This is a genomic window from Massilia phyllosphaerae (assembly GCF_034659755.1).
Lineage (GTDB): Bacteria > Pseudomonadota > Gammaproteobacteria > Burkholderiales > Burkholderiaceae_D > Telluria > Telluria phyllosphaerae.
On the sequence record NZ_JAXSQX010000002.1, the window covers coordinates 55,397 to 108,447 of the forward strand.

General features: G+C 65.2%; 69 protein-coding genes (2 of these 69 running past the window's edge). 24 read left to right on the forward strand and 45 right to left on the reverse strand.

All coding sequences use genetic code 11. The features are described from left to right. The 33 genes from U1H99_RS08370 to U1H99_RS08530 form a co-directional block, all read right to left on the reverse strand. Positions 1-597, reverse strand: partial view of a pectate lyase family protein gene (locus U1H99_RS08370; RefSeq protein ID WP_323141276.1) — the 5' end (the start) only. Its footprint begins 1,122 nt before the window's first position; only the first 597 of its 1,719 coding nucleotides appear in the window; it begins with the start codon at positions 595-597; its stop codon lies beyond the left edge, outside the window. Positions 598-609: 12 nt separating this feature from the next. After that, entirely contained in the window at positions 610-2,694 is a 2,085-nt protein-coding gene (locus U1H99_RS08375) for a hypothetical protein (protein ID WP_323141277.1), read from the reverse strand. Then, on the reverse strand, positions 2,694-4,349 hold the full coding sequence (locus U1H99_RS08380; RefSeq protein ID WP_323141278.1) for a hypothetical protein: 1,656 nt from the start codon (positions 4,347-4,349) through the stop codon (positions 2,694-2,696). Before U1H99_RS08380 ends, U1H99_RS08375 begins: the two co-directional genes overlap by 1 nt. Further along, a complete protein-coding gene (locus U1H99_RS08385) occupies positions 4,349-4,960 on the reverse strand; it encodes a P22-gp17 family phage DNA ejection protein (protein ID WP_323141279.1) in 612 nt (203 codons plus the stop codon). The genes U1H99_RS08380 and U1H99_RS08385 overlap by 1 nt, the downstream gene beginning before the upstream one ends. Continuing rightward, complete coding sequence (locus U1H99_RS08390) at positions 4,957-5,421, reverse strand: GNAT family N-acetyltransferase (protein WP_323141280.1); 465 nt, start codon at positions 5,419-5,421, stop codon at positions 4,957-4,959. The genes U1H99_RS08385 and U1H99_RS08390 overlap by 4 nt, the downstream gene beginning before the upstream one ends. A 125-nt stretch (positions 5,422-5,546) precedes the next feature. Next, a complete protein-coding gene (locus U1H99_RS08395) occupies positions 5,547-5,897 on the reverse strand; it encodes a hypothetical protein (protein ID WP_323141281.1) in 351 nt (116 codons plus the stop codon). Positions 5,898-5,900: 3 nt separating this feature from the next. Continuing rightward, positions 5,901-6,269, reverse strand: coding sequence for a hypothetical protein (locus U1H99_RS08400; RefSeq protein WP_323141282.1), 369 nt, complete (start codon positions 6,267-6,269; stop codon positions 5,901-5,903). Continuing rightward, positions 6,262-7,689 (reverse strand): packaged DNA stabilization protein, encoded by a 1,428-nt coding sequence (locus U1H99_RS08405; RefSeq protein WP_323141283.1) that lies wholly within the window; start codon positions 7,687-7,689, stop codon positions 6,262-6,264. The genes U1H99_RS08400 and U1H99_RS08405 overlap by 8 nt, the downstream gene beginning before the upstream one ends. Before the next feature lies 1 nt (position 7,690). Further along, on the reverse strand, positions 7,691-8,164 hold the full coding sequence (locus U1H99_RS08410) for a hypothetical protein (RefSeq protein ID WP_323141284.1): 474 nt from the start codon (positions 8,162-8,164) through the stop codon (positions 7,691-7,693). Between the two features lies 1 nt (position 8,165). Continuing rightward, a complete protein-coding gene (locus U1H99_RS08415) occupies positions 8,166-8,471 on the reverse strand; it encodes a hypothetical protein (protein ID WP_323141285.1) in 306 nt (101 codons plus the stop codon). A 3-nt stretch (positions 8,472-8,474) separates the two neighbouring features. After that, entirely contained in the window at positions 8,475-8,936 is a 462-nt protein-coding gene (locus tag U1H99_RS08420; RefSeq protein ID WP_323141286.1) for a hypothetical protein, read from the reverse strand. Positions 8,937-8,938: 2 nt separating this feature from the next. Then, positions 8,939-9,424, reverse strand: coding sequence for a packaged DNA stabilization gp4 family protein (locus U1H99_RS08425; RefSeq protein WP_323141287.1), 486 nt, complete (start codon positions 9,422-9,424; stop codon positions 8,939-8,941). 2 nt (positions 9,425-9,426) lie between these two features. Continuing rightward, positions 9,427-9,747 (reverse strand): hypothetical protein, encoded by a 321-nt coding sequence (locus U1H99_RS08430; RefSeq protein WP_323141288.1) that lies wholly within the window; start codon positions 9,745-9,747, stop codon positions 9,427-9,429. Between the two features lie 10 nt (positions 9,748-9,757). After that, positions 9,758-10,960, reverse strand: a complete 1,203-nt coding sequence (locus U1H99_RS08435) for a LamG-like jellyroll fold domain-containing protein (RefSeq protein ID WP_323141289.1) — start codon at positions 10,958-10,960, stop codon at positions 9,758-9,760. A gap of 7 nt (positions 10,961-10,967) precedes the next feature. Then, positions 10,968-11,435, reverse strand: a complete 468-nt coding sequence (locus tag U1H99_RS08440; protein ID WP_323141290.1) for a hypothetical protein — start codon at positions 11,433-11,435, stop codon at positions 10,968-10,970. A gap of 2 nt (positions 11,436-11,437) precedes the next feature. Next, positions 11,438-11,737: a hypothetical protein gene (locus U1H99_RS08445; protein WP_323141291.1), complete on the reverse strand. Its 300-nt coding sequence runs from the start codon at positions 11,735-11,737 to the stop codon at positions 11,438-11,440. A gap of 9 nt (positions 11,738-11,746) precedes the next feature. Continuing rightward, positions 11,747-12,127, reverse strand: a complete 381-nt coding sequence (locus U1H99_RS08450; protein ID WP_323141292.1) for a hypothetical protein — start codon at positions 12,125-12,127, stop codon at positions 11,747-11,749. A gap of 79 nt (positions 12,128-12,206) precedes the next feature. Further along, entirely contained in the window at positions 12,207-13,508 is a 1,302-nt protein-coding gene (locus tag U1H99_RS08455; RefSeq protein ID WP_323141293.1) for a P22 phage major capsid protein family protein, read from the reverse strand. A gap of 160 nt (positions 13,509-13,668) precedes the next feature. Then, positions 13,669-14,607 (reverse strand): hypothetical protein, encoded by a 939-nt coding sequence (locus tag U1H99_RS08460; RefSeq protein WP_323141294.1) that lies wholly within the window; start codon positions 14,605-14,607, stop codon positions 13,669-13,671. 146 nt (positions 14,608-14,753) lie between these two features. After that, complete coding sequence (locus tag U1H99_RS08465) at positions 14,754-16,898, reverse strand: portal protein (protein ID WP_323141295.1); 2,145 nt, start codon at positions 16,896-16,898, stop codon at positions 14,754-14,756. Positions 16,899-17,130: 232 nt separating this feature from the next. After that, positions 17,131-17,517: a hypothetical protein gene (locus U1H99_RS08470; protein WP_323141296.1), complete on the reverse strand. Its 387-nt coding sequence runs from the start codon at positions 17,515-17,517 to the stop codon at positions 17,131-17,133. A 23-nt stretch (positions 17,518-17,540) separates the two neighbouring features. Next, entirely contained in the window at positions 17,541-18,989 is a 1,449-nt protein-coding gene (locus tag U1H99_RS08475) for a PBSX family phage terminase large subunit (RefSeq protein WP_323141297.1), read from the reverse strand. Continuing rightward, a complete protein-coding gene (locus U1H99_RS08480) occupies positions 18,986-19,540 on the reverse strand; it encodes a helix-turn-helix domain-containing protein (protein WP_323141298.1) in 555 nt (184 codons plus the stop codon). Before U1H99_RS08480 ends, U1H99_RS08475 begins: the two co-directional genes overlap by 4 nt. 39 nt (positions 19,541-19,579) lie before the next feature. Beyond that, entirely contained in the window at positions 19,580-19,888 is a 309-nt protein-coding gene (locus U1H99_RS08485; protein ID WP_323141299.1) for a hypothetical protein, read from the reverse strand. A 109-nt stretch (positions 19,889-19,997) separates the two neighbouring features. Continuing rightward, positions 19,998-20,177, reverse strand: coding sequence for a hypothetical protein (locus tag U1H99_RS08490; RefSeq protein ID WP_323141300.1), 180 nt, complete (start codon positions 20,175-20,177; stop codon positions 19,998-20,000). After that, a complete protein-coding gene (locus tag U1H99_RS08495; protein WP_323141301.1) occupies positions 20,174-20,644 on the reverse strand; it encodes a RusA family crossover junction endodeoxyribonuclease in 471 nt (156 codons plus the stop codon). Before U1H99_RS08495 ends, U1H99_RS08490 begins: the two co-directional genes overlap by 4 nt. 57 nt (positions 20,645-20,701) lie before the next feature. Further along, a complete protein-coding gene (locus U1H99_RS08500; RefSeq protein WP_323141302.1) occupies positions 20,702-21,157 on the reverse strand; it encodes a hypothetical protein in 456 nt (151 codons plus the stop codon). A gap of 5 nt (positions 21,158-21,162) precedes the next feature. Continuing rightward, the gene (locus tag U1H99_RS08505) at positions 21,163-21,444 is read right to left on the reverse strand and encodes a hypothetical protein (RefSeq protein WP_323141303.1); all 282 of its coding nucleotides are present in this window, start codon (positions 21,442-21,444) and stop codon (positions 21,163-21,165) included. Continuing rightward, entirely contained in the window at positions 21,441-22,316 is an 876-nt protein-coding gene (locus tag U1H99_RS08510) for a YdaU family protein (protein ID WP_323141304.1), read from the reverse strand. Before U1H99_RS08510 ends, U1H99_RS08505 begins: the two co-directional genes overlap by 4 nt. Then, complete coding sequence (locus U1H99_RS08515; protein ID WP_323141305.1) at positions 22,313-23,197, reverse strand: DNA adenine methylase; 885 nt, start codon at positions 23,195-23,197, stop codon at positions 22,313-22,315. The genes U1H99_RS08510 and U1H99_RS08515 overlap by 4 nt, the downstream gene beginning before the upstream one ends. Continuing rightward, complete coding sequence (locus U1H99_RS08520) at positions 23,194-23,403, reverse strand: hypothetical protein (RefSeq protein WP_323141306.1); 210 nt, start codon at positions 23,401-23,403, stop codon at positions 23,194-23,196. The genes U1H99_RS08515 and U1H99_RS08520 overlap by 4 nt, the downstream gene beginning before the upstream one ends. A gap of 71 nt (positions 23,404-23,474) precedes the next feature. Continuing rightward, positions 23,475-23,735, reverse strand: coding sequence for a hypothetical protein (locus tag U1H99_RS08525; RefSeq protein ID WP_323141307.1), 261 nt, complete (start codon positions 23,733-23,735; stop codon positions 23,475-23,477). A 105-nt stretch (positions 23,736-23,840) separates the two neighbouring features. Continuing rightward, the gene (locus tag U1H99_RS08530) at positions 23,841-24,038 is read right to left on the reverse strand and encodes a hypothetical protein (protein WP_323141308.1); all 198 of its coding nucleotides are present in this window, start codon (positions 24,036-24,038) and stop codon (positions 23,841-23,843) included. 69 nt (positions 24,039-24,107) lie between these two features. Between U1H99_RS08530 and U1H99_RS08535 the strand changes: the two genes are divergently transcribed. The 11 genes from U1H99_RS08535 (at position 24,108) to U1H99_RS08585 (ending at position 31,919) form a co-directional block, all read left to right on the forward strand. After that, a complete protein-coding gene (locus tag U1H99_RS08535) occupies positions 24,108-24,812 on the forward strand; it encodes a LexA family transcriptional regulator (protein WP_323141309.1) in 705 nt (234 codons plus the stop codon). After that, positions 24,793-25,206 (forward strand): Rap1a/Tai family immunity protein, encoded by a 414-nt coding sequence (locus U1H99_RS08540; RefSeq protein WP_323141310.1) that lies wholly within the window; start codon positions 24,793-24,795, stop codon positions 25,204-25,206. The genes U1H99_RS08535 and U1H99_RS08540 overlap by 20 nt, the downstream gene beginning before the upstream one ends. 316 nt (positions 25,207-25,522) lie before the next feature. Next, the gene (locus tag U1H99_RS08545; RefSeq protein ID WP_323141311.1) at positions 25,523-26,086 is read left to right on the forward strand and encodes a hypothetical protein; all 564 of its coding nucleotides are present in this window, start codon (positions 25,523-25,525) and stop codon (positions 26,084-26,086) included. A 208-nt stretch (positions 26,087-26,294) separates the two neighbouring features. Further along, positions 26,295-26,684, forward strand: a complete 390-nt coding sequence (locus U1H99_RS08550) for a hypothetical protein (RefSeq protein WP_323141312.1) — start codon at positions 26,295-26,297, stop codon at positions 26,682-26,684. 180 nt (positions 26,685-26,864) lie between these two features. Beyond that, a complete protein-coding gene (locus U1H99_RS08555; RefSeq protein WP_323141313.1) occupies positions 26,865-27,494 on the forward strand; it encodes a hypothetical protein in 630 nt (209 codons plus the stop codon). Further along, a complete protein-coding gene (locus tag U1H99_RS08560) occupies positions 27,491-27,661 on the forward strand; it encodes a hypothetical protein (RefSeq protein ID WP_323141314.1) in 171 nt (56 codons plus the stop codon). Before U1H99_RS08555 ends, U1H99_RS08560 begins: the two co-directional genes overlap by 4 nt. A 130-nt stretch (positions 27,662-27,791) precedes the next feature. Continuing rightward, the gene (locus U1H99_RS08565) at positions 27,792-28,784 is read left to right on the forward strand and encodes a recombinase RecT (RefSeq protein ID WP_323141315.1); all 993 of its coding nucleotides are present in this window, start codon (positions 27,792-27,794) and stop codon (positions 28,782-28,784) included. Positions 28,785-28,841: 57 nt separating this feature from the next. After that, complete coding sequence (locus U1H99_RS08570; RefSeq protein ID WP_323141316.1) at positions 28,842-30,581, forward strand: YqaJ viral recombinase family protein; 1,740 nt, start codon at positions 28,842-28,844, stop codon at positions 30,579-30,581. Continuing rightward, the gene (locus U1H99_RS08575) at positions 30,578-30,808 is read left to right on the forward strand and encodes a hypothetical protein (RefSeq protein WP_323141317.1); all 231 of its coding nucleotides are present in this window, start codon (positions 30,578-30,580) and stop codon (positions 30,806-30,808) included. Before U1H99_RS08570 ends, U1H99_RS08575 begins: the two co-directional genes overlap by 4 nt. An 18-nt stretch (positions 30,809-30,826) precedes the next feature. Further along, positions 30,827-31,516 (forward strand): hypothetical protein, encoded by a 690-nt coding sequence (locus U1H99_RS08580; protein ID WP_323141318.1) that lies wholly within the window; start codon positions 30,827-30,829, stop codon positions 31,514-31,516. Positions 31,517-31,526: 10 nt separating this feature from the next. Further along, positions 31,527-31,919 carry a helix-turn-helix domain-containing protein gene (locus U1H99_RS08585; protein WP_323141319.1) on the forward strand — a complete coding sequence of 131 codons (393 nt, stop codon included), beginning with the start codon at positions 31,527-31,529 and terminating at the stop codon, positions 31,917-31,919. Between the two features lie 68 nt (positions 31,920-31,987). Here the strand turns inward: U1H99_RS08585 and U1H99_RS08590 are convergent, their stop codons facing one another. Beyond that, on the reverse strand, positions 31,988-32,605 hold the full coding sequence (locus U1H99_RS08590; protein ID WP_323141320.1) for a hypothetical protein: 618 nt from the start codon (positions 32,603-32,605) through the stop codon (positions 31,988-31,990). A gap of 31 nt (positions 32,606-32,636) precedes the next feature. Here U1H99_RS08590 and U1H99_RS08595 point away from each other — a divergent pair, with 31 nt between their 5' ends. From U1H99_RS08595 to U1H99_RS08625, 7 genes are all read left to right on the forward strand, one after another. Continuing rightward, positions 32,637-33,320 (forward strand): hypothetical protein, encoded by a 684-nt coding sequence (locus U1H99_RS08595; protein ID WP_323141321.1) that lies wholly within the window; start codon positions 32,637-32,639, stop codon positions 33,318-33,320. Next, a complete protein-coding gene (locus U1H99_RS08600; RefSeq protein ID WP_323142090.1) occupies positions 33,310-34,290 on the forward strand; it encodes a phage Gp37/Gp68 family protein in 981 nt (326 codons plus the stop codon). The genes U1H99_RS08595 and U1H99_RS08600 overlap by 11 nt, the downstream gene beginning before the upstream one ends. After that, positions 34,287-34,454: a hypothetical protein gene (locus tag U1H99_RS08605; protein ID WP_323141322.1), complete on the forward strand. Its 168-nt coding sequence runs from the start codon at positions 34,287-34,289 to the stop codon at positions 34,452-34,454. Before U1H99_RS08600 ends, U1H99_RS08605 begins: the two co-directional genes overlap by 4 nt. A gap of 9 nt (positions 34,455-34,463) precedes the next feature. Further along, positions 34,464-34,649: an excisionase gene (locus tag U1H99_RS08610; protein WP_323141323.1), complete on the forward strand. Its 186-nt coding sequence runs from the start codon at positions 34,464-34,466 to the stop codon at positions 34,647-34,649. Between the two features lies 1 nt (position 34,650). Continuing rightward, positions 34,651-35,751, forward strand: coding sequence for a tyrosine-type recombinase/integrase (locus U1H99_RS08615; protein ID WP_323141324.1), 1,101 nt, complete (start codon positions 34,651-34,653; stop codon positions 35,749-35,751). Positions 35,752-36,092: 341 nt separating this feature from the next. Beyond that, entirely contained in the window at positions 36,093-37,259 is a 1,167-nt protein-coding gene (locus U1H99_RS08620; RefSeq protein ID WP_323141325.1) for a glycosyltransferase family 9 protein, read from the forward strand. Positions 37,260-37,368: 109 nt separating this feature from the next. Further along, entirely contained in the window at positions 37,369-37,677 is a 309-nt protein-coding gene (locus tag U1H99_RS08625) for a hypothetical protein (protein ID WP_323141326.1), read from the forward strand. A gap of 18 nt (positions 37,678-37,695) precedes the next feature. On the opposite strand, the gene U1H99_RS08630 is transcribed toward U1H99_RS08625, so the two are convergent. Next, on the reverse strand, positions 37,696-38,679 hold the full coding sequence (locus U1H99_RS08630; protein ID WP_323141327.1) for a succinylglutamate desuccinylase/aspartoacylase family protein: 984 nt from the start codon (positions 38,677-38,679) through the stop codon (positions 37,696-37,698). Between the two features lie 113 nt (positions 38,680-38,792). Here U1H99_RS08630 and U1H99_RS08635 point away from each other — a divergent pair, with 113 nt between their 5' ends. After that, complete coding sequence (locus U1H99_RS08635; RefSeq protein WP_323141328.1) at positions 38,793-39,932, forward strand: acyltransferase family protein; 1,140 nt, start codon at positions 38,793-38,795, stop codon at positions 39,930-39,932. A gap of 57 nt (positions 39,933-39,989) precedes the next feature. On the opposite strand, the gene U1H99_RS08640 is transcribed toward U1H99_RS08635, so the two are convergent. From U1H99_RS08640 to U1H99_RS08655, 4 genes are all read right to left on the reverse strand, one after another. Beyond that, a complete protein-coding gene (locus U1H99_RS08640; protein WP_323141329.1) occupies positions 39,990-41,126 on the reverse strand; it encodes an acyltransferase family protein in 1,137 nt (378 codons plus the stop codon). 167 nt (positions 41,127-41,293) lie between these two features. Beyond that, positions 41,294-41,788 (reverse strand): hypothetical protein, encoded by a 495-nt coding sequence (locus U1H99_RS08645; protein WP_323141330.1) that lies wholly within the window; start codon positions 41,786-41,788, stop codon positions 41,294-41,296. Positions 41,789-41,970: 182 nt separating this feature from the next. After that, positions 41,971-42,843 carry a pirin family protein gene (locus tag U1H99_RS08650; RefSeq protein WP_323141331.1) on the reverse strand — a complete coding sequence of 291 codons (873 nt, stop codon included), beginning with the start codon at positions 42,841-42,843 and terminating at the stop codon, positions 41,971-41,973. Positions 42,844-42,890: 47 nt separating this feature from the next. Then, entirely contained in the window at positions 42,891-43,484 is a 594-nt protein-coding gene (locus U1H99_RS08655; RefSeq protein ID WP_323141332.1) for an FMN-dependent NADH-azoreductase, read from the reverse strand. A gap of 116 nt (positions 43,485-43,600) precedes the next feature. On the opposite strand from U1H99_RS08655, the gene U1H99_RS08660 reads away from it, so the two are divergent. From U1H99_RS08660 to U1H99_RS08675, 4 genes are all read left to right on the forward strand, one after another. Next, a complete protein-coding gene (locus U1H99_RS08660; protein WP_323142091.1) occupies positions 43,601-44,509 on the forward strand; it encodes a LysR family transcriptional regulator in 909 nt (302 codons plus the stop codon). Next, positions 44,506-45,207, forward strand: coding sequence for a response regulator transcription factor (locus tag U1H99_RS08665; protein WP_323141333.1), 702 nt, complete (start codon positions 44,506-44,508; stop codon positions 45,205-45,207). The genes U1H99_RS08660 and U1H99_RS08665 overlap by 4 nt, the downstream gene beginning before the upstream one ends. Further along, positions 45,200-46,417, forward strand: coding sequence for a sensor histidine kinase (locus U1H99_RS08670; protein ID WP_323141334.1), 1,218 nt, complete (start codon positions 45,200-45,202; stop codon positions 46,415-46,417). Before U1H99_RS08665 ends, U1H99_RS08670 begins: the two co-directional genes overlap by 8 nt. A gap of 76 nt (positions 46,418-46,493) precedes the next feature. Beyond that, positions 46,494-47,381, forward strand: a complete 888-nt coding sequence (locus U1H99_RS08675) for an extracellular catalytic domain type 1 short-chain-length polyhydroxyalkanoate depolymerase (RefSeq protein WP_323141335.1) — start codon at positions 46,494-46,496, stop codon at positions 47,379-47,381. Between the two features lie 18 nt (positions 47,382-47,399). Here U1H99_RS08675 and asd read toward each other — a convergent pair whose 3' ends face one another. The 6 genes from asd to U1H99_RS08705 form a co-directional block, all read right to left on the reverse strand. Next, on the reverse strand, positions 47,400-48,251 hold the full coding sequence (gene asd, locus U1H99_RS08680) for an archaetidylserine decarboxylase (protein WP_323141336.1): 852 nt from the start codon (positions 48,249-48,251) through the stop codon (positions 47,400-47,402). A 166-nt stretch (positions 48,252-48,417) separates the two neighbouring features. Then, complete coding sequence (locus U1H99_RS08685) at positions 48,418-49,683, reverse strand: MFS transporter (RefSeq protein WP_375341592.1); 1,266 nt, start codon at positions 49,681-49,683, stop codon at positions 48,418-48,420. 55 nt (positions 49,684-49,738) lie between these two features. Further along, positions 49,739-50,398 (reverse strand): HD domain-containing protein, encoded by a 660-nt coding sequence (locus U1H99_RS08690; protein ID WP_323141337.1) that lies wholly within the window; start codon positions 50,396-50,398, stop codon positions 49,739-49,741. Next, positions 50,391-51,062: a ribonuclease HI family protein gene (locus U1H99_RS08695; RefSeq protein WP_323141338.1), complete on the reverse strand. Its 672-nt coding sequence runs from the start codon at positions 51,060-51,062 to the stop codon at positions 50,391-50,393. Before U1H99_RS08695 ends, U1H99_RS08690 begins: the two co-directional genes overlap by 8 nt. A 125-nt stretch (positions 51,063-51,187) precedes the next feature. After that, a complete protein-coding gene (locus tag U1H99_RS08700; RefSeq protein ID WP_323141339.1) occupies positions 51,188-51,778 on the reverse strand; it encodes a YXWGXW repeat-containing protein in 591 nt (196 codons plus the stop codon). 216 nt (positions 51,779-51,994) lie between these two features. Further along, entirely contained in the window at positions 51,995-52,237 is a 243-nt protein-coding gene (locus tag U1H99_RS08705; protein WP_323141340.1) for a hypothetical protein, read from the reverse strand. 198 nt (positions 52,238-52,435) lie between these two features. Between U1H99_RS08705 and U1H99_RS08710 the strand changes: the two genes are divergently transcribed. Beyond that, positions 52,436-53,051, forward strand: partial view of a penicillin-binding transpeptidase domain-containing protein gene (locus U1H99_RS08710; protein ID WP_323141341.1) — the start only. 2,636 nt of this gene lie beyond the right edge of the window; 616 of the gene's 3,252 nt are visible here — the first part of the coding sequence; the start codon lies at positions 52,436-52,438; its stop codon lies off the right edge, out of view.

Below are 53,051 nucleotides of genomic sequence, written 5' to 3' on the forward strand. Positions count from 1 at the left end.
CCAGTTGCGCTTGATCGTGGTGATGGGATATTTCCCGGGCGGGAAGTAGATTGTGCCGATGTTGTTGTCGTAGGCGTAGTCAAACGCGGCTTGCACGGCGGCGGTCAGATCGATCCTTCCGCCAGCGGTGCGCACATCCGCCTTCTGCGCCGCCGTCATGAAGCGGAACACGCTGACGGTCTCGCTCAGGATGTTGTCCAGCGTGTCCGGCACCGCGGCCGAAGCGTTCAGCGAAAAACCGATCAGCGCGGCGCCGGCGGCCGCCGCCAGCGATGCAATGAAACTCTTCACGGCGCCAGCCAGGCTGAATTCGGCCGAGTTGCGCGCGAACGAGACCTGGCGCCGCCTCGAATCGAGGATCAGCATCGAGTAGGCGCCGTCGAGGTAGACGTTGGCCGGCGTGCCGGCGCGCATGATGTAGCCGTTCTGCGTGCGCAGCGGCTGGGCGGCCGGGATCGTGCCGGCGGCATCCCAGTACACGGTGATGGGCGCGGTCTGCGGGTTCTGGTTCGGCTGGCCGAAATACACGTAGCCGTTGTCGAGCGGCTTGCCGTCGAGGTTCGTGTAAATCTTGAAGGGTTGTTCGACTGGGAGCATGCTGGTCCTTGGTCAGTGCAGCGTTGCGCTGGCCGGGCGCGCCGGCGGCGGGTTGTTTCGGGATGTGGCGCGGCCGCGGGTAAGCGCGATCTCGATGCGCTTTTGCAGCTGGCGGTTCTTGACCTGCTTGGAGAGCACGCGCAGCGTCGACAGCACCGGTACCGGCAGTCCGGTCATGGAGCCGGTGACGCCGGCTTCCGCAAATGCCGCCAGCAGCACGCTGGCCGTGTTCGACGTGTTCACGGCGCCCGGTGGCGTGGTGTAAATGACCTTGGCAAGGTCGTTGAGGTCACGCAGGTGCGCTGCGCCCTGCTTGCCGAATAGGGCTTGCAGGCGGCCGTCAGCGTCCAGGCGCTTGATGGCCTTGTCCAGCTTCGGCACCGACAGGATCACGTTGCCGCGCCCATCGGTCGCGCTATTGGCGAACGCCTGGTCCTTGATCCAGTTCATTGTCTCGCCCTGCAGGTCGCGCCACGCCTGGTCGCCCATGGCGCGCAGTTCGGCCGGGGCTTCCTTGCCATGGGTAAGCGCGCGGCGCACGGCCGACACGTCCTCGCGGCTGGCATTCAGGATGGAATGCTCGAACACGTCGGCGATCGCGACCTTACGGTCAGCCATGCCGCGTTTGTTGCTCAGCAGCGACGCGACGACCCCGCGGTCCTCGTATTTCTTCGCCAGGTTCTCGCGCAGGCGGCGTGCCTGGCGGTACAGCGGGCCGATGGCCGGCTCGGTCGCGCCGTCGATCGCTCCTTTCAGGATGGCCGAGTTGCGGATGTTGGTCGGTTCGAAGTCGGTAGCGTTGCCAATCGCGCGGCGTAACAATTCGGCGTTTTTGACCGTGGTCGGCTGCGCCACCAGGTTGCCGTCGGCGTCTTCCACAGCAGCGCCCAGGCGTACCGCGCGCTTGCGCGCCACGTCCAGCAGCGGTGACACGGCGGCGTCGGGCGCGCTGTCGTTGAGGAAGGCGATGGCGTCATCCAGCGTGACGGGCGCCGCGCCCTCGGCGGATTTCTCGGCCTGCTTGTACGCCACGCGTACGCGGCCCTTGTCGTAATCCAGGCCGGCGCGTAGGCCGCCGTCGACTGAGCGACCGGTGCCGGCGAGGTCGGGCGTCTCCTTGCCGGTCTGGTCGACCAGGTTGTCGAAGTGCTTGAGCACCTGTTCGTTCTGGTCGGAATAGCGTTCTCGCAGCGCGGCGCCACCTTCACCCTTCGCCGTTTCCTGCTCGAAGCGTAGCTGCTGCTGATCGCGCGTGGCCTGGCCCAGCGTCAGGTCCACGCCTACCTTGTCCGCCACCTGGGCGCGCTGGGTGGCCATGTCCGTGCCGGCGGCGCCGACACTGCCGCGGGTGCCTCCTGTGGGCGCAGGGTCAGGGTTACGGGCCAGCGTACGCTGTACACGGTCGGCGATCGCTGGCGACACCTTGCGGATCTGCGACACGACCGGCGCTTCGGGCGAACCCTTCGGCGCCGTCACCACGTCGCGCAGCCGCCCGGTCTTGCCAGCAACTGCAGCGGCATCCGCCGCATCCAGCGCCGGCGCAGTGCCGCGCGCGACCTCGCGAACCGACTTGGCGCCAGCGGCGGCGCCACGGCCGACGGCGGCCAGTTCCGGCATCACCGTCACGGGCAGCGCGGCGGCCAGCGCCTCGCCAGCAGCACCGGTGTATTCCTGGCCGGCTTCCGTGCGCGGCTGGTACGTGAGGGCGCTTGCGCCTTCACTAGCAGCCTGCTCGATCTGGTTCGCACCCTTCGCGGTGCCGAATGTGCCATCCATGATCGCGCCGGCCACGCCTTTGACGGTGCCGCCCAGCATGCCCAGCGTGCCGCCGGTCGCGCCCGTAAGCAGCGACAGTGCGGTCTCGCCAGCCCCGACGGCCTTGTCTTTCAAGGACCGGGTATCCGGCGCGCCGACGTTGCGACCGCCGTCAAGCGGCACGCCCATGCTGCCATCCGGCAGGCGATCGGCTTCGTTCTGAGGCTGTCCATTGCCGAGGCGGGTCTGCAGCACCTGGAAGGCCTGTTCCTTGGTCGCGCCCGGCGGGCCGTCGACACTGTACTTTTTGCCGTCCGGCGAGGTAAATTCGAAGGTCGGCATCAGTGCTCCTTCACGGACCAGCCGGCCGGAATGGCGGGAGCTGCAACCGGGTTCAGCACGGTCGTGGCGCCATGGCTGCCGCCGATTTCGCCACGTAGGTGCTCGCGCACCTTCTGCGGCGCGCGCGACGCAGCATCCATTTCCGCGTACATCTGACTGACCGCTGCTTCGTACGATTTCTGGTCCTGTGCCTCGGACAGCATCTTCTGCGCGTGGTCGAACAAGGCCTGCGTCGGCTTCTGGCCGCGCGACATGGCGCCGGCATATGCGGTCACCAGGCCGTTGTTCGCGGTGGCGAACTTCTTCAGCGCAGGATCGTTGGTCTGCGTGTTGAACATGATCTGTGCCTTGCCGAACGGCAGGAAGCCAGAGCGGGACACATCGCGCCCGGCCGCGATCGCCAGCGGTGCCAGTTCCTTGGCTTCCGAAATGGCGTTCTCGACACGTGCGCTGATCTGCGCACTGGTGCGAATACCTGCGGTCAGGCCCTGATAGTCGGCCAGCTTCGCGGCGATCTGCGAACCGCTCAAGCCTCGTTCCTTTGCCACCTTGGTGATTTCGGCGCGCAGCGCGACCAAGTTGGCGGAGCCTTGGGCGCCGCGGCCGAGGTTCTGCAGCACCGTCTTGTCACCTCCGTCCACGTACTGCTCGGCCATCGAGCGCAGGGTGTCGCTGTCGAGGCTAGCTTCGGTGTCAGCTTTAGCGTCCTGGCGCGCCGCGATGCGATCCTGCACGGCCAGCTGGGTGGCGTTGTTCATGCTGGTGGTGCGGATCTGGGTATCGGCCGACAGGCGCGCGTTCGCATCCGGCGTCGTGTATTTCTTCTGGTCATCCGCCTTGATGCCGGCGTCACGCTGCTGGCCGAACCAGGCGTCGAGCGCTTTGACATCGGTCGGCACCGACTCGCGCAGCGCCGCAGCATCGTCGGCCGACAGCAGGCCGCGCGACTGCAGCGACTTGATGGCGGTGTAGGCCTGCGCTGGCTTGGCGCCCTTACCTTGCAGTGAGCCCAGGGTCTGGCCGACGATGCCGATGGCCTTTTGGGCGTTGTCGGCCTGGCCGCCAGTCACCTTCACGTCGGATTCCGCGGCGGCGCGCTGCTCCTGGCCGATCGACTGCAGGTTGGCCAGCACATCCTTACCGCCAGGCAGAACGCTGGCGATGTGGAGCACCTGGCCATATGCCGCTTTCGGGTCTTTCTCGACCAGGCCGCGCAGCGCTTCCAGGTCCTGCGTCGGCTGGTTGCTGTTCTTCGCCGCGGTGATGCGCTCGTTGATTTGCGACAGGGCCAGGTCGGGCCGGTCCGCGTGCAGCGCCGACGCGATCGTGAAGGTGTCGCGCAGCTCACTTTTCTGCTGCTCGGCCGACATAGCGCCCCACGATTTGGTGATGGCCTCGTACTGGTCGGGATTGCGAAGGGCCAGCGCTGAGAACAGCTGTGCCTGCTGGTCGCGCGGCGCGGTCAGGGCGGCGCTCACGTCGCTCTGGTACTGTTGCTGCCGCTGCATGGCCACCTGCTTCTGCTGGAGCGCCAGATCGCGGGCATCGCGTAGCTGCTGTGCTTCTCGGAAGCCGGCGCCGAGCTGCAGGCCACCTTGGATGTCGCGCAGGAAGTCCTGCTGAGGCACCATCGCCAGGTAGTTGATCGGGTCCATCAGAATGCCCCCGCGATCGTGCTGCCGATTTTCAGCAGGTCACCGAAGCCCTGGCGCGCCACGCTGCCTTGCGCGATCTGGCCGCCGGCCAGTGCCGCCCCCTGCTGCTGGAGCAGTCCAGATACGTTCGATGCGGTGTTCAAGCCAGCCGAGCCGACACCGGCTGCCGAGGCCTGGCCGAGTTGGGTCAGGCCGCCGAGGCGCGAGTACTGCTGGTCGATCAGTGACGACAGCAGGGCTGGCTGGAACTGGCCCAGCGCCGCTTGCACGTTCCCGCCGCGCAGGCCGCCGGTGGCTGAGGCATTCGCCAGGATCGCGTCTTGTCCGGACTGGCTAAGTGCCTGGTACTGCGGCGACGCCTGAATGTTGGCGATAGCCGAACCCTGCGCGCCTGCGCCGTTCACGCCGAGCAGATCCTGTTGGCCGGTCAGTGCGCCGTAGCCGGCATTGACGTACGGCGCCAGGGTCTTGGTGAACTGGTCCAACGCCTGTTGCTGGAACGCGATGCCCTTGTCGGCGCTGGCGGCTTGCGTTTGCGCGCCGCTCTGGATCGCCTCGGCCTGGTCGTGTGCGCCTGTCAGATAGCCGACGGCCTTGCCAATAAAACTCATTGGGATTCCTTCCATTCAATGCGGGTGATGCCGAGGATGTGGACGTCGAGCAGGCGGCCGCCTTTGCGGCAGGCCTGGCGCCGCGCCCCTTCGTCCTTGAAGCCGAGCTTTCGGCAGTAGTTGCGCGCGGTGGACAGCCCTTCGATCACGTAGGCAGTGACGCGCTGGATTTCTGGATTGGCGAAGGCTTGGGCCAGGCACAGGCGGCCCAGGGCGCGGGAATGCGGCAGTGCACGGCGCGTGAGCAGTGCATGCACGTCGACCTCGACGAAGCCGGATTCGATGACCATGAACGCGCCGACTAGCTCGCCGTCGACGCGCGCGCCCAGGTAGTGGACGTGCGGGTGATCGATCGGCGCGGCAGGCCGGTCGTCATGACCCACGCGGGCGATGTACGGATCGAGGAACAGCGGCGCGAGGGCGCCTTGGTCGGAGAGGGGCTGGAGGTCCAGCAGCGGCATGAAATACTCCCGTCAGGGGGTTCATGGCCGCTGGGTGCCTGGGTCTCAGCTATGCCGCAAAATTGGGCAATGCTGCATTATAGAAATATCCTATAGGAAATTGCAAGCAGGATAGATAGTAGCTATCACGAGTACAACACGCCGCCCATCTCGTGCGCTGTAACCATGTTCGCGGTGCCCGCGACAGCGCGCAGGGTATCGCCCGCCTTCAGCGTCGGAATGTCGACGTCGAGGTAGCTGTTGGGGGCAATGCTCTGCGATGGGAAGCAGCAGTTGGACGGGCCGGACGCAGTGGCAGCGGGCGCCGCGTAGAGCGTCACCGGCACAGCGGCGGTCGAGGAAGCGTTCGACAGGCGGATGCGCCCGTTCTTCAACACCGCGGTCGGCTGGGATGCCGCGTCGGGCATGGCGTACAGCACAGCGACAGCGGTGGGCAGCTGGGTCGGCGAGAAAAGTTGCAGGATCGTCAGGGCCATGTTTTACCTCTTTATTTGTAGGGCTTGAAGGTCGTTGAGTTGCCGGCGCAGCGGCTCGGTGTTGACGCTGCGCTGGAGTGCGAGAATCCGGGTTTCGAGTTCGGTGACGCGGTGCCCAAGAGCGACGATCAGCGCTCGATCGCTGCGCGCCGTCTGCATCATGGTCAGCAGCATGTCGAGCAGTGGCCGGAGCGATTCGGCGTTCGACTTGGCGACCGTGGCGATGGTGTACGCCTGGTCGGCTGTGTCCTGCGCCGTGGCGGTGGCTTCTGGCAGCGCCTCGTTCACGTCGCTGGCCATCCTCTCGAATGCGGCGATGGCCTGCGGGTTCGGCAGGAACTGCGCCAGCACGCGGCGGTCGAGTTTAGACATTCAGCGGCTCCAGCTGCGCCTCAAGGCGCGCGAATGCGATGTGGGCGTCGCTGGTCCCGCGGAAGCGCTGGATGCGCCACTGCTCCATCGATCCCTGCCCGAGCCACTTCAGGCGCTTCGTGGTCTGGCCCTGGCGCCCAGCGCGTACCGAGCGCTCCTGGCTCCAAGTTTCGCCGTCGACCGAGTAGGATGTCCAGACAACCGGATCTGCGCCCAGCGGCACGCGGCCGGGCAGGGCCACGAGCTCGAGCTCGTGGAAGATGGCGCCGAATCCGGTGTTGTACACGATGCCGGTACCGAACTCCCAGCCAATCACCTGGCCGTAGTGCGTGGAGATGGTTTCATCGAGCTGGCCCAGGGCGCTCGACGTTGGGTCGCCACACAACCAGCGGCCGTAACACCACACCAGGTTGCGCGCGCGGTACGTGGCGCGGTCGGCCAGGCCGGAATCGAGCGTGAACCACACCGGCTCCTGAACCACGCCAGATGCTGCGGCGTCGTACACGAGGGTCTGGTCGGGCAGGTGCACGTAGAGCAGGGCATGCGTATCGGACAGCCGTGTCTCGAGCACGGCCTCGGCTAGCTGCGCGTCGCTGTAGGAGCGCAGCACCTTGTCGATTTCGCTGGTGGACAGCTTCTGGCTGCTGCCGTTGTTGCCGATCCAGACGGCCGGCGGCTCCGCGCTCTTTTTCGTACGGCCGCCGCCAAGGAACACGATCTGGTCGGCGCCCTCGACCTTGAAGATGGTCGCCGCGTGTGTGCCGACCGCGCCGCGGTTGATCTGCGCGCCCGCAACCCGGGCGAACGGGAAGCCGGCGCCGCCGACGTTCTCCATCATCTCGATGGTGTATCGGTTGACCGCGTAGAACTCGCCGGCGCGGGCCGTCAGGCTGCACTTGATCGGGTCCGGGTCGGCTTCGCTGCTGCCGTAGTGCAGCGGATTGACGGCCGTCGGGTCCTTCAGGTCCGTCGCCACCAGCGATGTGCCGTCCGTGGTCACGAAATACCCGTCGCGCCACATCACGTCCAGCACCAGGCCCAGGTCGGGATCTGTCACCTGCACCGGCGCGCTGCCGGTCGAGTAGTACAGGTAGCCGCCGCCGGCGATCGCCAGACGGTCGAATGAGTAATCGAAGCTGCATTGCCCTTCGCCGGCGACGTAGCCCAGGTCGGCCACACTGCCGTCGGCATTGACCTGCACCAGGCTGTTGCCCATCACGCGGTAGCAGGTATCGTTCCATACGATGCCGCCGCGATCAACGCCAGGGCCAGCGCCCACTTGCGTGATGCCTTCGCCCGGGCGCAGGTAGCCGTTGCTGATCCCCTGCGCACGCGGCACCGGCTGCATGTTGCGCGGGTAGCTGACGCGGAAGTCCGAAGTTTCGCTGGTGTACACACCGGAGAGGATGGGTATTTGCATATCAGTTCGAGGGCTGGATGTTCGATGCCTGGATGGCGATGCAGGAAAACTGCGTGCCGACGGCGTTACCGGCAAAGATGTTGAAGCCGACCAGTGCGCTCAGCAGGGCGATCACGGTGGGTAGCGTCTGCGCCTTACTGCCGTGGATCACGCACCCGGAGTAGTTGCCCTGCGCATCCTGCACCCAGCTTTTCACTTCGAAGGTGACCGGCAGGTTGTCGCTGGGCTTGTAGGCGGTGCACATCACGCCTGGCATGCTGGCGAAGCTACGGGTAAAGGTGATGGTCTGGTCGCCGTTTGCGCCGAGCGTCTGCACGGTCACCGAAGACAGGCGCTCGTGTTTGTGATCGTCTCGCGCGGCGAACTGGCCAGCACCTGGTGCGGCGGCAACCGCTTCCGGCGCCGGGCTGGAATTCGTCAGCAGCGCACGCAGCTGCGTCATCGACGGCATGCCGCCGAAACCGAAGTCGGCCATTTCAGAATCCCTCTCCCGTCATCACCTGCAGCGTGGTGCCGGCCGGCGAGAGCACCGAAATGGCGTTATGCCCGATCTTGCTGACGATGGCCCCCGCGCCTGGCGGCACCGGGTAGTCGGCGGCGGTCGCCTGCGGCGCATTGCCGCCGCCGCTGTCGTACGTCCGGAAATAGCCGATGTTCGCGCCGGTGTTCACCACCCGCATCTGCTTGGCCTGATGGCTGATGGTGGCCGCAGTAGCGGCAGCACCGGCGGCGAGTGCCTGATTCGAGCCGTAATGCGGGAAGAAAGGTTGTTTGATGGTCATGGTTTATCCGATCCGGTACCAGGTGTTTGAAATGCTGTCGAAGCGCAGGCGGAAAAAGCCGTTGGCGGCCAGGTTGGCGGGCGCGCCGGCGACGGCGGCGCCGCTGCCGTTGAAGGTCAGGGCGGCTACGGCCTGCGTGCAGGTGACCAGCACTTCCTGGCCGTGCGCGCGGTCGTCGGCGCCAGGCAGGATGATCGTTCCTGCGGGCGCGGGAATCGACAGGGTGATCAGCGCCCAGGCGCTGCCGCCCGGTGTCTCCGGCAGCACGGCCACGGTGAAGCTGTTGCCGTCTGTGGTCAGGCTATAGATCGTTTCGTCGGGCGCGCCCTCGATTGCTACCAGCACGGCGTCGGCCAGCTGGGCAACGGTTGCCTTGCGCGTGGCGCCGTTCTGTTTCGAGAACACCGCCAGCTCGTCGGCGTCGCCGATGCTGCCGGCCTGGGAAAGTTGGTCGATAGTCGGCATGGTCAGCTCGTGGTGATGGCGTCGCCGCCGCCGGCAACATCCAGCGTGTCGGCAGCACCGGGGAAGAAGGGGCTGCAGCCGCGCCACGGCTTGTTACCGGCGCCGCGCGGCATCGTGTTCGGCATCGGCACCTGGCGCGCGGCGGCTCGCGCGGCTACGCCCAGCAGCCGGTCGAAACCCTGCTTGGCCGACAGCTTCGTCTCGGCCGCCAGCGTCTTGCCACGGCCGGGCGCGAGCTTCACAGCCAGGTTCATGTAGACCGGCTCGACGGCATCGTCCGGAATGCCCGAGGCATCGTCCAGATTCGAGTCGTCCGGGATGGCCGGCAGCAGGTAGCCGAGGTTGATGCCCTTGCTGGCCCACGACGCCATCATGGTGTCGAGGTCCTGCAGGGCGGCTTCCATCAGCTCCGGCGGGATGTCATAGGTGTAACTGGCCAGCCCGATGACGAGGAATGCCTTCTCGACCAGCTGCTGCTTTGTCCACATGATCAGGCCTTCGGAGCCAGCGCGGCTTCGATGCGCTCGAACAGCTTGGCGTCACCGATGCGCGGCGAGAATTCGATACTCAGCTCGGTGGCCTTGGCTTCCAGTTCGGCGCGGGTCGGCGGGGCGGTGTCGTCGGCCGGCGCCGGCGGCGCGACCTCTTCCTTCGGCGCGCGCGCCTCGTCCGTGGTCAGGTGCCAGCCGTCGGCCAGAGCAGCGTCCAGCTCTTCGGCGTCATGCGCGACACGGGTCGCGAAGCGGCCGCCGTGGATCTCCTCGGTGCCGCCGGCCTGGTACACCATGCGCGGGAATTCGTTGCTGTTCATGTGCTGCTCCTCAGTTGGAAAAGTGGGTAATTTTGGTGCGGAAGTCGCGCGGCAGGACGTTGAAGCGCACGGTCAGGTTGATGACCGGCGGGCGCTCGGCATAAGCACTCAGCGCCCAGGCATCGCCCTGCTCTGTGATTGCAACGGCGGCACGGTTGGTAAGGCGGGCGACGAGCGATGCACTATCATCGGCCTCGGCCCACAAGAGGGCTGCGGCGACCGCCATGGGCGGGGATGCGGCGGCAACCGTGATCGTTTGCGCATCCCCTTGCTCGGTCCACGACAGGGCGCCACGGTCGGTCACGACGCTGGCAATGGACGCTGACTCGCCGCCTTCCATCCAAGCGGTAGCCGCGTTGTTCGTCAGCAGGGTAGTGATCGAGGTTGCGTCGCCGGCCTCGGTCCAGGCCAAAGCTGCAGCGGAAGCCTGGGTTGCTGCTGCCCACAACAGGCGGCGTGGTGCAGCGAAAACTTGCCAAGGGTTTCCGGAAACAGTGCGTATCTCTCGCGGCGTAAGGATGCGATCCCAGACCAGCACGAGGTATATATTGCCGTCCAGCTTGCCCCAAAACTGCTGCGTTTCGCGACTGCCGCCAATGCGCATTGGCTGGGCCGACGAAGCCGGAGACGAAACGTTAGCAGTCGCGTATGGTATCCCGTCGACATAGGTAGCGAGCGCACCCCCAGATGTGAGGTCCCATGTTGCGACCGTGGTGTGCGGCTTGCCGTCATTCAGCGGTACCGTTCCGTCCGCTCCGGCCACCTGGGTACCGTTGTCGCTGGCGTCAAACGCCCTGAACTGCAGGTAGCCATTCCCGTTACCCAGCATCAGCAGCCAGCCATTGGCCGACGTCGCGCCGGAAATGGTGGCGGCCAGCACGTGCGAGTAGCCGGGGTTCGGGAAGCCGCCATTGGGCGGCAGCAGCGTCGACTGGTGCAGTACCAGCACAGTGCCCTGTGGACTCTTGCCAATGTTGCCAAGAGTGTCGACGGTGCCGCCGCCATACCCGGTGAAGCGCGTGCTCAGCCCACGCCGCTTGATTTCTGTTGTCAGCGGCGCCGTCGGGTTGGATACGCCTCGAGCTGCCCGCGCTCCACTTCCCGGATTGCTCTTCGCGAACGTCAGGCCGCGCGAGATCCGGTTCCCGGCGTCGACTGGGGCCGAAGGTGGCGGTTGCTGGGTGTAGCGCGCAGGCAGCGAGAGAGTGGGCATGGGTGCCTCAGGTCAGATCGCCAGAGACATCGAGCGAATAGACGTCGTTCCCGCTCGTGGAGAACGCAGCGCCGCTGTCGTTTTTCAAGATCAGCCTTGTCGCGAACGGCAGCACCCCGCCGTTTGGCACCGAGAGTGGAAACACGCCGCGCTGCTGGGCGCCGCTGCTATTCAAGGGCAGGGTGCCGACGTAGACGAGGTTCGCCTCATCTGTGGTCGTGGTGCCGCTTGCAGGTCCGCTGCTGAAGGCTGCGCCATCGAGAGACACCTGCGCAAAAAGTACCGCCTGCTTGTTTCCGGCTACAGCACCGGGGGTTACGGTCAACTCGATCAGGCATTCCAGCGGTGTCTTGCTAGCGTTATTGTGCGTGATCGTACCCAGCGCGACGTACGCGCCACTCGCTAGGCTATTGATTGCATTCCCAGCCCCGGTAAGTTGGGTCCGCGTGCCCTGTGCCAGTTTTGCAGTAGTCATGATCAGCCGATCGCAATCAGGCAGGGCAGGATCGAGTTCACCTGGTACTGGATATCAGCGTCAGTCGCCGTTGCCGGACTGCCCGAGATCGAGGGGTTGCGCAACACCTGCATGGCCAGCTGGCGCGGCGTGATATTCGCGCGGTCCTGCAGCACGCGAGTGGCCCAATCGGTGCGCGCTTGGTGGTCTTTCACCGCCGGATCTTCATCCGCGACATTTTGCGCAGCGCACCACATGGCGACCTGACAGCGGCCCTGGAAGGTGGCATCGATGGCGGCGGAGTAGATTTCGGAATAGCTCATGTCGTGTCCTTACGGGTTGCCACCGGTGATCGACCAGCTGGTCACCTGCACCTGCAGGCCGGCCGTGATCGTGGTGGTGTTGAGGGTCATTTCCTGGCCGACGTCACCATCTTCGACGAAAGTACCGTCGCTTTTGGTGATGCGGAACCAGGTCGCGGTGCCGCTGGCCGAAGCATTGACGGCTGCCGGCAGGGTGGGCGATTGCACAGCGTTGCTCGGCGCAGGTGCGAACGGGCTGCCGAGCGTGAACTCGGCCAGCAGCGTGGTCGCGGCGCCGCCGGTGGCAGGGCGCGCGCCGTTGTAGATGCGCAGCTTGCCGGCGCTGCCGACGGTACTTGCGCGGGCCGCCAAGCGCGCATTGCGCAGCTCGGTCGATGATCCGATAGTCATGCTGACTCCCTATGAAGAAAAAGGCCCGCATGTGGCGGGCCGTAAAGCCCGGTTTCCCGGGGGAGGAGACAACCTGAAATCAGGTCTGGTTGAACAGCACGACGCCCATCATTTCCGGGTTCGTGGCGCCCACGCCGAAGCGGGTGTCGCAGCGATAGAAGTACTGCTTCGTGTTGATGTTGAAGGCCTTGTACATGATCACTTCGATGCCCAGCTCGGTGGTGCCGCGCATGTAGCCGGCACCCGATGCGGTGAGGCCTTCGTCGATGCCGTTGCGGCCCGGCAGCAACTCAATGGCGCGCTCGTCCCAGAACGGCGAGACGTTGCAAGCCTGGGTGTTCAGGAAGGTCACGGCGGCGCCGTTGGCCGGGGTCGCGGTCACGTTCTGGTATTCCTTCTCCACCTGGGTACCGCCTTGCGCCGAGATGATCGGCGGGGTGATCAGGTAGGTGCCGGTGCCGCCGGCCGCGCCGGTCTGCTGGCCGACGATGCGGAAGGTCTTCGACTGGCGGGTATCGCCTTTCTGGATGTGGTGCAGCGCGTTGACGCCAGCGACCACGAACGCGTCGCCGACCTTGATCGCGCCGCCGCCCACGGTCAGGGATACGACCTGGTAGCGGTTGTCGACGTTCTGCTCTTCACCGCTGAGAGCCTTGCTGGTCGCTTTCGGGGTGTAGTACTGGTTCGCGCCGTTGAACACGACGCCGGTAGCGGTTGCCGCGCCCAGGCTGTAGGTGTAGTCGGCCTTGAAGGTTTCGAAGCCGGACACATTGCCGACGTAGGCCTTTTCGTAGGCGGTGTTCACCTTCGGGTTGGCCGAGGTGGCCGGTTTCGCCAGGGCGCTGGCCATGCTGTTGTAATCGCGGGCGTGCAGGATCGACACTAGGCGGCCGTCGTCGCCGACCAGACCTTGCTCGACCATCAGCGAATTGGCTGCGGCCAGGTCATCGAAGCCCGACGCCGCGGTGTTGCGCTTGACCACCAGCGAGCCTTGCAGGCAGGCGATGTTCGCGCAGGCGACGTTGATGTCGGTACCGAGGCGCTGCATGGCCGACTTCATCTTGCGGTCGCGCTGCTGCGGGTCGTTCAGGTCGTTGCTGGTCATCTTCCAGGGCACGGACTTGTCGAAGCCCAGGCCAATCGGGACGCTCAGCTGGGTGACGTCGGCGAACGATGCCGAGATGTCGACGCCGGCGGCGCCGTCGACGGACACCGAGACGTACGGGACCGGGCGCCAGATGGCGGTACCCTGCGAGCGCTCCAGGGTGGCCGCGTCGGCAGTGTAGTGGGAGACGTTGCGGCCGAGGACCAGGCCGTCGTCGAAGCCGGCCAGGAGTTCGTCGAAGAAGACGGTTTCTTGTTTGCTAAATGCGGTGGGCACAATGGCCTCCTATGAAAACGGTTGAGAGAATTGCGGTCGATGCCGCTTGCTGCTTCACTCATCCGTTTCCGGCCGGACGGGGGCCACTGGGATACTGCATCTGCCCGTAGGTAGGGCGAATCCGTGGTGGGGGCGTTTGACGCAGTCCCCTCGCGGCGACTTACGCCGCTTGTCTCTGCTTGCGCAGATAGGCCGCGACCTTCGAGCGATCACCGCTCTTGTCCGCATCGGCCTGCAACTTCGCCAGCGTATTGTCGACGCCGGTTGCACCGCCCGCGCTCGAGCGCAGCTGACGTTCGGCCGGCGGCGCCTGCTTCTTCGGCGCCACCTTCAGCTTGCCGACCAGCTCGGCCACGGCGACGGTGTACTTGATCGGGTTCTTGATGTCGGCCAGCTTCTTGAGTTCGGCCGGGGCGCGGCCCAGGGCGGCGACCAACTGCGCTGCCGATTGCGGGCTTGCGGCCTGCAGCATGATGCCGATCTGGGTCGGGCTCAGCACCGCGGTGACGGCGGCTTCCGCATCCTCGAAGCCGTTGACCTTCAGGGCGCTGGCGGCGCTGCGGTAATCGCGCTGGGTCTTCGTCCACTCGGCCTGCGCAGCTTCCTGTTCTTGGCGCGCCGCGGCGGCCTTGGTTTCTGCGGTGCGCTTCTTCTCAGCGTGCGCGACCTTTGCTTCGGCGTACGCCTCGGCATCGAAGTCGCAGCCTTCCAGCGTCGGTTCCGGGCCGACCTCGTCGACCTTCGGCGCCGCCTGCTGCTGACCGGCTTGGGTCAGCTGCTCGAGCTCGCGCACGCGCTGCTTCAGTTCGCGCTCGGTCTTGCGCATGCGCGCCCAGGCGGCGTTCTGGTGCGGCGACAGCTCCAGCTGATCTTCCTCGGTCGGGGCTGGGGCTTCGTCACCCAGGGTGATGACCATTTCATCGTCGGCATCGGCCGGCTGGTCGTCGGCGCTGGCGTTCGCGTCATCGCCCGGGGTGCCGTCGGCAGGCGCGTCGTCCTGATCGTCCACATGCGCGTCATCGGCCACGACGGCACTGCCGGCGGCGCCGGCATGCTCATCGCTCTGGAACTGCTCGCGGAACGAGCGTTGTTTCCACATCCAGCTTTTGTACATTCAGGTCCCCGGGGTTGATCGTCGATAGGCGCAACAAATTCCAATGAGCAAAATGATAGACGGAAACTATTTTCAGCACAACACAGATTGACGAAATTTATTGCTGTGATGTGGCGGAAAGGCAGTAATTGTTACTGGGCTGGCTGTTCGCCTACCGGTTGCGCCTGCTGCGCCTGCTGCTGGGCCATCTGCTCGCGCGCCAGGGCCTGGCCGTCGGTGTGCTGCAGGACCCGCAGCGCATGCGCCGCCTGTGCGTCGCCGATGCTGGCCAGTGCCGCGATAGCGTCGGCGCGCGCCTTTTCGGTCTGCGCCTTGGTTTGCTCGACCTTCGCCGCGGTGAGCACGGTGTCGGCCTGCTTCTTCGCAGCGTCGGCCGCCTGGTTCTGCGCGCCGGCCATGAAGTACTGGTCCTGCGCGCTCGGTGGCTGCTGGGCGGCCTGCTGCGCCTCGGCTTCCAGCTGCTGCTTCTCTTCCTCGGTCGGCTCCAGCACGCCCATCTTGACCAGCTTGCGGCGGTAGAACGCGCGCAGATCGCCCATGCCTTCGCCTTCCAGATTCATCAGGATCATCGAGGTGATCACGGTGACGGTTTCAGGGTCCTGCGTCATCTGCAGGATCTCGATCAGCTGGCGGACCAGCGCGGCCTTGCGGCTGACCGACGACGGGCCGACGTCCGGTTCCACGTCGAAGTTCGCGGCCGACATGTCGTTCGCCAGATAGTGCGCGCCGGTCTTCCGGTCGATCATCGGCTTGAACAGCTCGACCATGCCTTTCTTGTCGGTGTGGTCGACCGTCTTCATGCGGCGGCCTTCCTCGACCAGCAGGTCCTTGGCCATGCTCTGCCAGACCTCGCCCAGGCGCTTGATCGTCTTCTTGAAGTTGTCGATGTAGATGAAGACCTGCATGTCGAGGCGCTGCTGGATCAGCTCCACGGCCTTGCCCGACTGGTTCGGCTGCAGCTGCTCGCCGGCCTGCTGGTTGCCCAGCATGTCTTCCAGCGCCTGGCCGGCCAACTGGGCGAGCGCGGCCATCGCTGGCGGTAAGTTCGGGGCCTTGGTGTAGGCGACGGGGGCGATGATCTGCTGCTGCGACACCGGGTCGGTGATCGGGTTGATGAGCAGGTAGGGGTACTTCTCGATGGCGTCCTGCGCCCACATGGTGGCATGCTCGCCGATCTGCTCGGGGGTCAGGATGGGCTTCTCGATGTCGAAGCGGGTAGCCATCTCGGCCAGCCAGCTGTGCAGCATGTTCACCAGCGTCTGCGCGTCGCGCGCCAGGCGCACGTGGCCCTGGAAGCGCTCGATGCCGTCGATGTACATGTGCTTGCCGTAGAACGGCACGATGGGGATGCAGGTGCCGGCAATGTAGCCCTCGTCGGACAGGATGCCGCCACCGGACATGATCCACTTGTGGACCTTGCGCACCTTGACGCGTTTGCTGCGCAGCAGGCGGAAGCCGGTGGCCTCCAGCTCGGCGCGCTTGTCCGGATCGTCCTGCAGCTCCTGGTCGCTGACCTCCATGGTGTCGGCTTCGCCGTCGCCCAGGGCCAGCCCTTGGAAGGTGTGCACGAGCTTGGTCTGCTCCTCGATCTCGTAGACCTCGGCCACCCACACCACGTCGGGCGTGTGCCAGTCGTATTCCGATTGGGTAATGTCCTTGGGCCAACTGGCCGGGCTGTGACCGAATTCCTTCTCATAGTCGTCCGGCGTCATGCTGATCAGCAGGTAGCACCGGCGCGCGTCCGACTTGTCGTATTCCTTGCCGTCCAGGCTAAAGAACACGCAACTGTCAGCCTCGTGCACGGTCTTGATCGCGATGCGCTGCCGAGTGTCGCTGTCGTCGTTCTCGTTTTCGTAGCGGGCCATCAGGCGGATTGCGCCCATGCCGCCCGTGGTGCCTTCCTCGAAGCAGTTGTCGTAGGCGTTCTGACCGCCGCTGGCCTGCTCGTCGGCGCGGTACAGGCCGGCGCAGGTGTCCGCCAGCTCGTCCTCGTCGCTGCCGTCCTTGGCCACGAACCCGACCGTGATGCGGTTGTTGCGGTACTCGTTGATGACGCGCAACACAGCCAATGCAACTTTGTTAAGTTCGAAGCGTGGCTTGTTTGCAAATGCTTCGCCGACGGCGCCTTCCCACTGTGCGCCCGGAATCCAGCAGAAGCGGCGGTCGGCCAGCGACTGGATGCGAACGTCGCGCGTGGCGGCCTGGATCTTGTCGAAGTCGCGGAGGAAGAAGTCGTGCTTCGCGCGGTCGCGCTCGGCCTTGCTGGGTCGGGACATAGCTGATTCCTGTCGGAATTAATTTCCGATAGTCTACAGCTATCACATGCGGTGGGGAAATAGATTGTTTGATGCCCGTCTTTCCGGGCCGTCATTCCGGCCAGCGCTCTCGTAACGCCGCCAGACGTGCGTGGTGATTATGGCACAAGAGCCGTGATCGCAATGAGGAAGAGGGAGACACACAGTCCTACCATAAAGCAAAGTCTAATTGCTTCTTCGTCATCTTTATTCATTACATGGCCTTGCCTACTTCGGCAGCAGCGCGGACGACGGCGCGGGCGGTCGCGGCCGTAGGATCGTCGCCATACAGCTCGCATGCCAGATGCGTGCGCTGATCGAGTACGGACGCCTGGTCATGCTCGCTCGAGATGTACAGCTTCAACCGCACCGCCAGCTCAAACGTGTCGCCGTAGAACAGCAGCGGGTTCCAGCCGTGCGCCACGGTGCCATCCTCGAAGTGCAGGTTCAGCCACTGCTCGCCCTCGACATCCTCGACCCGCACGGCGCCGAGTGCGCGCCCGGCCAGCTCCAGCAACTCGCGGTCGGCGGCCGGGATCACCTTGTGCGGGCGGGCCGGTAGCTCGTCCAGGTCGTCGTGGCTCTCGTCGTCGTGCATCATCCCTCCGTTGTCATCCCGACAGTCTACCGCCTGGCCCAGGGTGACGCCATGGGGATCGGCTTGGCCGGCGCCGCTTTCTTCGGCTTGTCGCGGACCATGAAGCACATCATGAGCGCGTCGGCCATGTTCGGCGACGGGATCTTCTTGGCGCGCATCTCGTCCTTGCTCACCAGCTGGATCATCTTCGAGCCGGCGGTGCGCTTGCGCTGCTGGCGGACCAGCTCGGTCTTCAGCTGCTGCAGGTCCTTGATGTCGCTGGACAGGCTGATCATCGTGGCCGGGTCGTGGTACTCGCCCTTCACCAGGGCTTCGTAGGTCCGCTTGAACCGGTCGCGCAGCAGCCACCAGCCCATGGCACGCAGGTTGCGAAACACGTCCTCGTTCAGCCGGTCCTCTTCGTACTTGCCGGGCCAGGGCGCGTCACCGGCGCCGAAGCCCTGCACGTCGATGTCCCGGCCAGCAATGCGCTCCTTGAGCCCGACCTTCACGCCGGCGCCGACGCCGATGCTGTCGTAGACGATGATGTCGGAGCGGTACTGGAAGGCGTCGTCGAAGGTGCGCGTGATCGCGTCGTCAATGTCGCCGTCGTTCCAGCGCCGCACATCTTCCACCAGCATGCCGTAGCGCCGCGCCAGGCCTTTCGAGTCGGCGCCGCTGTCGGCTGGGTCGAAGCCCAGCACACGATCGCCGCGCGGCGTGTACTTCAGCTTGAGGTGCGCATCGATGGCGGCGTCGACCCACTCGGGTTCGATCACCGAGTCTTCGTAGTCAGCGTTGCATTCGCCTTCCCACACGTGCAGGTACTTCTTGAAGTTGGCGGCCTTATCGCGCTCCATCTCGATGCGCAGCACCTCGGGGAACTTCGGGTTGTCCCGGTACGACACCTTGCGCACGTACGTGTAGTCGTCCTCGTAGAAGCCCGGGCGGCCAGCGGCGATTTCCTTCTCGATGTGCTCGATGTAGGGCAGGACGAAGCGTTTGTAGGTCGGCGCATCCGCCTCGCCCGGGTTGAAGCTGACCCAGATTTCGGATCCGCCCTCGCGCACGGTTGGGATCAGCACCTTCCAGCTGTTCTCGCTGACGTTTTCCGCTTCCTCGACCCACACGATGTTGTAGCCGAACTTCGACTTGATCGAGGCGATGTTGCGCGACAGGCCGACAAACTTGGCCTTCGAGCCGTTGCGGCCGTAGATGCCGTCGTTCTGGATGTCGAAGAAGCCGCCCAGGCCCAGCTTCTCGATCTTCGCTTCCAGCACCGCCATGCTGGACTCCTCGATCGAGTTCTGGAACTCGCGCGCGCACAGCACCTTCGTTCCATGCGCCCACATCGACCACACCAGGATTTCCGCGATTTCCTCGGTCTTGGCGCCGCCGCGGCCGCCGAACGGGACCTTGATCCGCTTCGGGTACAGCAGGAACTCGAATGCTTCGAACAGCTCGATCTCCAGCGGTTGCTCGAGCACGGCGCTCACGCAGGCCTCACGATCTTGAATACGGTGCCGCGCGCCGGATTGACCGGGCTGGATTCGTCGGCGCCGCGCTTGTTCAACTCGTCGATAGTGTCCTTGTTCGCCTTGAGCAGGTTCAGGCCAATCTCGCTGGCCTCGTTGGCCATCTTGGTCAACACGGCGATGTTGCCCAGGGCAGTGCGGCTTCCTTCATCCATCGGCGCCGCGTCGTCGATCTCGCTGGCCTTATTGTGCGCGATGCCCGACAGCCGGTGCGCGGTGGCCGCGCCAAAGCGTGCAGCGCCGGCCAGGTGCTCGCTGATCGCCTTGAGGTCGTCGGCGAGCGAGCGTGCGGCTATTTGTTCGGAAATGTTCAGCTTCGAAAGTGCGTTCTCAGTTGCAACTATTTGATTTGCAACGTCTTTCACGTTCTGTACGCGTTCGGAAAAGCGACCTGAGATCGTCGACTTGCTGACGCCGAACTCGCGCGCCAGTGCGGAAGGGGATTCACCGGCCAGCAGGCGCTTGCCGATCTTCTCCCACTGCGCATCTGTCAATTTCGATTGGCGGCCCATAGTCGATTCCTATTGGAAATGACGTAATGATGCCACCAGTCAATGATTTTGCCCAGCAGCGAGCGCCTCGATTGTGGTCTGCGCAAGCCGGAAGGCGGCCACGAACTGCACCGCCGGCTTGTTGGCGATGCCCAGCAGCAAGCAGGTGCCCTCCGGCGTTTCCTGCTTGACGTAGCACCACCACAACAGGGACCGCTGGATCGTCGGCAGGTCCGGCATCATCCGCTCGAGCAACTTGGCGTCGACCTGGTCGAAGGCGCGGCGCTCTTCCTGCTGGACGCCGCGGTGCTGGGTGTGGAGCCGGGCCCAGTTCTCCAGGCGGCTACCGATGTGGCGGCGGTCGGTCAAGACGACGTCTCCCGCTGCAGATCGACCATGCCCACGCGGATGAAGCGGCCGGCGAGCCAGGACATGGCCACGGATGCGCCGAGCCAGGCGGCGATGAGGGCGAGGGGAATCATAGGGCTTCCTTGGTGATGCGTTCAATGCTGCCGACCTTGATGGCGCCGCCCTCGTAGTGGAGGGTATTGACCTCGATACCACGCTTACCCAGCTCTACGCACAACTTGCTGAGCTCTGCGACGAGCATGCGCACATCGGCGGCTAGGTCTGCATCAGTGCGGTGGTGCAGGCTCATGCCGCTTCTCCAAGCAGGTCCGCTTGCGCCTGCGCCACCGGCATGGCCGTGATCGTCACCACAACGCGCGCCTCGCCGTCCGGCTCCATGCGCTCCAGCAGGATGCGGCGACCCCACTTATCGTCGGGCATGACCACATCCTTAAGCGCGTCACTCAGCACCTTCTCGGAGTTGCCCAGGTCGATGCACTGCACGGTGTCGTCCCAGGCTGCACCGAACTTGCGCTGGCGAGTCTTCCAGTCGACAGGGCGGTGCGGGTACAGCTGGATGTGCATCGCGTAGCGGCCAATGATCGGCGCATGCCAGCCGGCAGCCATAGCCAGCCGCTGCACCTCGGCCTTGTACGCCTTGGCCTCCGGCGTCACGTAGGTCATGGCCTGGGCCTTGCGCGGGCCCTTGCCAGGGATTACGCGCGTGGCCCAGTAGCGGTTCGCGCTGATCGGGTAAGGCAGGGTAAGGCGGATCATCGTTCAGGTTCTCCTATGTCGTTGTTGTGCGCCCGGGCTGGCCGGGTGGGGTGGTGGTCACCAGTCGCTGCTGCTGCTCGACGAGCCGCTGTCGTAGCTGCTGCTGGAGCAGCCGTGGTCGTGGCTGCTGTGGCTGTGCGAGCTGCTGCTGTAGTCGCTGCTCGAATGCGAATGGCTGCTGATCGAGCTGCAGTGGCTGGACGAATGGCGCGGCTCGTCCGCCGGCGCCGACCAGGTGGCCTGCTGCACCGGGCTGAGCGGCGACAGCGGGTTCAACGGCGACAGCGGATCGTCGTAGACCGTGCTGGAACTGCTGCGCGGGGCGGCGCTGCTGGGGGACGCCGAGAACGGCCGCGACATCTTTGGCGACGGGCTGAGCAGGCTCTGGCGGCGCCGTTGGCGGCGATTCTCGGCCTCGATGTCGTCCTTGATGCGCTGCTGCTCTTCACGGCGGTGCTGGGCTTCGCGCTCGCGGCGCTTGGCTGGGATGTTGAACGGCCAAAACATGGTCATGCCCTTTAAGGTTGTCGTCCCCGCGATACCGGGGAAGGTGGTGCGCTCGCGCGCGAAATGGTCTCGGGATGCCGGCGCTGCAGCTCAGCCAGGTGTTCCCGGTCGCTCTTGGCCAGCAGCCTCGCTTGCCGCGATCCCCGCTCGACGTACAGCGGACACGGGTGGTCCGTCGAATGCGCCTCACGTTCCTCGCCTTCGCAGCGTCCCGGTCCATCCTCATGCAGCTTCTGGCCGCCGGTCGGCAGGAACCGTGCGCAGCAGCGGCAGGGATCGTGGTCGCGGTTCATGCGGCTCGGCCTCGCTGTGCGCGTTCGAACGCGTCGACGCGGGCTTGCCACTCGTCGTAGCTCTCGTCGGTGCCCTTCGGCTCGTTGCCCTGGGGCTTGCGGGGCGGTGCTGGTGGGGCTGCTGCGACAGGGCGGCCAGGCACGCCAGGCAGCGCCTGTGGCGGGTTCAGCAGCTTCTCGACGATCGGCACCAGGTAGTTCGCCGGGATCTTTGCGGTTGGGCCTTTCTGCTCGCGTGCCAGGGCAACAGCGGCTTGCAGGACGTCGAGGCTGATCTCGCGCTTCACCCAGTCCAGCACGGCGGGATGCGTGAACGTCGCGTCGACACCTTGCTTGCGCAGGGCGACAGCCATAGCGATCGGTGGCGCAGTGCTCTCGGGCGGGTCTTCACGCTCGGGCAAAGGCGACGACGACGGGGTCTCGTAGCCACTGAACGTAGAGTCGTCGTTGTCTGGTTTTGTCTGGAGTCTGGAGTCTGGAGTCTGGCTAAGGTTTTTTTCGTTATCCGAATCAAAACCCAATGGGTTATTTTTCGGTTCCGATTCGGTTTTCTTTCCCTTTGGCCTTCCTCCCTTTTTGCCATTGCTTCGGTTTGCATCGGCTTGTGCGCTGGCCGCCGCAATCTCTTCCTCGCAGCGGTTTTGCACCCACACGCCGTCCACCAAGTCGAAGAACTCTTCCAGCACGCTGGCCAGGGCCTGCTGCTCGTCCTTCGACCGGGCCCCGATGAGGCGCGCGGCTTTGTCCTGGGGGATGCCGGCCTCGCGGGTGTAGTAGACGTCCATCAGGCGCGCGTAAATGCCGTGCTCGAGCAGCGTCAGGTGGGCGGCCTTCTTCGTGTAGTCGCCTATGTGGCGTTTGTAGAAGTTCATGGGAACATCCCCAGCTGGGCCGATTGCTGCTCAAGCGCGGCGGCGCAGGCCTCGTTGATCCAGACCACCTCGGTGCGGATCTTGGCGCCGTCGGCTACTGCACGACGTTCGTAGCGGAGCCAGTCCGGGAACAGCTCGACGTCGTAGAGGTCGCTGGGGTATCCGGACAGCACGACCATGCCCTTTGCGGCGTGGAGTACTGCGGCCAGCGCGCGGTGGTCGTCGTCCGTCATTTCGTGGCGGTACCCGTGCGTCTTCGCCGAGCGGCCCATGATCGCCGAGCGAGTGCTGTGGCAGTAGGGAGGGTCGGCATAGATCAGGGTCGACATCGAGTCCATGCGCTCAATTACCTCGATCGCCGTGCGGTTCTCGATCAGGACGCCGCGCAGGCGACGCGTGAAGCTGGGGATGGCGTTCGGCCAGGTGGAGTACTCCACGGCCGGCAGCACGCGGCCGTCGGTCAGCTTCGATCGGAAGCCGGTGCGGCAGCCGCGGGTAGCCGAGTCAGAGCCGTGGCCCATGAACGACTTGATAACGGTCTTGTGGGCCAGGTCCATGTCGCTGGTGGCCGGCTCGTAGGCCCAGTCGAATTCGTCGCGGGCAAACGGGGTCAGCTCTACCAGGTGCTGCAGCTCGAGCGCGCGCTCTGGATCCCGCAGGATGCGGAAGAGGTTGACGATGGTGCCGTCCAGGTCGTTGTAGCACTCGGCGCCGACGCGCGGCTTTTGCAGCAGTACGGATGCGGCGCCGCCGAATGGCTCGACGTAGACGGTGTGGCGGGGGAAGAACGAGAGGATCCACGGCGCCAGGCGGAACTTGCCGCCGTGGTAGCGCAGCACCGGCCGGGCCGGCGCCTCGATAATGTCGGCAGAGGTGCTCACGGTGGGCAGCTCCCCGCCTGCTGCTCGGCCTTGCGGTACTTCTCGACGGCCTCGGCCAGCTCGCGACCGCTGGCCTGATAGCGGCCGACCTCGCGCGCCTTCTGGTCTTCCGGCGCCGCAGCAGCAGCCTTGCGCCGGTCGGCCCAGCTGCACGCCTTGGCAATGACTTTTGTCGCCGCCTGGCTGTCCAGTGGTAGAGTGTTCACGTTCAAGTAATCCTTTCCAGCCCGGCGTCCTGCTGGGCTATTTTTTTGCTTCGTGGCGCAGTCGGAACCCATTAAAGATTCCTCCGGGCGCCACCCTTTGCACCGCGCGGGCGGCAGGCCTGGCGGCCGAGACCCGGACATTGCCGGGATTCCCTGCAGGCCGGCTGGCCAGTACCATGCGTCCGGACCGTCGAGGTGGCTTTCGCCGCGGCGTCGACCAGGCTGCGGAGGAACGGGCTACGGCCCAGGCTTCCGCGAATTGCGTCCAGGCCGGCGACCTCGGTTTCGTTCATCAAGACTTCGACGGTGGTGGTGCGTGCTGCGTGGTTCATGTGTTTCTCCAGGGTGATGCGGGTTTCGTGGTCGGCCAGGTGGCCGGCGGGTAGTACGTGGGCAAGAGCCCCTGCGCACTTTTTGGGCGCGAAAAAACCGCAGGGTTACTGCGGCTGGTGTTCAGTGGTGGCGGCTGCAGGCGGGTCATCGAACGCATCAGGGCGCGCAAGCCTCAAGTACATGAGGCGCGCCTTTGGTATGCCGGCATCCAGCCATTGCGAGACTGCGCCGGGCGTTACTTGGCAAAGCTCTGCGGTCTTCACAGTGCCCCCAATGCGTTCGATGATTTTTTTAGCGTCCATGCGTTTACTTTAGCTTACTAAAGTAAATTTTGCAAGCACACTAAAGCAAAGAATGTTTAGACTGCTAAAATGAATACTCTTGCAAGTCGTTTGACAGAGGTGATGGCCGAGCTTGGCCTAGAGAAGCCGAAGGACCTCGCGGATTTTTGTCGCGTGAGCGAAGGGCTCGTCTCACAATGGTTCTCAGGCCGCACAAAGCTGGGGCCGAAACCGCTTCGCGCATTGGCGCGCACGCAGTTCAACCTGGACTGGGTCACAGAAGGGAAATTGCCGAAATATCGTGCTGAGCATGGCGAAAGCACAAGACGCGTGCGCGTGCTCCATCCAGATGACCCCCTGCCTGATGACGTCGTGTTGGTGCCGGAATCGCGGATCGAATTCGCGGCCGGTAATGGTAGGACTGCGCTTTACGAGCTGGTAGAGGATGAAGAGCCGGCCACGTACCGGCGCAGCTGGTTTCAGAAGCACGGCATCAACCCGGAGCGCGTGCGGCGCTTCCGCGTGGCGGGCGACAGCATGGAGCCGATGCTTTACGCGCGAGACACGATCTTGGTGAACCTGGACGAGCGTAACGTCATCGACGGAAAGATGTATGCAATCCGGTACGGTGACGAATTGCGGGTCAAGTACTTGAGTCGCCGGGTAGATGGGACTTTGCTTTTGCGTAGCGTCAATCCCGCTTATCCGGTCGAAGAAGTATCGCCGGAATTGGTTGAGCAGCACATTTCAATTATTGGGCGCGTGCGCGATACGAGTGGAACTGGTGGTCTTTAACTTCTTCAATATGAAAATTAAATACTTAATTACTTCTCTTACTCTTCTTTTTTCATTTTGCGCCGCAGCTAGTGATGAATCCTATATTAGTAACGGAAATGCAATCTACCCATATTGCTCATCCTCGCAACTATCAACTCAAATGCTCTGCGGTTCGTATGTGATTGGCGTTGTAGTTGGAACTAAATCTCAAGCAGCAATTGATAAGAGTCGTCCATATTTTTGCATTCCTGAACAAGTCACTCACGGCCAGTATGTTGAGGTGTTTACAAAATACCTTGCCGATCATCCGGAGCTACGTCATTACGATACTGCCACTCTTATCTTCAAGTCGCTCAACGAGGCGTTCCCATGCTCGAAGCGTCCGCCAATTTCCTCATTCGACAAAAAATAATCCCCGCTCGCGGCGGGGAATAGGAAAGATAAATGCCCACAGAAATAACTGGTACAAAATTTGGATCTGATAAAGTCCATGTGGATGGAGTGAGATTTGTTCGATGCGAATTCGATGGTACAAGCTTGGTGTATTCTGGAGGTGCAGGTCCAGCATTTGATCAATGCTCTTTCAAGGATGCCACTTGGCTGCTAGACGGTCCTGCGGCAAATACTCTTCAACTTCTCCGAAGTTTAATGCAGACGCCTTTTAGGCCGGCTGTAGAAGGCATGATTGATTATCTGAATGGGAAAATTGACGCCCCAAGGACTCCAAAATGAGCGCGGAAATCTATTCGCTTCCCGTCAGTTCGCCTACTGTGACCTTTGCGGCAGGTCCGTCTCAACAGGACGCGGGCGTTGAGGATGCCGCCCAATCGAGATATGATAGGCCCATGACAGATATTAATCAGCAGTTGGTTGATGCCAAGTTGGAAGCCATTGAAGCGAGAATGGACGGTCGAGTTGCGGCTATTCAAGCTAGCATCGAAGCTTCCAACACCAGGATGGAAAATCGCTTCCAAGCTATGGATGACCGATTCTTGCGCGTAGAATCTTCGCTCAAGGACACGCAGAGCGCCATCGGTGGTCTCAAGACTTCGATGATTTTGACTGCCATCAGTACGGTCCTTGCGATCGCAGCGTTCAACGCGACCGTATTAGGCAATATGCTTGCATCGTTCGAATCCGGCAAAAATACCATCGCATCCCAGGCAGACCTGAAGAAGGTTGCTGACGAGACCGCGGCACAGCAAGCCGAACTGAAAAAGCAGTCAGAAGAGACAGCTTCGCTGCTCAAGCAGATGCGCCAGCAGTTGCAGGAAAAAGCGCCTCCGAAGTAAGCGATACTCAATCCAGCACAGCCCGCCCCGAGCGGGCTTTTTTTTCGCCTTGATGCCGGGCCGGCACGCCCGAGGTGTTCGGGCAGGCGCAGTTTAGCAAAAATCTTTAGTAAGCTAAAAATAGTTCTTGCGCTCCTTAGTTTAGTGGGCTAAAGTTACTCCATCGCAGCGAGCTCAGCACCCGCCGAGCCGCTAACTGGAGAGCAGCATGGACCGATTCCCGCAAGACGCCGAAGCCTGCGCCGAAAAGCTCGAGCAGCTGATCGACGCCCGCATCACCGCAACCGAAAACGACATCTTGGCCGGCCGCGCCGCCATCGTGCGTGCCGTAGCCGAGCAGGCCGCTGCCCAGTTCGGCGACCGCACCCTGAACTGCGACGCCGACGAAGCCGAAGCGCTGGTGCGCGCCGCGGTGCTGGGCAAATCCGCCCTGGTCGGCGCACGCATCGCCGAGGTCGTGAGTCACGCCATCTACGCCTACGTGCTGCCGCTGGCCCAGCAGGACCTGGCCGACATCGAGCGCAAGGCCGTCGAAGCCGCGCAGCACCGTCGCATCGAGCTGCGCGTGTGGGATCGCTTTTTCTCGCGCTCCATCTGATTTCACCGGTGCGTCGCGCCCCGGTACCAAGCGCGAACTGCCATCCCCCGGGTCAGGAAAACAGGGGGCCTTGCACGGAGTGGCCGCCAGCCTGTGGCGCACAGGCCCATGCGGGACATGGACAAAGCCCGAACACGAATAACCACCGCCGGCGGCGCCGGCCAGACGAGGAGCAGCAGGATGGACAGCACGAACAAGCCGATCGCGATTATCGACGTGATCGCCAAGCCCTACATGACCGGGAGCAAAACGATTTGCTACTACGTCGTGGTCGACCGCGCGCCGACGTACGTGTACCGGCGCGACGGGAACTACCTGACTGCCCACGACAGTGGCTTCTACGACTTCATGCAGATCGATCCTGGCTCACGTGGCGCCTTCGCAGGACGCACGTTCACGATTGCCCTCACGGACGGTTCGCAGCTCGAATGCGATGGCCAGGTGTGGTCGGTTGGCCCGATCGGCGATATCGATGCAGTGCAGGTCGGCGTCGCCACGCTTGAGCAGCTGGAGCACTGCTACTGCTTCCTCGGCGGCTATGTGCTGCGCGAGAAGCTGCAGGCATGGCTGGCTGTGAATAAGCCGTCCGCCGACTACTACAAGTACGACCCGCGCGAGACTCTGGCGTGGCAGGACGCGCTGTATCGCGATCACCCTGGCCTCGATACAACCGTCTCGCCGAAGCGCGCCCGCACCCTGCGCCAGCGCGGCGTCACCATCCGCCGCCACCCTGTTACGGGCCGCCCAGGTTGGTCGAAGAGCTACGAGCGCAAGAAGGCTGCAATCCTCGCGCGCCAGGAGGCGGCATGATCGCCGCCCGCACCACCACCCAAGCGGCCGCGCCGGCGCCGCGCCGCGACCTGGTCGGCAAGCTGCTGCTGACCGGCATCGAGTATTCGGATGCGCGGCCCTGGATCGGCGCCGCCGGCCTGATCGCGATGTACGTCCTGGCCGGTGTGCTGGAGCAGCTGCTGTGATCCGAGACCTCGCCCGCGCCCTGGTGCTGCTGCTGGCCCTGGGCTTCGTGGCCGCGGAAGTGACCGAAACGCAGAGCGCGCCGGTAGTGCGCGCCGATTGAACGATTTTTAACCCGAGAGGAACCGCCCCATGAACCAAGTCGCCGTCAGCCCAGCCAAGACGCTGAGCTCATTCCTGGACAAGTACAAAGGCCAGATCGCCAACGCATTGCCCAAGCACATCAGCCCCGACCGCATGGTTCGCCTGACCATGACCGCGTTCAGCCAGAACACCGCGCTGCAGAAGTGCGACCTGCACAGCATCTTCGGCTCGGTCGTCGTCGCCGCCCAGCTGGGCCTTGAGATCGGCGTCGGCGGGCAGGGTTATCTGGTGCCCTACGGCGGCAAGGCCACCTTCGTGCCCGGCTGGCAGGGCTTGGTCGACCTGGTCTCGCGCGCCGGCCGCGCCACGGTCTGGACCGGCGCCGTCTACCGCGGCGACGACTTCGATTGGGCGCTGGGCGACATGCCCTACATCAAGCACCGCCCGGGTGACGGCGGCGACACCTGGAAGGACATCACGCACGTCTACGCCGTCGGCCGCGTCAACGGCAGCCAGTTCCCGGTGATCGAGGTCTGGACGATGGACCGCGTGGTGCGCCACCTGGACAAGTTCAACAAGGTCGGCGGCCGGCACTACGCCCTGGAGAAGAACGGCCAGAACATGGAAATGTACGCCCGCAAGGTCGTGCTGCTCCAGGTGCTCAAGTACATGCCGAAGTCGATCGAGGTGCAGCGCGCCGTCGACGTGGCCACCGCAGTGGACGCGAACAAGGCCTTCACGATCGATAGCGAAATGGTGGTGATCGACGAGCGCGACGACGACCAGGCCGGCAGTGTCGACCAGGACACCGGCGAAGTGCGCGGCGCCACAACCATCCAGGCCGGCGAGGCGCCGCCGGCGCGCGGCGACCTGCCGATGTGCGCGCCCGAGGAGTTCGAGAAGAAGAAGGCCGGGTGGCGTAACCAGATCATCAGCAAGCAGAAGACTGTGGCCGAGCTGACCGCGATGATCGAAACCCGCCAGCTGCTGACGGACGACCAGAAGAACACGATCGACGCCTGGGCCCACGAGAACGACTAAACCGCCTGGTCCCCTCATTGATGAGGGGACCACCTCAACCCGATCAAGGAAACCATCATGCATATTCACAATCTCGTCCAGGGCAGCGCGGAATGGCAAGCTTTCCGACTGGAGCATTTTGGCGCCAGTGAGGCGGCCGCGATGCTGGGCATCTCGTCGAAGGTCTCGCGCACCGAGCTGCTGCACATGAAACACACCGGCACCGCGCAGGAGTTCAGCGACTGGGTGCAGAAGAACATCCTGGACCACGGCCACATGGTCGAAGCCGCGGCGCGCCCCCTGGTCGAAGACCTCATTGGCGACGACCTCTACCCGGTGACCTGCTCCAAGGGCCTGCTGTCGGCGTCCTGCGACGGCTTGACCATGGGCGGCGACATCGCCTTCGAGCACAAGCAGTTCAACCAGGCGCTGGCCGCCGCGGTGGACGATGGCCAACTGCCGGACGAATACATGCCGCAGTGCCAGCAGATCATGATGGTGACCGGCGCCGGGAAAGTGGTGTTCGTGTGCTCCGACGGCACCCTGGACAACTTCGTTCACATGGACGTCATGCCCGACCCGGCCTGGCAGGAGCGCATCCGCGCCGGCTGGGCGCAGTTCACCGCCGATCTGGCCGCCTATGTGCCGACCGAGTACGCGGCCAAGCCGGAGGCCGAGCCGATCATGTCGCTGCCGGCGCTGATGATCCAGATTCGCGGCGAGGTGGCCGCCAGCAACCTGCCGGCTTTCCAGGCCCGGGCCGAGCGCTTCATCGCCAGCATCAAGACCGACCTGGTCACCGATCAGGACTTCGCCGACGCCGAGGCCACGGTCAAGTTTTGCGAGAAGGCCGAGGGAGACCTCGAGCAGGCCAAGCGCGCCGCGCTGGAGCAGACGGCCGATATCGCCGACCTGATGCGCACGATCGACCTGATCAGCGAGCAGCTCCGCGCCAAGCGCCTGACGCTGACCCGCACGGTGAAGGACAAGAAGGAACTGATCAAGGCCAGCATCCTGAACCAGGTGAAGCAGGCGTTCGCCGACCACGTGGCCCAGCTCGAGCGCGAAATCACGCCGCTGCGCCTGGTGTTCCAGACTCGCGACTTCGCCGGCGCCATGAAGAACAAGCGCACCCTGGCCACGCTGCAGGATGCGGTCGACACCGAGCTGGCGAACGCGAAGATCGCCGTCGACGCGATCGCCGCCGGCGTGCGCGGCCGCCTCGCCTGGTACCGGGAGCACGCCGCCGAACACCAGTTCCTGTTCGCCGACCTGCAGACCGTGATCCAGAAGCCGGACGAAGACTTCCAGATGCTGGTGGGCGCGCGGATCGACAACCACAAGCGGCAGGAGGCCGAGAAGGCCGAGCGTGCGCGCCAGGAGCAGGAGGCGGTAGCGCGTGAGGCTGCGGCCAAGCTCGAAGCCGACCACGTCGAGGCGCTGGCGATCAACGCAGCCGGCCACTACTACCATCCCACGTTGAAGCGCGATGACGGCGTTGCGATCATGTGCAAACCGAACGGCTCCCGCAGCATTTTCTGCGATGTCGACGAAGACCACGGCACGCTGCCACCAGCCCAGGTGACGCCCATCGAGGCCGCGCGCGCGGCGCTGGACGACGACGCCATGCTGCGGCTCGGCCAGATCAACGAGCGCCTGGCGCCCATCAGCCTGACAGCCGAGGGCCTGGCGCGCCTGGGCTTCGCGCATGCCATGACCGACAAGTCAGCCAAGCTTTACCGCGAGTCGGATTTCGTGCGCATCTGCGCGGCGCTGCAGCGTCACCTGTCCGCTGTGTCGCAGGCGAAAGCAGCATGAAACCCGGCGCCGCCTGCCTCTGGACGGTCCAGCGCTGCCGCGAGCAGGCCTTCCAGCAGTTCCTGGGCGTCGACGGCGAAGCTGCCGCTGCGCGCCGGGTGAAGGAAGTCTGCGAGGTCGACACCCGCAAGCAGCTGGACACCGACCCGACTGCCCAGGCGCGCTGGAACGAGCGGATCCGCCGCGCATACCTGAATTACCAGCAAGACCCCACAACCCACAAATAGGACTGGAGATGTAAAACGATGAACGCCACCACGAGAAATGAACAGAGCAGCCTGGAAGGGCTGGGCGACGAAGACCACGGCCCCGGCCACATGATCGCGCGCGTCAGCGCGGTGGCCGTGAAGCTGGTGTTCCCGTTCGCCGGCCAGAACGATATCCGCTTTTACCTCAACGGCATCAATATCCGCCCGCTGGACGACGGCAGCGTGATGGTGGTGGCCAGTGACGGGCACCGCATCATCGTCGTCCGTGACCCGAACGGCTACGCCGAGCGCGAGGTGATCGTCCGGGTCGACAAGGACGCGCTGAAGCACGCCAGCAACGCCAAGCATACGCTGGACGTAATGTCGAACGGCGCAGCCATGTTCTCGGGCGAGGTGGCGCAGCCGCTGTTCATCCAGCCGGGCAACTCGCTGATCGACGGCGACTTCCCGCGCGTCGAGCGCATCCTGAATACGATCGGGTACCGCGAAGGAATCGGTGGCGCCGTCAATCCGACCTACCTCACCGACGCGCTGGTGATCGCGAAAAGCTTCGGCAACTCGATCCGTTTTTTCACCCGCGACGAGGACAGCCCGCTGAATTTCGTGCTCGGCGGCCTCGGTGACCTGGAATGCTTCGGCGGCATCATGAAACGCCGCGAAAACTTCGACGTGCTGCCGGTCTGGTTTCCGCGCCCTGGTGCGCCCAGCACCGTGGGCGAGATGTAAGGAGACAACCATGTCATTTCCCACTGACCTCCCGCGCCCGGGCCGCCATATGTCGAATGCAACCAAGGTCGCGATGCGCGCCGACGCCATCCGGCGCATCACCGAGCTGCTGAGCAAGGCGCCGCTGTCCGTGGTCGACCTGGCGCGCGTGCTCAAGATCAACAGCAACACGGTCTACGGCTACCTGCGCTACATGGCCGAGATGGGCGACGTGCGCCGCTCGGGCGAGGTGGATGCCCAGAAGCGGGAGCAGTGGGAGCTGGGCCCGGAAGACCCGGCGCGGCTCCAGTCGCAAGAGGCGCGGCCGCACGGCGGCGTGGTCGTGCCGGCGCGCCAGATGGGGATGAAGCGGCACCCGCAGGACGTCGCGTTCTTCGGGCCGGCGCGGGGAGGTGAGGCGTGAATAGCACAGGCAGGCTTGGCAATGTCCAGCTTCACGAATGCACCTTTATACAGAGTCACCAGCAGACTCTAAGGAACGAAGTCACCTTCGGAGATTACTTGCAGCGCTTTCGACAGCCGGGTATCGGTACGCGCCAGTATCAAAAGGGTGTTTCTGGCCAAGCGTTCAGTAATTATCGCGCTTTGTGGCAGCAACGCCGCCATAGCGTCGATGAGCTGGGTAGCCGCTTTGATGTCGGCAGCAGCTTTGACCAGTTCGGCTGCTGTGTTGCCGGGCAAGGGAGCGAGGGGAGTGATTTCCTCGATGGACCAGAGATTCAAGTCCGTGAGTTTACGCAAGCAAAAATCGATGACTGCTTGGTCAATAGTGATTCGCCCATCAAATCCAAGCATATTGGCTGTTGCGACGACGCTGCCGTGCGCATTGAATATTCGGGTAGCAATAGCTGCTCCGTGAAGCCGGGCCAGAAGAAGGTCGTGTTTTTCACGTCGGCGCGCCTCGGCTGTTGCCAAATAAATTGTACCGATGAAGGTAAGAACAGTACCGATCGACCCGACCCACGTTGCCCAATCAGATTTGTTAAGGCAATAAGCCTGACCTACCAAAATCAGATCCCACGTGGCTCCAGCAGCCAGCAAGACAGCGAGCACATAACGATTGTTGAGCCATTTTATAAGCGTTGTCATTTTGCAATCTTAGCATGGAGTATATAAGCCGATGAACAAAACCAACACCACCGCAGAGCACTGGCGCCTGCAGCTGATCGCCGCGGCCTGCGCGCTGCAGCACGCCACGTGCACGGCCGCCAACATCATCCCCATCCCGGGCACCGACCGCTTCATCACTATCGGCACCGCGCTCGACGTGGCGCGCCTGCTCGAAATCGCGCCGGCCGGCGGCAGCATCGACGTGCTGGACACGCTGGACGCTGTGACCGGCAAGGACATCGCCGGCATCGCCTGCTTCGAGACGGAGCGCTTCTACCTGGCCGACGACGTCGACGGGCTGGTGATCCGGGCCGCGCGGCAGATTGGGCAGCAGGCGCAGCAGCTGGTCGAGGCGGCGCAAGCACGTCCCGCGGCGGCGCCGGCCGACTGGGCAGAATACGAACGCATCGCCAACATGCCGGCCGTCCACGAGGCGCTGCAAGGGTTCTCGGATGACGCCACCGGAGACAACGGCACGTGCTTGGTGCGCGCGGTGCTGGAAGCAATCGCCGCCCCTGTCGCCGCAGCAACGCCGGCTGCAGCCGGCGACCTCACGGCCGTCGATTGCCCGGCCTGCGAAAACGGCGCGGCGTGCGACGAGTGCCACGGCCAGGGCAAGATCATCGTGAGCCGCGCCGACATGGCAGCGCTGGCCACCGAACACGACCACAGCGAGGGCGGCCATAATGATTAATTCGAAGATCGAGTGGACCGACCATACCTTCAACCCCTGGGAGGGCTGCCACAAGGTCAGCCCGGGCTGCGACCATTGCTACGCCGAGACGCGCAACGCGCGCTTCGGCGGCGGCCAGGCCGTGAACTGGGGCACGGGCGCGCCGCGACGCCGCACGAGCGTCGCGAACTGGCGCAAGCCGCTGGCCTGGAACGCCGCGCACGACGCGTTCTTCGCCGCGCACGGCCGCCGGCAGCGCGTGTTCTGCGCGTCGCTCGCCGACGTGTTCGACAACGCAGTCGACCCGGCCTGGCGCGCTGACCTGTTCGAGCTGATCGAGCGCACGCCGAACCTGGATTGGCTGCTGCTGACGAAGCGTGTCGGCAACGTCAAAGGCATGGTGCCGTTGCCATGGATCTCGAAGCCGTTCCAGCACGGGCCGCACCCGGCGAACATCTACCCGGCAGGCTGGCCGGCGAACGTCTGGATCGGCGCCTCGATCGTCAACCAGGACGAGGCCGACCGCGACGTGCCGAAGCTGCTGGCCGTGCCGGCGCGCGTGCGTTTCCTGAGTATGGAGCCCCTGCTGGGACCGGTCGACTTCTACGCATCCTCCGCAGCGTGGTTTAAGCGTGGCTATACGCCTTGGTCGAACGGTCCAATCCTGCAGGGTATCGACTGGATCATCGTCGGCGGTGAGAGCGGTCCAGGCGCCCGCCCGATGCATCCGGATTGGGCCCGCAGCCTGCGCGACCAGTGCGCGACAGCCAGCGTGCCGTTCCTTTTCAAGCAGTGGGGGGAGTGGCTGCCGGCAATCGAAGGCCAAAGCGTGCTGGGCAAGACGCTCATCCTGGAAGGTGCCGCACCGTTCACGGATAAGCCGCAGTGGCATGGCTTCGAAGACCGCCAGCAAGTCGCGCGTGTGGGCAAGAAAGCCGCCGGGCGCAAGCTCGACGGTGTGCAGCACGATGGATTTCCGGAGGTTTCATGATCGAACGAGGACCAGACCGCCGCAGCGGCGTGTCGTCGCACTTCACGTGCCCGCACAACAACCGGCGTCGGCCGGCGTACGAGCGCCGCGGCACGGTGCCAGCGGCGCCGCCGGTGACCCGCGAGCAGCAGCTGTTCGGCGAGCGCCGGCAGAATAAACGGTAGGGAGAGAAAATGGCAAGCACACAACAAATTCAATCGCGGTACGTGACCCTGAAGGAATGGGCCGAGGCGCAGTTCTCGAAGGTGCCGCACACGAACACCCTGTTGAACTGGGTCCACAACGGCCACATTCACCCGCCGCCGCAGAAGATCGGCCGGAAATGGCAGGTGAAGCGGGACGCGCGCTACGTGAGCTGATATGGGACGAAAGCGTTTAGCAAAGAACAAGGGATTCCCGCCGAACCTGTACCAGAACCCGGCGGGCTACTTCTACTACAAGAACCCGATGACGAAGGCGCAGAAGGGCTTGGGCCGGGACCGCGCGCACGCATTCAGCGAGGCGCGGGCGGCGAATGCGGTGCTGGCGACGATGAAGCCGTCGTCGCTGGCGGATTGGGTGGCGGGGAAGGTCGAGTACACGCTCGCCGAGTGGCTGCCGCTGTACAACCAGCTGTGGCAGGAGAAGGTGGAGCCGACGCCATCGACCGTGAAGGCATCCGATTCCTACCTGCGGCGCCTGGCGGAATGCGATTTCGCGGCTCGACGCCTGCCGGACATTACGACGCTGATGGTGGCGCAGTACCTCGAAGCGTACAAGGTCGAGCGCGGCGCGCCGTCGGCTAAGCAAATGCGCTCGAAGCTGAGCGACGTGTTCCGCTGGGCCGAGACGCAGGGGCTGATTGAATCCGGCCGCAACCCGGTAACGGCCACGAGGCCGCCGCGGCTGACGGTGGCGCGCGAGCGCATGAGCTTCGAGCAGTTCGCGGCCGTGCGCGATCAGGCTCCGGTGTGGCTGCGCAACGCGATGAACCTGGGCCTGGTAACCGGCCAGCGCCGCGAGGACGTGCTGACGATGAAGTTTGCCGACTGGCGCGACGGCCGGCTGCACGTGGCCCAGGGCAAGAGCGGCGGCGTAACTCGGCTGGCACTGGACGGCGGGATTGGACTGGCCAAGCTCGGGTTGACGATTGCCGACGTGGTGAAGAGCTGCCGCGACCTGATCGCCAGCCCCTACCTGGTGCACCACGATCGACATCGGGGCACGACGAAGCCCGGGCGGCGCGTCGAGGGCACTGGCCTCGCCGAAGCGTTCGCGGCGGCGCGGGATGCGGCTGGCTTCGAGGCCAAGGAGGGGCGGACGCCGTTCACCTTCCACGAGATCCGCAGCCTGGCCGAACGGCTGTACCGGGAGGAGCGTGGCCCGGAATTTGCTCAAGCAATCTTGGGTCACAAGAACGCGAGCACGACGGCCCGATACGACGATTTGCGCGGCGAGTGGAAGGTGGTCTCGGTCGGCTAATTTATGAAAATTTTCTACGAATTTCTGTAATTTCTCAGTTCGGGCGAATTTTCATAGGAGAGACTTCTTGACATTGTTTTACCAAACTTTACAGTGGCCGTGTATTTTTTGGCGCTGTTGAACAATAGAATTTGCCATCGCTTTTCAGCTCATGGAGGTCCTATGGTGTTCTGTGCCGTTCCCGTCGTTTTTCTCACGAAAGGCGCCAGCTCATGAAACCATTGCGCTCTCAAGCGGTCGAAATTGGTGCGCGCTGGCGTCCAAACGGGGCATTCCCCGGCGCCCCTCCCTCGGGCAAAGGCGGCCCCGTTGCCGACACCGCCCGGAAAATGGAGCCATCCATGCCTGTCCAGATGCCATTGATTCCGCCGGAACGGCTGGCACGGGGCGGCAAGATCCTGTTCATCGCGCATCTGGCGCTGGGCGACTTCACTTATCTGCAAAGCTGTTTCCGCGCGCTTGCCCAGGCCTATCCGCAGCTCGAGATCCACCTCTGGGTCGACGAGCGGCGCCGCACCGCCAACGCAGCCGAGTGGCCGCACCTCAAGAAATACGCGCTGTACGACTGGCTGGCCGAGTGTCCGTTCATCGCCAGGGTCTACAACGAGACCTACAGCCCGGCACTGTTCGCGCAGTCGCTGGCCGCCGCGCAACGGGAAGATTATCCGCTGGTGGTGTCGCTGGCCGTGCTCGAGCGCCACAAGTACGCGATCCTGGCACGCAAGATCAGCCCGCGCGGTTTCGTGGTCGGACAAAAGAAGCGGGTGCGTCCTTACGATGTGATGAAATATCTGGTCTATCGCAAGCTGGACGCCAGCATCCCCGCCTATACCGCGGCATCGCATCGCGACCAGCACATCAGCGACATCTATGCCGGCTGGTTCACCCAGCTGTTCGGCATGGACATTCCTGCCGACGCGCGTTTCCCGTTGCTCGATATCGGCGAGCACTGGATGCGTTATGCGCACGAACAGTTCGTGGCCTGGGGCTTGCGTCAGGCGCCGGGCCAGGCCGCCCGGCCGCCTGCCAGGGTGATATTCCTGAATGCCTTCTCCAAGTGCGCCGAGCGCAGCTGGCCACTGGAACGCATCATCGGCCTGATCCGCACGATGCGTTGCGACCCGGCCTGGGGCGACAGCGGCTTCGTGGTCAACGTCGTGCCCGAGGAGCTGGCGCGGGCACGCGCGCTGTTCGATACCGAGGGCTTGGCGCATACCCATTTGTTCAGCGCGGAAGACAATTTCTTCCAGCTGCCCGCCATCCTCAGCCTGTGCGACCTGGTGATCTCGGTCGAGACCGCGGTGATGCACCTGGCGAACGCGGTGCATGTGCCGGTGATCGCCCTGATGCGCCAGAAAAATCCGGAGTGGGCGCCGATCGACAAGGACAACAGCATCGTCATCACCGCGGCCGGCCGCGACGACTGGGTCGACCGCATCGGCGTCCAGGAGGTGATGGCGGTGCTGGCGCGGCGTGCCGATGTACAGCCTGTCGCCGACCATGCCTGAGTCAAGCGAAAACGGCGCCTTGCGCCACCGCGGTATCATGGGCGACGAAGCACTGAGCTGACGCTTGCCCGGATCGTGCCGGCGCCCACTGGATGTGAAAGGACTGCGGATGACGACGATGACCGGCAAGCGCGACGCCATGCTGCGCCAGACCGCGGGCAAGCGGGTAGGTCGGGTGCTGTGGGTGACCGCCGCCATGCTGCTAGTGCCCGCGGTGGCGATGCGCTTCAGCGCTGAGCTGAAGTGGGGACCGATGGATTTCGCGGTCGCCGCCGTGCTGCTGGCCGGGACCGGCCTGGTCTACGAACTGGCGGTGCAGCGCATCGGCAACCGCACCCACCGCATCGTCGGCGGCCTGGCCCTGGCCGGCGCGCTGCTGCTGGCGTGGGCCGAACTTGCGGTCGGCGTGTTCCACTGAGCGCTGCCCGCGCCGGCTTCACTCCTGTCCGAAAGACGGATTCGGCCGCGTCATGTAATACCATTCCTGGTTCGGACCGGCATTCGTGTCCGGGAACAGGATGCGGCCCGCAAACTCTGCCAGCACCGGGGTGCCGTCGGCACGCACGCCGATCTGCTCGCCTTCTGCGACCGGATCGAAACTGGCCCACGCACGCGTGAAGCGATCGCCGGCGTCGAGCTTGTCGTGGACCACGACCATCTGCAGCGCTTCCATCTCCTCGAACGGCACCGGTTGCGGCCCCGGCGCGTCGATCAGGCCGAGGAAGGCGAGGGTATTCATGATCGCCCTGTAGGCAACTTCCGGCGCTCCCGGATCGAGGTGCTGGCCGCATTCCAGCGTCAGCGCATAGCCGCCGGTGCTGCGCATGTACTCGGTGGTGCCGACGCCGTAGCGCAGCACGGTTTCGAGTTCGGCTTCACTCGATGACACCGCGCGCGAACGGCGCTGCACGCCGCCGCCGTAGGCTGCCATCCAGCCGGTGACGAAGCGGCGCACGCCCAGGCGCCGCGCCAGCGCGCGTTCTTCGCGCATGTGGCGGAACGGTTCGAGCGGACCGTCGTTGTCGGCTGGGCCGACCATCACGAAGGGTTCGCCATGGGCCGCGTTGAAGGAATGCAGGTCGAGCAGCACGTCGTGCTGGGCCAGGAGCGGGCACAGCCAGTTGGCGACACGGTCTTCGAAGTCCTGCGGATCGGCTTTCGGGAACAGGTCGCGGTTCAGGTTGCGGTCGCCGGAGCGGGTATTCTTGGCGTAGGCCAGCGGGTTGACGATCGGGACGAAGGTGACGCTGCCGGCGCCGATGTGCAGGCGGCCGGCGTCGAGTTCCGCCATCACCCGGCCGATGGCCTGGGTGCCACAGACTTCGTTGCCGTGCGTCGCCCCCATGATGATGACGCGCGGGCCTTGCCCGAGGCCGGTATACGTGACGGATTTGAATTGCAGCGTGCTGGCGGAAGTCATGCGATGGTGGTCCAGGATGTCGATCCAGCCATTTTAGCGGCAAATCCCGGCGCAACCCTGGCTGCTGCGGCCGGCGCATGGCATGATCCGGGTTTTGTCGACGACAGGCCACCATGAGCACCCCAGCCGCACGCAGGATCCACGGGCTCGATACCCTGCGCGCACTCGCGGTCACGCTGGTCGTGCTGCACCACTACGTGCTGTTCGTCAGCGACGCCCCGACCTTCGGCTGGGTCGGCGAGATCGGCTGGGCCGGGGTCGACCTGTTCTTTGCGCTGTCCGGCTACCTGATCGGCAACCAGATCTTTGCCGGCCTGCGTCACCCGAACGGCTTTTCGCTGCGCCACTTCTATGCACGGCGCCTGCTGCGCACCTTGCCGAATTTCTGGGCGGTGCTGGCCCTGTACGCGCTGTGGCCGGCCTTCCGCGGCGACGCGCCGCTGCTGCCGCTGTGGCGTTACCTCACATTCACCCAGAACATCCACCTGGAACCGGGGACAGCGTTCTCACATGCCTGGTCGCTCTGCATCGAGGAACAGTTTTATATGCTGCTGCCGGCGTTGGCACTGCTGGCGACGGTGATCCGGGCGCCGTTGCGCTGGGCCTGGCTCGCGATCGGCGCTGCCTTTCTGGTCGGGATGGCGGTGCGCTGGCAGATCTGGCTGGACGGCATGACCGGCAAGGCCTGGCTGCACCACTATTATAAATACATCTACTACGCCAGTTGGTGCCGCTTCGACGAGCTGCTGGCCGGGGTGGCACTGGCGCTGCTGAAAAACGGGCACCCGACAGTCTGGATTCGCGTGATGCGTCACGGAAATTATCTGCTGGGTGTCGGCGGCGCGCTGACAGCACTGGCGGTGGCGCTGTTCCTGCACGACCACTACGGCCTCGGCGTGACCGTGTTCGGCTATCCGCTGCTGGCCCTCGGTTTCTCGCTGCTGATCCTGGCGGCGCTGGCGCCGGGATCGCTGCTGCACCGTATGCGCGTGCCGGGCGCGGCCAGCCTGGCGCTGTGGTCGTACGCGGTCTACCTGGTACACAAGCAGGTGTGCGTGATGACCGCGGCGTACCTGGCCCGGATTGGCTACGGCCCCGAAGACCCGACCACGTTCGTGCTGTCGCTGGCAGCCTCGCTGCTGGCCGGCTGGTTGCTGTACCGCTTGGTGGAGACGCCGTTCATGGCCTTGCGCGCGCGCCTGGTGCCGGCCAATGGGCGGGCGCCGGCGGCGCCGCTGGGCAATCTTTCATGACCGCAGCCGGCGCCCTGTTCCCGAAAGCGGTCTATCAGTGCCCCAGTGCCATCTGCCTCAGGTCAGGGTGGCGCTTTCATGTTGCGGAATAACGGTAGCCGGGTAGCGCGCGGCCGAGGACGAGTTGATGAATTTCTCGCGCAGGATTCGGTTCATTGGTTCCTCGACGTACTTGAAGCATAGGCATGCGAGGCCAGTGGTAAGCATGAAATACAAGCCAAAGTAGAGGTTCGGCTGCCTGATGGCAAACGATGAGGGCCCGAAAACCTCATCGAGAATCATCCATACCGGCCAGTGCAGAATGTAGACCGAAAAGCTCGCCTTCCCCAACTTGACCAATGGCTCGCAAGAGAGGATCTTTGCGATCGGCCCTTGTCCGCATGCGAGCGCGCAGATAAACAGCGCGACCAATGGGGCGAAGGTAGCTCTCGCATACCAGCGGTCATCGAGCGGGAGCAACATGAGGAGGATGAGAGCTCCGGCCGACAACGTCGTTATCCAGGATGCCGAGCGGTCAAACACCCTGGTGTCGCGGCGCTTCCATATCAGCCCAGCGGCCACCCCAATCAGAAATTCGGGAAGCCGGATCAGCGGTATGTAACCCCATAGATCCCCAGCAGCAAGCTCAACTATCGTCTGAGTGAATACCGAAAGCGCACCGATGCCGCAGCATACGCCGGCAAACACGACCAACCGGATTGTCGACAGCTTCGACAGCGTCACGCAAACGGCGGGGAACAGCAGGTAAAAGAACGCCTCCGCAGACAAGGACCATCCTGGCGGGTTCCATATTCCCCAAGAGGTACCAAGCGAATTGAACCATGACTGGATCAATGCAAAAGACAAGATGCCGCTAGCCAGTTGCTGCCATGCCGGCTCGGCTGACCGCATCAACACGACCGGGGCCATCAACATCATGCCGACGACATAAGTGGGATAGAGACGCGCCACGCGAGCGGCCCAGAATGCCGGCCTGGTGCCGCGAAATTTACCCGCACCGACGTCATAGCTGTAGACCAGAATAAAGCCGGAGAGAACGAAAAAGATCACCACGCCGAAGCCGCCATGATCGACGAGAGCTCTAACCCAGGCATTGCCCGATTTTGAAAAATGGAATGCTACCACCGATGCCGCAGCAAGATACCTCAGGCCTGTCAAGGCAAGGATCTGGCCGCCGAGTTGAGAAGAAGACATAGTTAGATTCTAATTGGAAATATTTCTCCAATTTACTTTCTAACAACGTTTTATGGACCTAGCGTAGTTACTAGGAGACATCAACTATCTTTGCATGCTTGCAACAAAAATAGCGTTATGTACAAACCCTGGATGTAGGCCAAAACGCCAGCCGGGTGGCCTTGCGCTCAGCGCGCCTCGATGATCCGGTCGTCGATGACGTCGAAGGCGGCCGGCATGTCCGACAGGAAGGCGGTCAGGTGAGCCACCCGCATCGACGGGTCGTAGCCGTCGGTGGATGCGATCGCGGCGCGCAGGCCGGGCAGGGCTTCCGGGGTGTGGGGACTGGCGTAGGCGTCGAGCAGCATCCCGACCAGGTCGCTCGGGTTGGCGCCGGCACCGCCGCCGCGGCGCAGGCGTGCGTGGATGATGCCCAGCAGGGTGCGCTGCATGCGCGGGGTCGGGTGTTCGATGTGGGCAAAGGCGGCCGGGGTGTTGGCGATGGCCTCGCAGATGGTGCGTTCGATGGCGTCCGGCTTCAGGTCGGATGGGATGTCGAACCAGGCCTTGTCCCAGCGCGTGCGCGCGTACTGGTGCCCGGGAGGAAAGGCGTCGAGCGACTCCAGGCCGAGCGCGCGGCTGGCGCGGGAGAGCAGGGTGGAGAGGGTGTCGAGCAGGGGCATGGTGCGGGTCGGAGAAGCGAATACCGCTAGTGTAGCCGAAGTCGGAAGCGCGTCGCCCCTGCGAAGGCGGGGGTCCAAGTTGCGCGCAGTCGCAACGCAAGCAGACCTTGGGCCCCTGCCGTCGCAGGGACGACGTTCAGAGGCTAACGGGAAAGAATGAGTTTGCTCTTTTCAACGGCGCATCAAGCCGCGAACCGCCCGGCCCGGAAATCCTCGACCGCCTGGAACACCTCCGCCTGCGTATTCATCACGAACGGCCCGTACTGGGCGATCGGTTCGTTCAGCGGCCGTCCGGCAATCAGGAGCAGCCGGCTCGGCGCCGCCGCCTTGATGCGCACGCCGTCGGCGCCTTGCGCGTTGTCGAGGATCGCCATGCGCGCCTGCGGCACACCCTTGCCGCCGACCACGGCTTCGCCGCGGAACACGTAGAGGAAGGCGTTGTGCCCGACCGGCAACGGGAGGTCGAGCGTGACGCCCGCCGGCAGTTCGATGTCCAGGTACAAAGGCTGGGTGCCGTCTCGCTGGACGGCACCGGTCACGCCGTGCGTCGCGCCGGCGATCACCTGCACCATGGTGCCCGAAGGCAGCGTGAAGCGCGGCACCGCTTCGGTCGGGATGTCGCGGTACCAGGGCGCGCTCATCTTGTCCTTGGCGGGCAAATTGAGCCACAGCTGGAAACCTTCCATCAGGCCTTCTTCCTGCTCCGGCATTTCGGAGTGAATCACGCCGCGGCCGGCGGTCATCCATTGCACGCCGCCGTTGGTGACCAGGCCTTCGTTGCCGGCGCTGTCGCGGTGGCGCATGCGCCCGGTCAGCATATAGGTGACCGTCTCGAAGCCGCGGTGCGGATGTTCGGGGAAGCCGGCGATGTAGTCGCCGGCCTTGTCGCTACCGAAAGCATCCAGCATCAGGAAGGGGTCGAGGCGGCGCTGCAGCGGCTGGGTCAGCACACGGTTGATCTTGACGCCGGCGCCGTCCATCACGAACTGGCCGCCGAGCACGCGCTCGACGCCGCGGCTCTTCGCCACTGTCTGCTCCTGGATCTGCTCAGTCATCTTGATTCTCCCGTGGTCCAACCCAATACCTTGCTTACACGGATGCCTTATGCCAGTGCGGCGACGGCTGCGTCGGCCTCGGCCTGGCCCTTGGCGGCTGCTTCCGGACCCATCGCCAGGCCGGACGAGTAGATGAACTCGTTCTCGGTCATGCCCAGGAAGTTCAGCAGCATGCGGATCTGCGGCACTTGCGGATCGGCGTCGGCCGGGTAGATGCCGCCGCGTGCGGTCGTGACGTAGACTTTCTTGTTCTTCAGCAGACCTTCCGGACCGGTCTCGGTGTAGCGGAAAGTGACGCCAGCGCGGGCGACCGCGTCGAACCAGGCCTTCAGCTGGACCGGCATGCTGAAGTTGTACATCGGCGCGCCGATGACGATGACGTCGGCGGCTTGCGCTTCAGCGATCAGGGCGTCGTCTTGGGCCACGCGTGCGGCCTGTTCGGCGCTGCGCTGGTCGGCCGGGGTGAACAGGGCGCCGAGGGCGGCACCGTCCAGCACCGGATGCGGATTGGCGCCGAGGTCGCGCACGGTCACTTGCGCGGACGGGTTGGCGGCAGTCAGACGGGCGACGATGTTGCTGGCCACGCGGGTCGATTCCGATGCCGCGCCGCGTACGCTCGAATTAATTTGCAGAATCTTCATGCTGTCTTCCTTTAGTCTAGATGGGTGGGTTGTTGCAGTGTGGTCACTGTAACCGTTCCACCGGAAGTGGGGAAGACGATAGAATGGATAACATTATTCACGCGATGGAACAATGCTTGCCCATGGAACCGAACGACTTGCTGCTGTTTGCCCGCATCGTCGAAGCCGGCAGCTTCAGCCTGGCGGCGCAGCGTCTCGACCTGCCCAAGTCGACGGTCTCGCGCCGCATTTCCCTGCTCGAGGCCAGCCTGGGCGAGCGCCTGCTGCAGCGGACCACGCGCAAGCTGATGCTGACCGAATTCGGCACCAGCCTGCTCGAGCATGCGCGCAAGGTGGCCGACGAGGTCGAGGCGGCCGGCGCCCTGGCGCAGCACCGCCAGGCCGCGCCCAGCGGCAAGCTGCGCATCTCGGTGCCGCACGACTTCGCCAACGTCGGCATGACGGAGTTGCTCGCACGCTTCGCCGAGCGCTATCCGGCGGTGTCGCTGGAACTGGACCTGTCGCCGCGCCGGGTCGACCTGGTGGCGGAAGGCTTCGACATCGCGATCCGCATGGGCGACCTGCCCGAGGATTCGACGCTGGCCGCGCGCCGGGTGGCGCTGGAGCGCATGGGCGTCTATGCGGCGCCGTCGTACATCGCGCGCCGCGGCTTGCCCGAGCACCCGGACGACCTGCTGCAGCACGACCTGCTGTGCATCCTCAGCCGCAGCGGTGGTCCGGCGCCCTGGGTCCTGCAGCGCGGGAAGGTCGAGTGGAAACGCGAACTGCGCGCGCGCCTGACCGCCAATTCGCCCGAGCTGCTGGCGCGCATCGCCTCGAGCGGCATGGGCATCGCTGCCAGTTCCGACCTGTTCGTCGCGTCCTACCTGCAGAAGGGCGAGCTGGTGCGGGTGCTGCCGGAGTGGGAGATGCCGACCGCGACCGGCTGGGCGGTGTTCCCGGGGCGGCGCCTGATGCCGGCCAAGACCCGCGTGTTCCTCGACATGATGGAAGAGATGTTCTGCAAGGCGCAGGCGGGGAAATGAAGCGTGGCCCGCTGCGGGTGCTGGTCGTGGAAGACCACGCGACGATCGCGTGCCAAGTCGTGGCCTTCCTCGAAGGCCTGCACTGGGAAGCCGACCATGCCGCCGGCGGCGCGCTCGCCATCGAACTGGCCACGCGCGAGGCCTACGACGTGGTCCTGCTCGACCTGAACCTGCCCGACATCGACGGCATCGAGGTATGCCGGGCGATCCAGGCGCGCGCACCGCGCAATGTGCCGGTGCTGATGCTGACCGCACGCGACGCTTTCGAGGACAAGGCGCGCGGCTTCACCGGCGGCGCCGACGACTACCTCACCAAGCCCTTCGACCTGCGCGAACTGGCGCTGCGCTGCGAAGCGCTGGCCCGGCGCGGGCAACTGCACCAGGATCGGGAAATCCGGGTCGGACCGCTGACGCTGCGGGTGCGCGACCGGTGCGCGCTGGTGGACGGTACGCCGGTCGCGCTGACCCGGGCCGGCTTCACGCTGCTGCTGGCGCTGTGCGAGGCCAGCCCGCGGGCGGTGTCGCGCTCGGCGCTGCTGCACGCGCTTTGGGGCACGCACCCGCCAGACAGCGATGCCCTCAAGTCGCACCTCTATGCGCTGCGCAAGGCGCTGGAAAAAACCGGGGCGGCTGACATGATCGCGACCATTCCGCAGCTAGGGTACAGGCTGCAGGCGCCGCCGGAATCCGATGTTTAAGTCGATCCGCCATGGATTGTTCGCGGCGCTGGCCGGCTTCACGCTGCTGATCTGCGTCTGCTATACCGGGCTGGCGCTGATTGTTGCCTACGTGACCGAGGACATGCTGATCGACCGCCTGATGGCGCGCGAAGCGGCCGCCATCGAAGCGCGGGTGCGGCAGGGCGGCGGCACAGGTGTGGACGAGGGCTGGATCCACGCCTACCGCGACCTGTCTGCGTTGCCGCCCGCGGTACGCGCCGAAGCCGCCGCCGGCCGGCAGCGCGCCGAAGTGTTCGCCGGCGGCGGGCGCCATTATCACCTGCGAACCCTCGACCTGCCGGGCGCCAGCGCGGGCGCGCCGCGGCGCCTGTACCTGGTCGCCGACGCCGGGCCGCTACTGGTGGTGTCGGCCGTGGTGCGGGACATCGGCGCGGTGCTGCTGGCGGTGGCGCTGGGGTTGACCGGGCTGGCGCTGCTGCTGGCCTGGTGGCTGTCGCGCCGGCTGGTGTCGCCGCTGCTGGCGCTGGCCGATGCGGTGCGCGGCCTGAAGCCGGGCGACGCCGTCGCTTTCGACGCCAGCCGCCGCCGTGACGAGATCGGCTATCTGGCGGAGCGGCTCGGCACCGCGCTGTCCGAGCTGCACGCGGCGCTGGCACGCGAACATGCGTTCACGCGCGACGCCGGCCATGAACTGCGCACGCGGCTGACCGTCATGCGCAATACCCTGGCCGGGGCGCAGCCCGACAAGTACGCCGTGGCGCAGCTGCGCACACAGGTCGACGCGATGGCCGGCACGGTGGACGTGCTGTTCGCGCTGGCACGCGCCGAACACGTTGCCGGCGAGACCTTCGACCTGCGTGCCTCCATCGAAGACGCCTTGTTGAAGCTGCTGGATACGCAGGCCCTGGATGGCGAGCAGCTGGCGCTCGATCTGCCCGACCGCCTGCCCGTCAGCGGCAACCGCCACCTCGCCATGCTGCTGATCGAAAACTGCCTCGGCAATGCGTTGTTCCATGGCGGCCCCGGCACCCGGCTGGCACTGTCGTTCGCAGATGGCGTGCTGGCCATCGCCAACAGCGTCGATCCGGCCCGGCACCGGGCAACCCAGGGCTTCCTGCACGGCCAGAACCTGCTGCGCCGGGCCGCCGCGGCGATGGACTGGGACCTGCGCTTCGAGGCCGGCGCGGCCAGCTACCGCGTCGAGCTGGTGCCGCTGCGCCCGCGCTGAAAAGCGGCCGGATTTCACCGCCGCTTCACCGGTGCGGGCCTATGCTGGCGGCTCCTCCACTTTTCAAGCCTGCCGCATGAAACGCCTGTTCGCCATCCTCATCCTCGCCTGCATCGCCGCGCCGGCCCTGGCGCAAGTCAAGTCGCTGGTCCACAAGGACGACAAGCGCCGCTACCTGGTCTACACGCCGCCGTCGTACGAGGCGCAACCGCACAAAGCCTTTCCGGTCGTGTTCAACTTCCACGGCGGCGGCATGACGATGGCCGAGCAGATGCTGTACACGCAGATGAACCGCGCCGCCGACCGCCACGGCTTCATCGTGGTCTACCCGGCCGGCATCAAGCAGGACTGGAACGTCGGCTTCGGCATGTCCTACCTGGAAGGGACCGACGACATCGCCTTCACCAGGGCGCTGCTGGCCAGGCTGCAGCAGGATTACCGGGTCGATCCCGGCCGCGTGTATGCCACCGGCCTGTCGCGCGGCGGTTTCTTTGCGCTGCGCGTCGCGGCCGAGCTGCCGGACCTGTTCGCCGCGGTGGCGTCGGTGGGCGGGCCGATGCCCGAGCCGGTGATCCGGCACCACGCGCAGGCGGGCAGGGTGGGCGTATTGATCATGCATGGCACGGCCGACCAGGTGGTGGCCTACGGCGGCAAGGCCGGCGATTACCTGTCGGCGCAGGCGACTTATGATTACTGGCTGCGGCACAACGGCGACGCCGAAGCGCCTACCCGGCGCCGTGTCGATGCCGAGCGCGGCGATGGTACCGAGGTGGCGTGGCTGGAGCAGCAAGGGGTGGAGGAGGGGCGTGGCCGCCATATGGTGGCGCTGGCGACGATCCACGGCGGCGGCCACACCTGGCCGGGCGCCGACCCGTTCAACGTGGGCCTGCCGATCGGCAAGACCACGCGCGAGATCGACGCCAACGAGGCGATCTGGGATTTCTTCAGCCGGCAGCGCCGCTGAGGCGCCGCATCTGCCCGCTTATTCGGGCTTGTTGCCCATCACCTCGCCCAGCACCACCTTGCGCTCCGGCGTCCAGTCGGCGTTGAAGGCGATGGTGTCCTGCTGGAACAGCATGACGATGGTCGAGCCCAGCAGGAAGCGGCCCATTTCCTCGCCCTTTTTCAGGACGATGTCCTGGTCGTCGTAGGTCCACTCGCTGATCTTTTGCGGACGCTTCGGATTGACCACGCCGTGCCACACGGTGGCCATGCTGCCGACGATGGTGGCGCCGACCAGCACCAGCACGAAGGGGCCATATGCGGCGCTGTCGAACACGCACACCACGCGTTCGTTGCGCGCGAACAGGTTCGGCACGCCGCGCGCGGTGGTGGGATTGACCGAGAACAGGGCGCCGGGCACGTAGATCATGCGCGTCAGCTTGCCGTCGCAGGGCATGTGCAGGCGGTGGTAATCCTTGGGCGACAGGTACAGGTTGGCGAAGCTGCCGTGGCGGAACTGCGCCGCCAGCGTGGCGTCGCCGCCGACCAGTTCGGTCGTGGTGAAGCGGTGCCCCTTGGCCTGCAGGATGTGATGGTCATCGATGGCGCCGAACTGGCTGATGGCGCCATCCACCGGACACACGAAGTCGGCCTGCGCCAGCGGACGCACCCCGGCCTTCAGTGGGCGCGTAAAGAATTCGTTGAAGCTGCTGTAGCTGGCGATGTCCGGGTTTTCCGCCTCGGCCATGTTGACCCCGTACTTGCCGACGAACCAGCGGATCAGCCGGGTCGTCATCGAACCGCCCTTGGCACCGGCGACACGGCCGGCAAAGGTGGTGAGGCGCTGCTTCGGCAGCAGGTATTGCGGCAAGACTTTGAAGCGATCGGACACGGTAACCCTCGTGATGTTGACCAGTCAATTATAACGGGGGCAGTGCACGGGTGGACAGTTTTGGCGCCCGCCGACCGCCGGAACTGTCATGCGTATTAAATAAATTTCCCTAAATGCAACAAGGCAACAGTTGGTGGAAGAGAAAATGAAGTTCCGAGCATGCGTATCAGGCCAGGCCGCGCTTGCGGAACACCCACCACGCAATCCCGATTGCCAGCGCCTGCATCGCCGCGCACATGTAGAAACTGCTGCCCACCCGCCAGTCGCCGGGCGGCAGGTGGCTCACCGCGCCCAGGATCGCCGTCCCCACCAGCGGCATGATCACCAGCGCCAGGCTGCTGATCGATTGCAGCGAGCCCATCAGTTCGCCCTGTTCGCGCGGCGTCGACGATTTGGAAACGATGCCCTGCAGCGCCGGCCCGGCGGCAAACGACAGCAGGTTGCACAGGATGATTACGTACATCAGCCAGCCCTGGGTGACCAGTCCGTACAGCAGAAAGGCGAGGGCGCCCGAGCTCAGGCCCAGCAGGGTCAGGCGCACCTCGCCGACACGCCGGATCAAAAAGGCGAGCAGCCCGGCCTGCACTACGATCGAGGACAGGCCGACGCAGAACAGCGCCAGGCCGTTGTCGGCCGGCCCCCAGCCGAAGCGGAAGCTGGTGTACAGGACGAAGGTCGATTGCAGCGTCATCTGGGCGAAGGTGACCAGCGTGAACACCACTACCAGGCCGCGGATGTCGCGCCGCCGCACCAAGCGCAGCAGCGCCGCGAACGGGTTCATGCGCGACCACTGGAGCGGAGCGCGCCGCTCCGGCGCCAGCGATTCCGGCACCGCGATCCAGCCGTAGATGAAGTTGGCGGCCGACAGCGCGGCGGCGACGTAGAAGGGCAGGTGCAGCCCGACGTTGCCGAGCAGGCCGCCCAGCGCCGGCCCGCAGATGAAGCCGAGGCCGAAGGCGGCGCCGATGCGGCCGAAGCTCTTGGCGCGGTTGTCCGGGGTCGATACGTCGGATGCATACGCCGCCGCCACTGCCATGCTGGCCGACGATGCCCCGCCGATCACGCGCCCGATGAACAGGCAGGCCAGGTTGGGCGCCCAGGCGGTGGTGAGGAAATTGATGCCCATGCCGGCCATCGAATACAGCAGCACCGGGCGCCGGCCGAGGCGGTCGCTGGCCATGCCGATCATCGGCATGAACACGAACTGCATCAGGCCGAACACGGCGCCGAGGATGCCGTACCACAGCGCCTGCTGCTCGCGGCCATTGACGTATTCGCCGACCAGGGCCGGCAGCACCGGCACGATCAGCCCGACGCCGAGCATGTCGATGAAGACGCAGATCAGGACGAAATTCAGGTTGCCGGCCGGAGCCTTGGCGAAGGTCGCGGTGCTGGTCATGGGCTGCCCGTCGTGGATACGGAGGAGCTTCATGGTAGCACCGTTGGCGGCGCCTTCTGGTTGTTGGGCGGCGACGCTGCCTATCGGCTCATGCGCCGCTCCATTCTCCTGCGAACACGCTGCGGAAATCCTCCAGCACCGCCAGGCGCTGCTCGCCCAGGCGGCGCCCGGACGCGGTCTGCATCATGGCGGGCAGCCTGGCCAGCTTGACCGGGATATGGTCGAGCGAGTAGGCCTTGTCGTCGAGCGCGCGGTCCAAGCCGAGCGGGTCGCTGCCGTGGGCCAGGCTGCTGCCCATGCGGCCGGCGATGTAGAACATGCGCGCCAGCCCGACCGCGCCCAGGCCGTCGAGGCGGTCGGCGTCCTGCACGATCTTCGCCTCGAGCGTGGTGGCGGGAATCGCGGCCGAGAAGCTGTGCGCCTCGATCGCGTGGGCGACACTGTCCAGCCGCTCGGCCGGGAAGCCGAGGCGCTGCAGTTCGGTGCGCGCCAGTTCGGCGGACAGGCGCGAGGCTTGCGCGCGGCGCGGGTCGTTCTTGGGGACGTTGACCAGGTCGTGCAGGTAGCAGGCGGCCAGCACGGCCAGCGTGTCGGCCTGTGCACCGGTTTCGTCATGTTCGCCGGCCATGATCGCCTGGGCATTGCGCCAGACGCGGTCGAGGTGGCTGGCGTCGTGGGCGCCATCGTCGTCGGCAAGCTGTGCCGCCAGGGCGCGCAATCGGTCGCGCCAGGTATCGAGTTCATGCATGGTGGGATTCCGCGGCGCGCTGCGAGAGCGCGTCGGCTTCGAGGTTCTTGTGGCGCGGCACCCAGCGCAGGCTCAGGCTGGCGATGCGTGCGGCCAGTGTGCGCACCGTGGCGCGGTAGGCGGCCAGCGAGGGGGCGGCAAATGCGTCCGGGCCGTTGACGTCGTCGATCACGACGCGGCTGTCTCCGTACACCGTCAATTCGTCGGCGCCGTGGGCGACCGCGGCTTCGAGCACGACGATCAGGGCGCGGTATTCGGCTTCGCTGCTGTTGCCGTAGCCGACCGGCCGGGCCAGCTCGACGGCGGCGCCGTCCGGTCCGCGCAGCACGGCGCCGATGCCGCACTGGCCGGGATTCGGACGGGCCGAGCCGTCGAACCAGGCGCGCCAGGCGGTCGGGCGGCCGTCGTGGGCGCCGGCGCGGCGCGCCTTGTCGGCGGCGCGTTGCAAGGCGCGGGCGGCATCGCGTTCGTCCTGGGCCGCGCGCTGTGCCAGGCGTGCCGATACCAGGGTGGCTAGGCCGGCCTGGCCGGCCGCCTGTTCCAGCACCTGGCGCAGGGCCTGGTCACCGCTCAGGCCGCGGGCCAGTGCGAGGCGACGGCCGGCGGCGCGTTCGCTCTTGTAAGCGAGTTGTTCGAGATGTTCAGGATCGGGGAGTTGGTTCATGCCGAGAGGATAACAAAAAGCGCCGGTGTCCACGAGGGAACACCGGCGCAGCCTCTTTCAGGAGGATATCGTCGCGCTCAGGGAGCGGGCATTAGCAAAGGCCGGATATCAGCGCAGGCCGGGCATCAACGGCGCCAGCCGTTGTCCGGGCGGCGGTCGTAGCGGTTCGGCACGCCGTCGCCGTCACGGTCGCGGTCGTAGCGGTTTGGAATGCCGTCGCGGTCTTCGTCACGGCGCGCGCTGTCGGCGTTGCGATCATAGCCACGGTCGTGGCCGCGGTCGTAGCCGTGGCGCTCGTAGCGGTCGGGGATGCCGTCGCGGTCGCGGTCACGGCCGCGGTAATCGTTACCGCGGTAATCGTTGCGGTAGACCTCGCGGTAGCCCCCGCGGTAGCCGTTGTCGTACGGCGTCCAGCGCGCCGGCTCCATATACCAGCCGCCGTTGCGGGCGTACCAGGTGGGGGCGTTGTAGGCATAGCCCGCGCGTTCGGCAACCCAGTAGCCGGGCGCCCAGACGTGGCGCTGACCGCCCCATTCCCAGTGGCCCGGTGCCCACACGTAACCGTGGCGCGGTGCCGGGATGCGCTCGACCAGCGGCGCGGGCGGGGCGGTACCGATGAACAGGCTGACATTGCTGGCGGCCATCGAGGTGAGCGGTGCGGCGGCGGCGCCGACGGCGATCAGGGCGGCAAGGGCGGTGTAGGTGAGGCGTTTCATGTTCTATCTCCAGTCCGGAAATCGGATGGCTGAACTATAGCGCGCGCTGCCGTGGCATTGAAGGGGCGGAAAAGGATGCTTACATGTGATACAGATTCAGGGCAGTCGGTGCTGCACGCTGGCCACAAGGCCTGTAGATAAAGGAACAACGCATTTTCACGACGAAGCGGGCGGGACCCGGCGTGGCGGCCGGGTCCTGTGCTGCGCCCCGCATCATCAGGCACCCTGGCGGGCACGTTCGAGCGCCAGCGACTGCTGCTTCTCGGCCGCCGTCATGCGCTTGGCGCTGACCTTTACCACGGCCATGCTGGTCGGGGTGGCGATGCCGGCGGCCTGCGCTGCGACCGGGGCTGCAACATGGGCCTGGGCCGGCGGAATCGCTTCCAGCGCGACGCTGGCTGCGCCTGCCACGCTCAGCGCGAAGAGGAAGGCGGCTTCCATGTTCTTGATGATGTTCATTTGCTGCTCCTTTGCGGGTGGGTTGTCGATGGAGTCACTGTAGCCAAAGGCGTTATGGGTCTCCAGCGGCGTGCGACGGGCTGCACGAAACGCGGGACGAACTGCAAAAATCCCGGGCCCGGAATGCAGTCCGCGCGGCCGTTTTTCCGGTCCCCTCGGCTACATGGCCGGGATAGCTCGAGGGCAGGGGAGAACAGGATGATCGGAGCGGTATTCGAGGTGCTGGCGGCGAACCGGACGCGCCGGCGTCGCGCGCGCAACCTGCGCGCGGGCGGGCGCGCACGTACCCGCTTGCCTGCGCAGGCAGCTGAGCATGCGGGCGCGGTCACGGACGGCGGCGTGCGCACGGCCGGGCCTGGCCTGGCGGCGCGGCTCGCCGGCGCGCTGCCGCGCCCGCGCATGCCGGTTCTGCGCATGCCGGTTCTTCGCAAACCGGGCCCGCTGGCCTGGCTGGCGTTGGCCGCGCTGCTGCTGGCCGCCGCCGGCGCCTGGGTCATCGCCACCCACGCACGCTGGCTGGCCGCCGCGGGTGCCGACGCCGTCAGCCCGCAGCTGGCCGTGCTGCAGCCGGCGCTGCCCGGCATCGCATTCGAGGTGCCGGACAGTGCTGGCGTGCGGCTCGGCCGGCATGGCGCTACCGCGCTGCTGGTCCTGACCGGCATGCGCGCCGAGCCGGCCCAGCGCATTGACCTGTGCGCGCAGATGGCGGACCCGGCGCACGGACGCCTGCTGCCGGTACGGATCGGCTGGGACCTGAAGGCATTGGCGGCGCTGGCGGCCACGCCACGCAACCCGCTGCTGGCAAGCGCGCCGA

Excerpts from the sequence above, each read along its gene's own strand:
- U1H99_RS08535 (WP_323141309.1), top strand. The coding sequence starts at position 24,108 with ATGAATACTCTTGCAAGTCGTTTGACAGAGGTGATGGCCGAGCTTGGC.
- U1H99_RS08415 (WP_323141285.1), bottom strand. The coding sequence starts at position 8,471 with ATGACCATCAAACAACCTTTCTTCCCGCATTACGGCTCGAATCAGGCA.
- U1H99_RS08705 (WP_323141340.1), bottom strand. The coding sequence starts at position 52,237 with ATGAACATCATCAAGAACATGGAAGCCGCCTTCCTCTTCGCGCTGAGC.
- U1H99_RS08375 (WP_323141277.1), bottom strand. The coding sequence starts at position 2,694 with ATGCCGACCTTCGAATTTACCTCGCCGGACGGCAAAAAGTACAGTGTC.
- U1H99_RS08560 (WP_323141314.1), top strand. The coding sequence starts at position 27,491 with ATGATCGCCGCCCGCACCACCACCCAAGCGGCCGCGCCGGCGCCGCGC.
- U1H99_RS08400 (WP_323141282.1), bottom strand. The coding sequence starts at position 6,269 with ATGTCTAAACTCGACCGCCGCGTGCTGGCGCAGTTCCTGCCGAACCCG.
- U1H99_RS08695 (WP_323141338.1), bottom strand. The coding sequence starts at position 51,062 with ATGAACCAACTCCCCGATCCTGAACATCTCGAACAACTCGCTTACAAG.
- U1H99_RS08380 (WP_323141278.1), bottom strand. The coding sequence starts at position 4,349 with ATGGACCCGATCAACTACCTGGCGATGGTGCCTCAGCAGGACTTCCTG.
- U1H99_RS08580 (WP_323141318.1), top strand. The coding sequence starts at position 30,827 with ATGAACGCCACCACGAGAAATGAACAGAGCAGCCTGGAAGGGCTGGGC.
- U1H99_RS08500 (WP_323141302.1), bottom strand. The coding sequence starts at position 21,157 with ATGACCATGTTTTGGCCGTTCAACATCCCAGCCAAGCGCCGCGAGCGC.
- U1H99_RS08625 (WP_323141326.1), top strand. The coding sequence starts at position 37,369 with ATGACGACGATGACCGGCAAGCGCGACGCCATGCTGCGCCAGACCGCG.
- U1H99_RS08410 (WP_323141284.1), bottom strand. The coding sequence starts at position 8,164 with ATGGCCGACTTCGGTTTCGGCGGCATGCCGTCGATGACGCAGCTGCGT.
- U1H99_RS08495 (WP_323141301.1), bottom strand. The coding sequence starts at position 20,644 with ATGATCCGCCTTACCCTGCCTTACCCGATCAGCGCGAACCGCTACTGG.
- U1H99_RS08690 (WP_323141337.1), bottom strand. The coding sequence starts at position 50,398 with ATGCATGAACTCGATACCTGGCGCGACCGATTGCGCGCCCTGGCGGCA.
- U1H99_RS08655 (WP_323141332.1), bottom strand. The coding sequence starts at position 43,484 with ATGAAGATTCTGCAAATTAATTCGAGCGTACGCGGCGCGGCATCGGAA.
- U1H99_RS08565 (WP_323141315.1), top strand. The coding sequence starts at position 27,792 with ATGAACCAAGTCGCCGTCAGCCCAGCCAAGACGCTGAGCTCATTCCTG.
- U1H99_RS08610 (WP_323141323.1), top strand. The coding sequence starts at position 34,464 with ATGGCAAGCACACAACAAATTCAATCGCGGTACGTGACCCTGAAGGAA.
- U1H99_RS08675 (WP_323141335.1), top strand. The coding sequence starts at position 46,494 with ATGAAACGCCTGTTCGCCATCCTCATCCTCGCCTGCATCGCCGCGCCG.
- U1H99_RS08545 (WP_323141311.1), top strand. The coding sequence starts at position 25,523 with ATGAGCGCGGAAATCTATTCGCTTCCCGTCAGTTCGCCTACTGTGACC.
- U1H99_RS08460 (WP_323141294.1), bottom strand. The coding sequence starts at position 14,607 with ATGTGGAAACAACGCTCGTTCCGCGAGCAGTTCCAGAGCGATGAGCAT.
- U1H99_RS08405 (WP_323141283.1), bottom strand. The coding sequence starts at position 7,689 with ATGCAAATACCCATCCTCTCCGGTGTGTACACCAGCGAAACTTCGGAC.
- U1H99_RS08555 (WP_323141313.1), top strand. The coding sequence starts at position 26,865 with ATGGACAGCACGAACAAGCCGATCGCGATTATCGACGTGATCGCCAAG.
- U1H99_RS08510 (WP_323141304.1), bottom strand. The coding sequence starts at position 22,316 with ATGAACTTCTACAAACGCCACATAGGCGACTACACGAAGAAGGCCGCC.
- U1H99_RS08630 (WP_323141327.1), bottom strand. The coding sequence starts at position 38,679 with ATGACTTCCGCCAGCACGCTGCAATTCAAATCCGTCACGTATACCGGC.
- U1H99_RS08465 (WP_323141295.1), bottom strand. The coding sequence starts at position 16,898 with ATGTCCCGACCCAGCAAGGCCGAGCGCGACCGCGCGAAGCACGACTTC.
- U1H99_RS08470 (WP_323141296.1), bottom strand. The coding sequence starts at position 17,517 with ATGATGCACGACGACGAGAGCCACGACGACCTGGACGAGCTACCGGCC.
- U1H99_RS08700 (WP_323141339.1), bottom strand. The coding sequence starts at position 51,778 with ATGAAACGCCTCACCTACACCGCCCTTGCCGCCCTGATCGCCGTCGGC.
- U1H99_RS08650 (WP_323141331.1), bottom strand. The coding sequence starts at position 42,843 with ATGACTGAGCAGATCCAGGAGCAGACAGTGGCGAAGAGCCGCGGCGTC.
- U1H99_RS08620 (WP_323141325.1), top strand. The coding sequence starts at position 36,093 with ATGCCTGTCCAGATGCCATTGATTCCGCCGGAACGGCTGGCACGGGGC.
- U1H99_RS08595 (WP_323141321.1), top strand. The coding sequence starts at position 32,637 with ATGAACAAAACCAACACCACCGCAGAGCACTGGCGCCTGCAGCTGATC.
- U1H99_RS08640 (WP_323141329.1), bottom strand. The coding sequence starts at position 41,126 with ATGTCTTCTTCTCAACTCGGCGGCCAGATCCTTGCCTTGACAGGCCTG.
- U1H99_RS08450 (WP_323141292.1), bottom strand. The coding sequence starts at position 12,127 with ATGACTATCGGATCATCGACCGAGCTGCGCAATGCGCGCTTGGCGGCC.
- U1H99_RS08645 (WP_323141330.1), bottom strand. The coding sequence starts at position 41,788 with ATGCCCCTGCTCGACACCCTCTCCACCCTGCTCTCCCGCGCCAGCCGC.
- U1H99_RS08390 (WP_323141280.1), bottom strand. The coding sequence starts at position 5,421 with ATGCCGCTGCTGGACCTCCAGCCCCTCTCCGACCAAGGCGCCCTCGCG.
- U1H99_RS08570 (WP_323141316.1), top strand. The coding sequence starts at position 28,842 with ATGCATATTCACAATCTCGTCCAGGGCAGCGCGGAATGGCAAGCTTTC.
- U1H99_RS08575 (WP_323141317.1), top strand. The coding sequence starts at position 30,578 with ATGAAACCCGGCGCCGCCTGCCTCTGGACGGTCCAGCGCTGCCGCGAG.
- U1H99_RS08420 (WP_323141286.1), bottom strand. The coding sequence starts at position 8,936 with ATGCCGACTATCGACCAACTTTCCCAGGCCGGCAGCATCGGCGACGCC.
- U1H99_RS08435 (WP_323141289.1), bottom strand. The coding sequence starts at position 10,960 with ATGCCCACTCTCTCGCTGCCTGCGCGCTACACCCAGCAACCGCCACCT.
- U1H99_RS08605 (WP_323141322.1), top strand. The coding sequence starts at position 34,287 with ATGATCGAACGAGGACCAGACCGCCGCAGCGGCGTGTCGTCGCACTTC.
- U1H99_RS08530 (WP_323141308.1), bottom strand. The coding sequence starts at position 24,038 with ATGGACGCTAAAAAAATCATCGAACGCATTGGGGGCACTGTGAAGACC.
- U1H99_RS08480 (WP_323141298.1), bottom strand. The coding sequence starts at position 19,540 with ATGGGCCGCCAATCGAAATTGACAGATGCGCAGTGGGAGAAGATCGGC.
- U1H99_RS08665 (WP_323141333.1), top strand. The coding sequence starts at position 44,506 with ATGAAGCGTGGCCCGCTGCGGGTGCTGGTCGTGGAAGACCACGCGACG.
- U1H99_RS08615 (WP_323141324.1), top strand. The coding sequence starts at position 34,651 with ATGGGACGAAAGCGTTTAGCAAAGAACAAGGGATTCCCGCCGAACCTG.
- U1H99_RS08685 (WP_375341592.1), bottom strand. The coding sequence starts at position 49,683 with ATGAAGCTCCTCCGTATCCACGACGGGCAGCCCATGACCAGCACCGCG.
- U1H99_RS08525 (WP_323141307.1), bottom strand. The coding sequence starts at position 23,735 with ATGAACCACGCAGCACGCACCACCACCGTCGAAGTCTTGATGAACGAA.
- U1H99_RS08445 (WP_323141291.1), bottom strand. The coding sequence starts at position 11,737 with ATGAGCTATTCCGAAATCTACTCCGCCGCCATCGATGCCACCTTCCAG.
- U1H99_RS08425 (WP_323141287.1), bottom strand. The coding sequence starts at position 9,424 with ATGTGGACAAAGCAGCAGCTGGTCGAGAAGGCATTCCTCGTCATCGGG.
- U1H99_RS08550 (WP_323141312.1), top strand. The coding sequence starts at position 26,295 with ATGGACCGATTCCCGCAAGACGCCGAAGCCTGCGCCGAAAAGCTCGAG.
- U1H99_RS08635 (WP_323141328.1), top strand. The coding sequence starts at position 38,793 with ATGAGCACCCCAGCCGCACGCAGGATCCACGGGCTCGATACCCTGCGC.
- U1H99_RS08440 (WP_323141290.1), bottom strand. The coding sequence starts at position 11,435 with ATGACTACTGCAAAACTGGCACAGGGCACGCGGACCCAACTTACCGGG.
- U1H99_RS08385 (WP_323141279.1), bottom strand. The coding sequence starts at position 4,960 with ATGAGTTTTATTGGCAAGGCCGTCGGCTATCTGACAGGCGCACACGAC.
- U1H99_RS08490 (WP_323141300.1), bottom strand. The coding sequence starts at position 20,177 with ATGAGCCTGCACCACCGCACTGATGCAGACCTAGCCGCCGATGTGCGC.
- U1H99_RS08590 (WP_323141320.1), bottom strand. The coding sequence starts at position 32,605 with ATGACAACGCTTATAAAATGGCTCAACAATCGTTATGTGCTCGCTGTC.
- U1H99_RS08395 (WP_323141281.1), bottom strand. The coding sequence starts at position 5,897 with ATGGCCCTGACGATCCTGCAACTTTTCTCGCCGACCCAGCTGCCCACC.
- U1H99_RS08670 (WP_323141334.1), top strand. The coding sequence starts at position 45,200 with ATGTTTAAGTCGATCCGCCATGGATTGTTCGCGGCGCTGGCCGGCTTC.
- U1H99_RS08585 (WP_323141319.1), top strand. The coding sequence starts at position 31,527 with ATGTCATTTCCCACTGACCTCCCGCGCCCGGGCCGCCATATGTCGAAT.
- U1H99_RS08430 (WP_323141288.1), bottom strand. The coding sequence starts at position 9,747 with ATGAACAGCAACGAATTCCCGCGCATGGTGTACCAGGCCGGCGGCACC.
- U1H99_RS08505 (WP_323141303.1), bottom strand. The coding sequence starts at position 21,444 with ATGAACCGCGACCACGATCCCTGCCGCTGCTGCGCACGGTTCCTGCCG.